The 56,651-nt window shown below is 71.5% G+C and carries 52 protein-coding genes, 1 tRNA gene and 1 pseudogene (1 of these 54 running past the window's edge); 27 read left to right on the forward strand and 27 right to left on the reverse strand.

The window, feature by feature from the left end; all coding sequences use genetic code 11:
• Positions 1–159: 159 nt before the first annotated feature.
• Both ABIC52_RS14650 and ABIC52_RS14655 read right to left on the reverse strand, forming a co-directional pair.
• Entirely contained in the window at positions 160–540 is a 381-nt protein-coding gene (locus tag ABIC52_RS14650) for a DMT family transporter (RefSeq protein WP_126892288.1), read from the reverse strand.
• 1 nt (position 541) lies between these two features.
• The gene (locus ABIC52_RS14655; protein ID WP_126892287.1) at positions 542–856 is read right to left on the reverse strand and encodes a DMT family transporter; all 315 of its coding nucleotides are present in this window, start codon (positions 854–856) and stop codon (positions 542–544) included.
• Between the two features lie 94 nt (positions 857–950).
• On the opposite strand from ABIC52_RS14655, the gene ABIC52_RS14660 reads away from it, so the two are divergent.
• Genes ABIC52_RS14660 through ABIC52_RS14675 form a run of 4 tightly spaced genes read left to right on the forward strand, consistent with a single transcriptional unit; the run spans position 951 to position 4,924 of the window.
• On the forward strand, positions 951–1,529 hold the full coding sequence (locus ABIC52_RS14660; protein WP_238638231.1) for a TetR/AcrR family transcriptional regulator: 579 nt from the start codon (positions 951–953) through the stop codon (positions 1,527–1,529).
• Positions 1,530–1,585: 56 nt separating this feature from the next.
• On the forward strand, positions 1,586–2,599 hold the full coding sequence (locus tag ABIC52_RS14665; protein WP_238638230.1) for a permease: 1,014 nt from the start codon (positions 1,586–1,588) through the stop codon (positions 2,597–2,599).
• A complete protein-coding gene (locus ABIC52_RS14670) occupies positions 2,586–3,479 on the forward strand; it encodes a TIGR03943 family putative permease subunit (protein ID WP_209824560.1) in 894 nt (297 codons plus the stop codon). The genes ABIC52_RS14665 and ABIC52_RS14670 overlap by 14 nt, the downstream gene beginning before the upstream one ends.
• Positions 3,479–4,924 carry a hypothetical protein gene (locus ABIC52_RS14675; RefSeq protein WP_354027665.1) on the forward strand — a complete coding sequence of 482 codons (1,446 nt, stop codon included), beginning with the start codon at positions 3,479–3,481 and terminating at the stop codon, positions 4,922–4,924. The genes ABIC52_RS14670 and ABIC52_RS14675 overlap by 1 nt, the downstream gene beginning before the upstream one ends.
• 63 nt (positions 4,925–4,987) lie before the next feature.
• On the opposite strand, the gene ABIC52_RS14680 is transcribed toward ABIC52_RS14675, so the two are convergent.
• The 7 genes from ABIC52_RS14680 to ABIC52_RS14710 all read right to left on the reverse strand — a co-directional run bounded on the left by ABIC52_RS14680 (position 4,988) and on the right by ABIC52_RS14710 (position 12,510).
• The gene (locus tag ABIC52_RS14680; RefSeq protein WP_354027666.1) at positions 4,988–5,947 is read right to left on the reverse strand and encodes a helix-turn-helix transcriptional regulator; all 960 of its coding nucleotides are present in this window, start codon (positions 5,945–5,947) and stop codon (positions 4,988–4,990) included.
• Between the two features lie 190 nt (positions 5,948–6,137).
• Positions 6,138–7,184: an NAD(P)-dependent alcohol dehydrogenase gene (locus ABIC52_RS14685; protein WP_250366650.1), complete on the reverse strand. Its 1,047-nt coding sequence runs from the start codon at positions 7,182–7,184 to the stop codon at positions 6,138–6,140.
• Between the two features lie 171 nt (positions 7,185–7,355).
• On the reverse strand, positions 7,356–8,879 hold the full coding sequence (locus ABIC52_RS14690; protein WP_354027667.1) for an RNA/DNA-binding domain-containing protein: 1,524 nt from the start codon (positions 8,877–8,879) through the stop codon (positions 7,356–7,358).
• Between the two features lie 132 nt (positions 8,880–9,011).
• Positions 9,012–10,073, reverse strand: coding sequence for a glycerate kinase (locus ABIC52_RS14695; protein ID WP_209676309.1), 1,062 nt, complete (start codon positions 10,071–10,073; stop codon positions 9,012–9,014).
• Between the two features lie 28 nt (positions 10,074–10,101).
• The gene (locus ABIC52_RS14700; protein ID WP_354027668.1) at positions 10,102–11,217 is read right to left on the reverse strand and encodes an FAD-dependent oxidoreductase; all 1,116 of its coding nucleotides are present in this window, start codon (positions 11,215–11,217) and stop codon (positions 10,102–10,104) included.
• Positions 11,218–11,254: 37 nt separating this feature from the next.
• Positions 11,255–12,373 (reverse strand): AI-2E family transporter, encoded by a 1,119-nt coding sequence (locus tag ABIC52_RS14705; RefSeq protein WP_209824573.1) that lies wholly within the window; start codon positions 12,371–12,373, stop codon positions 11,255–11,257.
• 63 nt (positions 12,374–12,436) lie between these two features.
• Positions 12,437–12,510: transfer RNA gene (locus ABIC52_RS14710), tRNA-Gly, on the reverse strand.
• Positions 12,511–12,718: 208 nt separating this feature from the next.
• Here ABIC52_RS14710 and ABIC52_RS14715 point away from each other — a divergent pair.
• From ABIC52_RS14715 to ABIC52_RS14725, 3 genes are all read left to right on the forward strand, one after another.
• The gene (locus ABIC52_RS14715; RefSeq protein WP_354027669.1) at positions 12,719–13,798 is read left to right on the forward strand and encodes a DUF6177 family protein; all 1,080 of its coding nucleotides are present in this window, start codon (positions 12,719–12,721) and stop codon (positions 13,796–13,798) included.
• Between the two features lies 1 nt (position 13,799).
• Positions 13,800–14,135, forward strand: coding sequence for a hypothetical protein (locus ABIC52_RS14720; RefSeq protein ID WP_354027670.1), 336 nt, complete (start codon positions 13,800–13,802; stop codon positions 14,133–14,135).
• 169 nt (positions 14,136–14,304) lie between these two features.
• Complete coding sequence (locus tag ABIC52_RS14725) at positions 14,305–16,557, forward strand: Ig-like domain repeat protein (protein ID WP_354027671.1); 2,253 nt, start codon at positions 14,305–14,307, stop codon at positions 16,555–16,557.
• Positions 16,558–16,655: 98 nt separating this feature from the next.
• Here ABIC52_RS14725 and ABIC52_RS14730 read toward each other — a convergent pair whose 3' ends face one another.
• Together ABIC52_RS14730 and ABIC52_RS14735 are read right to left on the reverse strand one after the other, a co-directional pair.
• A complete protein-coding gene (locus ABIC52_RS14730; RefSeq protein ID WP_354027672.1) occupies positions 16,656–18,701 on the reverse strand; it encodes a bifunctional copper resistance protein CopD/cytochrome c oxidase assembly protein in 2,046 nt (681 codons plus the stop codon).
• A gap of 85 nt (positions 18,702–18,786) precedes the next feature.
• A complete protein-coding gene (locus ABIC52_RS14735; RefSeq protein ID WP_354027673.1) occupies positions 18,787–19,902 on the reverse strand; it encodes a GNAT family N-acetyltransferase in 1,116 nt (371 codons plus the stop codon).
• Between the two features lie 103 nt (positions 19,903–20,005).
• Between ABIC52_RS14735 and dcd the strand changes: the two genes are divergently transcribed.
• From dcd to ABIC52_RS14750, 3 genes are all read left to right on the forward strand, one after another.
• Positions 20,006–20,593: a dCTP deaminase gene (gene dcd / locus ABIC52_RS14740; protein WP_111226833.1), complete on the forward strand. Its 588-nt coding sequence runs from the start codon at positions 20,006–20,008 to the stop codon at positions 20,591–20,593.
• A gap of 97 nt (positions 20,594–20,690) precedes the next feature.
• On the forward strand, positions 20,691–21,200 hold the full coding sequence (locus ABIC52_RS14745; RefSeq protein ID WP_209824586.1) for an XRE family transcriptional regulator: 510 nt from the start codon (positions 20,691–20,693) through the stop codon (positions 21,198–21,200).
• On the forward strand, positions 21,197–21,577 hold the full coding sequence (locus ABIC52_RS14750; RefSeq protein WP_354027674.1) for a HepT-like ribonuclease domain-containing protein: 381 nt from the start codon (positions 21,197–21,199) through the stop codon (positions 21,575–21,577). The genes ABIC52_RS14745 and ABIC52_RS14750 overlap by 4 nt, the downstream gene beginning before the upstream one ends.
• Positions 21,578–21,740: 163 nt before the next feature.
• On the opposite strand, the gene ABIC52_RS14755 is transcribed toward ABIC52_RS14750, so the two are convergent.
• From ABIC52_RS14755 to idi, 7 genes are all read right to left on the reverse strand, one after another.
• A complete protein-coding gene (locus ABIC52_RS14755; protein ID WP_354027675.1) occupies positions 21,741–22,256 on the reverse strand; it encodes a substrate-binding domain-containing protein in 516 nt (171 codons plus the stop codon).
• 71 nt (positions 22,257–22,327) lie between these two features.
• Positions 22,328–22,699: a hypothetical protein gene (locus ABIC52_RS14760; protein WP_354027676.1), complete on the reverse strand. Its 372-nt coding sequence runs from the start codon at positions 22,697–22,699 to the stop codon at positions 22,328–22,330.
• Between the two features lie 155 nt (positions 22,700–22,854).
• Positions 22,855–23,958 (reverse strand): substrate-binding domain-containing protein, encoded by a 1,104-nt coding sequence (locus tag ABIC52_RS14765; protein ID WP_209824592.1) that lies wholly within the window; start codon positions 23,956–23,958, stop codon positions 22,855–22,857.
• Positions 23,959–24,043: 85 nt separating this feature from the next.
• Positions 24,044–25,336: a multiple monosaccharide ABC transporter permease gene (gene mmsB / locus ABIC52_RS14770; RefSeq protein WP_209824595.1), complete on the reverse strand. Its 1,293-nt coding sequence runs from the start codon at positions 25,334–25,336 to the stop codon at positions 24,044–24,046.
• Positions 25,333–26,856, reverse strand: a complete 1,524-nt coding sequence (gene mmsA, locus ABIC52_RS14775) for a multiple monosaccharide ABC transporter ATP-binding protein (protein ID WP_209824665.1) — start codon at positions 26,854–26,856, stop codon at positions 25,333–25,335. Before mmsA ends, mmsB begins: the two co-directional genes overlap by 4 nt.
• Positions 26,857–27,321: 465 nt before the next feature.
• Positions 27,322–28,341, reverse strand: a complete 1,020-nt coding sequence (locus ABIC52_RS14780) for a LacI family DNA-binding transcriptional regulator (RefSeq protein WP_126891536.1) — start codon at positions 28,339–28,341, stop codon at positions 27,322–27,324.
• Positions 28,342–28,511: 170 nt separating this feature from the next.
• Positions 28,512–29,054, reverse strand: coding sequence for an isopentenyl-diphosphate Delta-isomerase (gene idi / locus ABIC52_RS14785; RefSeq protein WP_126891535.1), 543 nt, complete (start codon positions 29,052–29,054; stop codon positions 28,512–28,514).
• 21 nt (positions 29,055–29,075) lie between these two features.
• On the opposite strand from idi, the gene ABIC52_RS14790 reads away from it, so the two are divergent.
• From ABIC52_RS14790 to ABIC52_RS14820, 7 genes are all read left to right on the forward strand, one after another.
• Entirely contained in the window at positions 29,076–30,134 is a 1,059-nt protein-coding gene (locus ABIC52_RS14790) for a polyprenyl synthetase family protein (RefSeq protein WP_209676335.1), read from the forward strand.
• Positions 30,131–31,048: a phytoene/squalene synthase family protein gene (locus ABIC52_RS14795; RefSeq protein ID WP_209676339.1), complete on the forward strand. Its 918-nt coding sequence runs from the start codon at positions 30,131–30,133 to the stop codon at positions 31,046–31,048. The genes ABIC52_RS14790 and ABIC52_RS14795 overlap by 4 nt, the downstream gene beginning before the upstream one ends.
• Positions 31,045–32,709, forward strand: coding sequence for a phytoene desaturase family protein (crtI, locus tag ABIC52_RS14800; RefSeq protein ID WP_354027677.1), 1,665 nt, complete (start codon positions 31,045–31,047; stop codon positions 32,707–32,709). Before ABIC52_RS14795 ends, crtI begins: the two co-directional genes overlap by 4 nt.
• Complete coding sequence (locus tag ABIC52_RS14805; RefSeq protein ID WP_354027678.1) at positions 32,709–33,071, forward strand: lycopene cyclase domain-containing protein; 363 nt, start codon at positions 32,709–32,711, stop codon at positions 33,069–33,071. Before crtI ends, ABIC52_RS14805 begins: the two co-directional genes overlap by 1 nt.
• On the forward strand, positions 33,068–33,544 hold the full coding sequence (locus ABIC52_RS14810) for a lycopene cyclase domain-containing protein (protein ID WP_354027679.1): 477 nt from the start codon (positions 33,068–33,070) through the stop codon (positions 33,542–33,544). The genes ABIC52_RS14805 and ABIC52_RS14810 overlap by 4 nt, the downstream gene beginning before the upstream one ends.
• On the forward strand, positions 33,541–34,467 hold the full coding sequence (locus ABIC52_RS14815; RefSeq protein ID WP_126891532.1) for a prenyltransferase: 927 nt from the start codon (positions 33,541–33,543) through the stop codon (positions 34,465–34,467). Before ABIC52_RS14810 ends, ABIC52_RS14815 begins: the two co-directional genes overlap by 4 nt.
• Before the next feature lie 196 nt (positions 34,468–34,663).
• Positions 34,664–35,707, forward strand: a complete 1,044-nt coding sequence (locus tag ABIC52_RS14820) for a Gfo/Idh/MocA family protein (RefSeq protein WP_354027680.1) — start codon at positions 34,664–34,666, stop codon at positions 35,705–35,707.
• Between the two features lie 297 nt (positions 35,708–36,004).
• On the opposite strand, the gene ABIC52_RS14825 is transcribed toward ABIC52_RS14820, so the two are convergent.
• Positions 36,005–36,745: an MBL fold metallo-hydrolase gene (locus ABIC52_RS14825; RefSeq protein ID WP_354027681.1), complete on the reverse strand. Its 741-nt coding sequence runs from the start codon at positions 36,743–36,745 to the stop codon at positions 36,005–36,007.
• Between the two features lie 63 nt (positions 36,746–36,808).
• Here ABIC52_RS14825 and ABIC52_RS14830 point away from each other — a divergent pair, with 63 nt between their 5' ends.
• From ABIC52_RS14830 to ABIC52_RS14840, 3 genes are all read left to right on the forward strand, one after another.
• On the forward strand, positions 36,809–37,330 hold the full coding sequence (locus ABIC52_RS14830) for a hypothetical protein (protein WP_209676357.1): 522 nt from the start codon (positions 36,809–36,811) through the stop codon (positions 37,328–37,330).
• Positions 37,331–37,333: 3 nt separating this feature from the next.
• Positions 37,334–38,395, forward strand: coding sequence for a YihY/virulence factor BrkB family protein (locus ABIC52_RS14835; protein WP_354027682.1), 1,062 nt, complete (start codon positions 37,334–37,336; stop codon positions 38,393–38,395).
• A gap of 104 nt (positions 38,396–38,499) precedes the next feature.
• The gene (locus ABIC52_RS14840) at positions 38,500–39,201 is read left to right on the forward strand and encodes an SDR family oxidoreductase (RefSeq protein ID WP_126892620.1); all 702 of its coding nucleotides are present in this window, start codon (positions 38,500–38,502) and stop codon (positions 39,199–39,201) included.
• A 10-nt stretch (positions 39,202–39,211) separates the two neighbouring features.
• Here the strand turns inward: ABIC52_RS14840 and ABIC52_RS14845 are convergent, their stop codons facing one another.
• Positions 39,212–40,786, reverse strand: a complete 1,575-nt coding sequence (locus ABIC52_RS14845; protein ID WP_354027683.1) for an ABC-F family ATP-binding cassette domain-containing protein — start codon at positions 40,784–40,786, stop codon at positions 39,212–39,214.
• Between the two features lie 284 nt (positions 40,787–41,070).
• Here ABIC52_RS14845 and ABIC52_RS14850 point away from each other — a divergent pair, with 284 nt between their 5' ends.
• Positions 41,071–41,496, forward strand: a complete 426-nt coding sequence (locus ABIC52_RS14850) for a DUF3151 domain-containing protein (protein WP_354027684.1) — start codon at positions 41,071–41,073, stop codon at positions 41,494–41,496.
• Between the two features lie 167 nt (positions 41,497–41,663).
• Here the strand turns inward: ABIC52_RS14850 and ABIC52_RS14855 are convergent, their stop codons facing one another.
• The 4 genes and pseudogenes from ABIC52_RS14855 to ABIC52_RS14870 all read right to left on the reverse strand — a co-directional run bounded on the left by ABIC52_RS14855 (position 41,664) and on the right by ABIC52_RS14870 (position 48,119).
• Positions 41,664–44,720 (reverse strand): glycoside hydrolase family 2 TIM barrel-domain containing protein, encoded by a 3,057-nt coding sequence (locus ABIC52_RS14855; protein ID WP_435526081.1) that lies wholly within the window; start codon positions 44,718–44,720, stop codon positions 41,664–41,666.
• Positions 44,721–44,722: 2 nt separating this feature from the next.
• Complete coding sequence (locus tag ABIC52_RS14860; protein WP_209676590.1) at positions 44,723–45,631, reverse strand: carbohydrate ABC transporter permease; 909 nt, start codon at positions 45,629–45,631, stop codon at positions 44,723–44,725.
• A gap of 209 nt (positions 45,632–45,840) precedes the next feature.
• A pseudogene (locus tag ABIC52_RS14865) lies at positions 45,841–46,758 on the reverse strand (carbohydrate ABC transporter permease); the annotation flags it as partial.
• Positions 46,755–48,119: an ABC transporter substrate-binding protein gene (locus ABIC52_RS14870; protein ID WP_209824619.1), complete on the reverse strand. Its 1,365-nt coding sequence runs from the start codon at positions 48,117–48,119 to the stop codon at positions 46,755–46,757. The gene ABIC52_RS14870 and the pseudogene ABIC52_RS14865, both read right to left, overlap by 4 nt.
• A gap of 298 nt (positions 48,120–48,417) precedes the next feature.
• Here ABIC52_RS14870 and ABIC52_RS14875 point away from each other — a divergent pair, with 298 nt between their 5' ends.
• Both ABIC52_RS14875 and ABIC52_RS14880 read left to right on the forward strand, forming a co-directional pair.
• A complete protein-coding gene (locus ABIC52_RS14875; RefSeq protein ID WP_209676376.1) occupies positions 48,418–48,702 on the forward strand; it encodes a hypothetical protein in 285 nt (94 codons plus the stop codon).
• Positions 48,702–49,868, forward strand: a complete 1,167-nt coding sequence (locus tag ABIC52_RS14880; protein ID WP_126891502.1) for a baeRF2 domain-containing protein — start codon at positions 48,702–48,704, stop codon at positions 49,866–49,868. The genes ABIC52_RS14875 and ABIC52_RS14880 overlap by 1 nt, the downstream gene beginning before the upstream one ends.
• 115 nt (positions 49,869–49,983) lie before the next feature.
• On the opposite strand, the gene ABIC52_RS14885 is transcribed toward ABIC52_RS14880, so the two are convergent.
• Positions 49,984–51,132 (reverse strand): MFS transporter, encoded by a 1,149-nt coding sequence (locus tag ABIC52_RS14885; protein WP_126891509.1) that lies wholly within the window; start codon positions 51,130–51,132, stop codon positions 49,984–49,986.
• A gap of 119 nt (positions 51,133–51,251) precedes the next feature.
• Entirely contained in the window at positions 51,252–52,307 is a 1,056-nt protein-coding gene (locus ABIC52_RS14890) for an acyltransferase family protein (RefSeq protein WP_126891501.1), read from the reverse strand.
• A gap of 107 nt (positions 52,308–52,414) precedes the next feature.
• On the opposite strand from ABIC52_RS14890, the gene ABIC52_RS14895 reads away from it, so the two are divergent.
• Positions 52,415–53,155, forward strand: a complete 741-nt coding sequence (locus ABIC52_RS14895; RefSeq protein WP_238638159.1) for a GntR family transcriptional regulator — start codon at positions 52,415–52,417, stop codon at positions 53,153–53,155.
• A 110-nt stretch (positions 53,156–53,265) separates the two neighbouring features.
• On the opposite strand, the gene ABIC52_RS14900 is transcribed toward ABIC52_RS14895, so the two are convergent.
• Positions 53,266–53,421, reverse strand: a complete 156-nt coding sequence (locus ABIC52_RS14900; protein ID WP_153257437.1) for a hypothetical protein — start codon at positions 53,419–53,421, stop codon at positions 53,266–53,268.
• Positions 53,422–53,627: 206 nt separating this feature from the next.
• Here ABIC52_RS14900 and ABIC52_RS14905 point away from each other — a divergent pair, with 206 nt between their 5' ends.
• The 3 genes from ABIC52_RS14905 to ABIC52_RS14915 all read left to right on the forward strand — a co-directional run.
• Positions 53,628–54,731: a LacI family DNA-binding transcriptional regulator gene (locus ABIC52_RS14905; RefSeq protein WP_354027685.1), complete on the forward strand. Its 1,104-nt coding sequence runs from the start codon at positions 53,628–53,630 to the stop codon at positions 54,729–54,731.
• A 107-nt stretch (positions 54,732–54,838) separates the two neighbouring features.
• On the forward strand, positions 54,839–56,599 hold the full coding sequence (locus tag ABIC52_RS14910; protein ID WP_354027686.1) for an ABC transporter substrate-binding protein: 1,761 nt from the start codon (positions 54,839–54,841) through the stop codon (positions 56,597–56,599).
• A protein-coding gene (locus ABIC52_RS14915; protein ID WP_209676386.1) for an ABC transporter permease crosses the window boundary here: on the forward strand, positions 56,596–56,651 show its start. Its footprint extends 925 nt past the window's final position; 56 of the gene's 981 nt are visible here — the first part of the coding sequence; it begins with the start codon at positions 56,596–56,598; its stop codon lies off the right edge, out of view. The genes ABIC52_RS14910 and ABIC52_RS14915 overlap by 4 nt, the downstream gene beginning before the upstream one ends.

The raw sequence follows: 56,651 nt of genomic DNA on the forward strand, positions 1-56,651 counted from the left end.
CCCGGGGGGGGCGCGCGGGGCCCGCGCCCGCCCCGCGGGGGGGGGGCCCGGGGCCCCCCCCCCCCCCCGCCGGGGGGGGGGGGGGGGGCCCGCCCCCCCCCGCGCCTCCCGTCCGTCATCGGTGCGGTCTGATCCGCGGAAGCGACAGGATGAGCCCGATCAACCGCGGCGGCCTGTCGCCTTCGCGGTGCTGGCCTCGGGCTCCGGGGTCGGTGCGACCGGGCGTGCGGGGACCAGCTTGAGGCCGACCACGCAACCGACGATGCCGGCGATGAACAGCAGGCGCAGGAACGTGACGGGCTCGGCGCCGGTCGCCATGCCCCACAGGACGGTGAGGGCCGCGCCGGTGCCCGTCCACACCGCGTAGGCGGTGCTGATCGGGATGTGCTTCAGGACGTACCCGAACGCGGCCAGGCTCACGACGATGGTGACCGCGAAGAGGGCCGTCGGCCCGGGGATGGTGAAGCCGTCACTCGCGCCGAGGGCCGTGGCCCACACGGTCTCGAGCGCGGCGCTGACGAACAGGACGAGCCACGCCACCTCAGCTCACCACCTTGAGGCCGACCACGCAGGCGACCAGGCCCAGGACGAGCGCGACGCGGGCGACGGACGCGGCCTCCTGACGGCGGAGGATCGCCACCACGACCGTGAGCGACGCCCCGATGCCGACCCACACGGCATAGGCCGTGCCGACCGGGATCGCCTTCATGGCGAACGCGAGTCCCACCATGCTGAGCACCATGCCGGCGACGAACACGGTCGTCGGCACCACCTTCTTGAACCCGTTCGACGCGCTCAGGGCGGTGGCCCACACCGCCTCGAGCACGCCGGACAGGACGAGCACGACCCATGCCATGACGGTCTCCTTCCCTCGTCGCGAGTCGCACGACTGTGCGACTCTTGCCGGCCCGAAGCTAGCATGAGTCGCACGAGCGTGCGAGTATGGCGTGGTGACCACCCGAGAGGACCTGGAGCAGCGGCGTCTCGACGTCTCGGATGCCGCGTGCCGGGTCCTCGCGCGGGACGGACTCGGTGCCCTGAGCGTCCGCGGGGTCGCAGCCGAGGCCGGCCTGCCACCGAGCACCGTGCGCTACGTCTTCCCGACCCAGGCCGCGATGCGCGAGCACACCATCACCCTCGTGTTCGACCGGACCCGGGAGCGGATCGACGCGATCCCCGCGGGGCTGCCCGACGGCGAGACCGCGCGGCGGGTGCTGCTCGAGCTGCTGCCGCTCGACGACGAACGGGTGGTCGAGCTCGACGTGTACCTGGCGCTCGGCAACGCCGCCCTCACCGACGCCGCACTCCGGCCGGCCCTGGACCGGGTGGTCGCCGAGATGCGCGCGTGGTGCGACCGGATCGTCGCCCTCGTCGGGGTGCCCGAGGACCACCGGGTCGACGAGGCGTGCCGGCTCCACGCACTCGTCGACGGTCTGGCGGTCCACGTCACCCGCCTCGCGCCGGGGGAGTCCGGCGAATGGGCGATCGACCTGCTCGACCGCCACCTGGCAGGACTCCCCACCGCCTGACACCCGTCCCGCGCGGCTCGGAGGGAGCGGGCACGCTCCTCGCCTATCCTGTCCCGGTGACGAGCGCTCCCACTCGCCCCGCCCCCACCCGCACGCTCACCGGCCCCGGCCTGGTGCTCGGTGCCGTCGTGGTGCTCCTCGGCGTGCGCGTGGTGTCGCCGACCGTGGGGACGGCCGGGCTCCCAGACGTCGTGCAGGACTTCCTGACGCTCGCGATCAGCGTCGTGGTCGAGTCGCTGCCGTTCGTCGTGCTCGGCATCGTGCTCTCCATCGTCGTCGAGGTCTGGGTGCCGGCCGGCGCGCTCGAGCGGATCCTGCCCGAGCGACCGATGCCCCGGCGTGCCGTGATCTCGCTCATCGGCATGCTCTTCCCGGTGTGCGAGTGCGGGAACGTGCCGCTCGCCCGCGGGCTCATGATGCGTGGGTTCACCCCGGCCGAGGCCGTCACCTTCCTGGTCGCCGCGCCGATCCTCAACCCGCTCGTGATCATCAGCACCGCGCAGGCGTTCGGGTGGTCCGGGTGGATCCTCGTCGTCCGCATCGTCGGCGGCTTCGTCCTCGCGAACCTGGTCGGGTGGATCGTCGCCGCACACCGCCGCCCGACCGAGCTGCTCCTGCCCGCGTTCGAGGCCCGGTGCCGTGCCGCCGTCGGGGCACCGCGCAACCGCAACCGCTGGCGTGAGAGCGCGTCGCAGTTCGGCGGCGAGACCGCGACGATGATGCCCGCGCTCTTCGTCGGCGCCGGGCTCGCGGCCGCGATCCAGGTCGCGGTGCCCCGGTCGACGCTCGTGGCGGTGGGCGCGAACCCGGTGCTGTCGGTCGCCGCGATGATGCTCCTGGCGATGACGATCTCCCTCTGCTCGAACGTCGACGCCTTCTTCGCGCTGTCGTTCGCCTCGACGTTCCTGCCGGGGTCGATCACGGCGTTCCTGCTCATCGGGCCGATCATCGACGTCAAGATGATCGCCCTGCTCCGGACCACGTTCCGCGCGCGCTTCCTGGTGCTGCTCGCCGTGGTCTGCGTCCTGTTCACCGCGGCGGTCGGGTTGGTGATGAATGTCCTCGTCTGAGAAGGCTCCCGCGTACCTCGGGCTCGGGTCGGTGCTCGCGGTGGCGCTGTGCACGCTGTGGCTCGCCCTGGTCGGACACCTCGACCTGTACATCAACCCGCGGTACGACCTGTTCACGATCGTCCTGGCCGCGGTCGCGGTGCCGGCCTCGGTGGCAGGACTCGTCGCGGTGGCGCGCGGGCACGGGCACGCCCACGCCGACGAGCACGACCAGGCGCACGCCGCCGACGACCACGCGCACGCCACCCACGCCGGCGGGCGCGACCGCTCGCGCACACCCGACGACGAGACCGCCTACGAGCACGGCTCCGACGCAGCCCGGGCCGTCCGACGCCGCGCCCCGGGAGCCGCCCGGATCACCCGCGGCGTCCTCGGCGGCATCGCGGCAGCGGCCACCGTCGGCGTCACGGTCGCCATGCTCGTGCTCCCGCCGACCACGCTCTCCGCCCGCACCGCCCAGCAGCGGAGCGTGGACACCCCGACCCTGTCGAACGCCACCGGCAGCCAGGACGTCGCCCTGCTCGGCAGCGAGGGCGTGGACACCTCGGAGTACGGCGTGAAGGACTGGGCGGCGCTCATCCGCCAGACCACGGACACGACCGCGCTGGTCGGCAAGCCGGTCGAGCTCTCCGGCTTCGTGGTGCCCGGCTCGGACGGCTCCTTCACGCTCACCCGCTTCGTGATCAGCTGCTGTGCGGTCGACGCCCAGCCGGTCGGCCTCGGCGTGGTCGTCGACGGTCCCGTGCCCGACGCCGACCAGTGGGTCCGCGTCACGGGGAAGCTCGCCGCGAACCCGGACCAGTCCGCCGACGCACGGATCGTCATCCGCGCCGCGACCGTCCGCGACATCGACCAGCCGACGGACCCGTACGAGTACTGATGCCCGCCACGCCTGCACCCACGACCGCGCCCACGGATCCCCGGGGCTCCGGCCCGCTCCGCCGCCGCCCGCGCGACCGCTTCCGCCGCCGCCTGGTGGCCTCGATCACCGTGTTCGTGCTCGTCGGTGCCGTGGCCGCGGTGGTCGGCTCGCAGCAGGGACCCCGACTGCGGGACGTCACGTACGACGCGTCCGGGCTCGTGTCCCGGCCGGCGCAGCGCGTGATCCTGACGGCGAACCAGGCCCTGCAGCGGGTCCCGGCCGACGCCGTGACGGTGCGCCCGTCCGCCCCGCACACGGTCACGTCCAGCGGCAACACGATCGCTGTGGAGTTCGCCGGGCCGCTCGCCTACGACCGCACCTACGAGATCGCCGTCCGGGACGTCCGCGCCCCGGGGCAGCCCGCCACCTCGGAGCTCCGCACGACGATCACGACGGGCAGCACCGACGTGCTCGCCCTCGTGCCCGGGGTGTCCGGGGCCAAGGACCGGATCGTCCGGCGCTCCCTCGACGCCGGCGGCGCCACCACCGTCTTCGAGGCCACCGGCATCACCGAGTACGCGCGCCTCGGTCGCTCGCTCGTCGTCGTCCGCGGTGCCGACGGCCGGTCGACGGTCGAGATCGTGCCCCTCGCCGGCGGCGTGCAGGACGACCGCACCCCGGTCGAGCGCCTGACCCTGCCGAGTGCTGCCGGACGGGTCACCGCGCTGCACGTCGCCGACGACGGCGCGTCCTTCGGCTTCGAGTACGCCGACACCTCCACCGGCCAGTCGCGGAACGTCGGGCTGTACGTGGTCGACATGACCGGCACGCACCTGCCGACGGCGATCGCGGCCGACGGGAAGCCGACCACCGGTGCCGAGCCGTTGACCGTCGCGCAGTGGGCCTACGTGCCGCGCACCGAGAGCGCCCTGGTGCGCACCGGCTCCGACGACCTGGTGCTCGTCGACATGAGCGGGCGGAACGACCCCGTGCGGCTCGGCAGCGCCACCTACCTGCACGGCTTCGTCGGCAGCGGCACCACGGCGGTCGTCGAGACCGGGACCGGGATCGTCCGCCTCGACCTGACCGACGGGCAGCGCGAGGACCTGCCGGCGCCGGAGGGCAGCACCGACGCGCCCTACCTCGGCCGGATCGCCCCGCTGACCGACGACACGTACGTGCGTGTGGTGGGCGTCGTGCGGACCGACGGCACCCTCGCCCAGTCGATGGTGCGCGTCGACGCGAGCCGCGCCTCCCGGCTGCCCGTCACCGTACCGGAGGACGCGAGCGTCACGGCGGTGTGCCCGTCGCCGAACAGCCAGTTCCTCGCCGTGACCACGCGGTCGGCCTCGGGGGACCTGGTGAGCGTCGTGGACGCGGCCTCCGGCGCGCTCGAGGCGAGCGTGCAGGCGTCGTCGGTCGACTGGTGCGGCGCGCTGCCGTCCGGCGACGAGATCGGCTGACCGCAGGGCGACCGACGGCCGGCGCGGCCCAGGGCCATCGGCCCGCCGTCACCAGGCCGCGGGTCAGCGGCGCAGCGTCTGCTTCGGGTACTCGCCGAACCGGCGCAGGTACTCGCCGGAGAACCGTCCCATGTGGGTGAAGCCCCACCGTGCCGCGATCCCCGCGACGGCCACTGAACCAGGTTCCGCACGGAGCAGGTCGTCGTGTGCCCGCCGCAGCCGCACCTCGCGCAGGTACTGCATGGGCGTCCGGTCGAGCGTCCGCTGGAACGACTCCTGCAGGCCCCGCACGCTCAGACCGGCGGCGCAGGCGATGTCGGACACGGTCAACGGCTCGTGCGCCCGCGAGTGGATGGTCTCGACGGCAGATCGCACCCGCGCGTTGCGGTGCTCACCCCAGCCGACGGGTGCCGGCTCGCCGTGGAACCGGTAGAGGTCGAGGAGCGCCCGGGCGACCTCGCGCTGGGACTCGTGCCACGCGAGTGATCCGGCCCCCTCGTCGCGGAGTGCCCGGACGGAGGAGCCCACCGACGTGCGCCACCGCTCGACGGCCGCCGCCGTGGGCGGGGTGAAGCGGTCGAAGGCGAGCGTGCCGTCGACCAGGAAGCGCTCGGCAGCGACGTCGAGGACGAGCTCGCGGTCCAGGTGCACGAGCCGTTGGTCCCAGTCGCGGTACTCCATGTCGAAGCGCTGTTCGATCGGGAAGAGCACGGGGACGCCGGGCTGCATGCGGATCGCGTTGCGTCCGGTGTCGACGGTCGCCGTGCCGGAGTCGATCCACTGCACGACGACCTCGCCCTCGACGGCGACGTCGCCGCGCAGGGCGCCGTGCATCTGCGACCGGCGGATGCTCATCCGCTCGTCGCCGACGGCCACGTAGCGGTACCAGAAGTCGTCGTCGACGTGTGCCGAGTGCCAGGCCTTGCCGGCGTACATGCCGGCGAGGTCGGCGATCGCGCCGTCGGTGTCACTGCCGGACACCGACACCAGGGAGCGGAGTCCCTCGTTCGTCGTGTCGTCCATCGATCAAGCCTCTCTCCTCGTGCTGAGGACGCGGGCGCGCCGCGTGACGCGGACGACGCGGTCGCGTTCTGCGGACAGGACAGCGCAGGGCAGGACAGGCCGCGGCCGCGACGGGGGACGGACGGGAGGCGCGGTGCCAGCTGGCACCGCGCCTCCCGTCCGACGGTCAGGCCGTCAGGCCGTCAGGCGCTCAGGCCAGCGTCGCCGTGTCGATCACGAAGCGGTAGCGGACGTCCGACGACAGGACGCGCTCGTACGCCTCGTTGATCTGGTCGGCGCTGATGAGCTCGGTCTCCGGCAGGATCCCGTGCTCGGCGCAGAAGTCGAGCATCTCCTGCGTCTCGGCGATGCCGCCGATCGCGGAGCCCGCCCAGCTCAGACGGCGGGGGATGAGGGCGAACGCCGGGACCTCGAGGGGCTCGGCCGGTGCACCGACGTTGACGAGCGTGCCGTCGACCTTGAGCAGGCCGAGGTAGGCCTTCATGTCCAGCTTGGCCGAGACGGTGTTGATGATGAGCTCGAACGACTGCGCGAGCTCCTCGAACGTCGCCGGGTCCTTCGTCGCGAAGTGGGCCTTCGCGCCGTAGCGGAGCGAGTCCTCCTGCTTGCTGGTCGTCTGCGACAGGACGGTGACCTCGGCGCCGAGCGCGACCGCGATCTTCACCGCCATGTGGCCGAGGCCGCCCATCCCGACGACGGCGACCTTCGAGCCGGGGCCGACCTTCCAGTGGTGCAGCGGCGAGTACGTGGTGATGCCGGCGCAGAGCAGCGGTGCCACCTTCTCGATGTCGAGCGACTCGGGGACGCGGAGCACGAAGTCCTCGTTCACGACGACGGCCTCGGAGTACCCGCCCTGCGTGATCGAGCCGTCGGCGGGGTCGACGCTGGCGTAGGTGCCGATGTTGCCCTTCAGGCAGTACTGCTCCTGCCCGGCGACACACTGCTCGCACTCGCCGCAGGAGTTCACCATGCAGCCGACACCGACCCGGTCGCCGACCTGGTGCTTCGTGACGTCCGAGCCGACGGCCGAGACGTGGCCGACGATCTCGTGACCGACGACCTGGGGGTACTGGATCGGGCCCCACTCACCGCGGACGGTGTGGATGTCCGAGTGGCAGATGCCGGCGTAGGCGATGTCGATCTCGACGTCGTTCGGGCCGAGGTCACGGCGGGTGATGGTGGTCTTGACGAGCGGCTCGGTGGCCGACGGTGCCGCGTACGCGTTGACGGTGCGCATTGGTCTCCTCGTGGGGGTGCTTCTCGGGCCGGGTGCGACCCGCTCCCCAGTGTGGTCCGGTGCCCTGGGGACAGGGAGGTTGCACCGGGGTACCCCTCGCGGGCCCGGCGGGCGTGTCGGAGCCATCCGGCTGTCCCGAGGAGCGGGCGGTTGTCCCGCAGCTCCATCCATTCAGCCTGGAGTGGGGGGCGATGAATCGCCCGTTGAGGACTTCATCGAGTCGTCCTGGGCTGCCCAGTAAGGCACGTAGGACTTCGCCCGATGGCCGACGGTTCCGTCGTAGAGAGAGATCTGTTCTGCATCGATGGCATCGCTGATCAGACGTGAGACTTGAGAACTGTTGCTCGCGCTGATCCCGAATCGCGCCCTCAGCGACGCATTTGTGAGCCGTTCGTAGGACGCCCAACGGAGGCATGCGTGGAAGTACACTGCCCGCACCTTGTCCTCTCGCTGCATCGCCGTCAGCTTCCGCGGTCCGTAGATGATCACTCGGGTCGCGTGCTCGACCACTTCGACCTTGGGAGACGGCAGACCGGCGCGCTCGGTCTCGCTCGCGATCTTGTCCCAGCCAGTGCCGTTCTCTTCGCAGAGGTTCATCCGTCGCATCATGCCGGCGAGTTTGCCGTTCCGGGACACAGCGGGCAGGTTGATCAGCCGATCAATTGGAAGCAGGGGCGGTCCTGCGTTGGTGACCTCGACGCGGTCAGAGAAGACCTCGATGAGTGGACCGTTTCCAGTTTCGGTGAAGCTCTGGTGAACGAGGGCGTTCCCGATGACCTCACGGAGGAGGAGGTCCGTGAAGACTTCTTCCGTCCGGCGCTCACCGTCTACGTAGATCTCGCGAGCGGGGAGGATGGCCTTCACCCATGCAAGAAGACCAGTGAAGCCCAGTGCATAACCCTTCGCACCATCCTGCCTCCTGACCGTCTCCATTCGGTCGGTCCCGGCGTACTGGACTACACGAACAGCCCGTCGTTCCAGGGTTGGGAACTGCCTGAGATCCCTGGCGAAGAGAAGCGCCCCCAGATTTGTGACAGTCCAGCGACCCGAATCCTCCGGGCGTACAACGCCCAGTCGATCGAAGACCATCAAGAGCTCGTTCTGCCGCTCCGGAGCCGGGGTTCTGGATCTGCGGAAGAAGACAGGAAGGTCCAGGAGGTCTGTCAGTTGCTCCGCGAGCACGCCCTCCCGGGCCACGCCCGTCTCGAACGACTCGCCGTGCAGCACCGCCCACAGGCGTGCTTCCGCAGTCTGCCAATCTGACAGCTTCGTGAGGTTCGATCCGATCCTGACCCAGGCCACGTGCTCGAACTCGACGGGACGATCCCTGGCAGCGTCGACCGACAGGAGGACGACGTGCTGTCCCTCCAGCTCGGTCTGCTCGAAGGAGAAATCAACGCGATCGCGAAGCTTCAAACGCAGCCAGAACTCGAGTTCCTGCCCTCGCACCTGTGCTCGGTCCGGGTTGAAGGTCGTCCCGACAAGGTCCTGACTCTCATCTTCGATACCCCAGACGAGGTAGCCGCGGCTCGTGTTCGCGAGTGCGGCCGTGTTCGCAAGGGCCGAGATGTACCGACCGATACGTTCGGGGTCGGCGTTGTTGTGCTTGAACTCGATCCACTCCGTCTCACGGCCGCCAGCGCGCAGTGCCTCCACGAGCTCGCGGAGCTCGTCATCTGAGTACCTCTGGACCATCCGCCCCTCATCTCACTCGCTCGCGATCAAGCGCGAGTCAAACAATAAGGGGCTGTCGACGCCTGTCGTGGCGCGGATCCCGCGTCTGTGGAGAGTTGCCAGTCAAACAACTGCAGCCGCGCGTCCGGGCGCTCAGCCGACGAGGCGCGCCAACCGCTGCCCGGCGATCGTCGCGAAGCGCAGCGGGTCGCGGAGCGCGTCGTCCGGCTCCCCGGTCGTCTGCGTCGCGAGCACCTCGAGCGAGGCCGCCGCGTCGAAGTCGTCCAGCCGCGCCTCGATCGCACCCGCGACCAGCACCACACGAGCCGCCGGCGCGTGCTCGGTCGCGAGCGCCCGGACGACCGACGGCACCTTGCCCGCGGCGCTCTGCTCGTCGAAGCGTCCCTCACCGGTGACCACGACGTCGGCGCCGTCGAGCAGGACGGGCAGTCCGAGCACGTCCGCGACCGCCCGCGCTCCCGGTGCGAGCGTCGCACCCCAGGCGAGCAGCCCGAACCCGACGCCGCCCGCGGCACCCGCACCCGGTGTCGCGGGGTCGACCTCGGGCAGGCTCCGAGCCCACCCGGACAGTCGTTCCTCGATCGCCGGCGCGGTGTCCGGTGTGATGCCCTTCTGCGGTCCGAACACCGCGACCGCTCCGGCCGGTCCGAGCAGCGGCGACGTGACGTCGGACAGGACCACCACTCCGCCCGTGGGCAGGGGCCGGAGTCCCGAGCGGTCGACCGCGCCGGAGGCGTCGACGGTCAGCCCGAGCGCCTCGAGCACCGGTCGGCCGCCGTCGGTCGAGGCGCTGCCCCCGATGCCCAGCACGAGCCCGGTCGCCCCGGCGTCGAGCGCCGCGGCGATGGCCTCTCCGAAGCCACGGCTCGTCGCGGTCTCCGGGCGCAGGTCCCCGCCGAGGAGCGGCAGTCCGCTCGTCGCCGCGAGCTCCACCACGGCCCGGCCGTCGGGCAGGCGCAGCCAGTGGGTGTCGACGGGCGCGCCGTCCGGCCCGGTCACCGTCACGGGCTCGTGTACCGCCGTCGGGTACGCCGTGGCGAACGCGTCGAGGGTCCCCTCGCCGCCGTCGGCCATCGGCACGGTGACGACGTCGTCCTCCGGCCGTTCGTCGAGCCACCCGGCCCGGACCGCCCGCGCGGTGTCGGCCGCGGTCGCGGTGCCCTTCAGGGAGTCGGGAGCGATGACGACGCGCACCGGACCACCGTAGCGGGACGGTGCACGCTCAGAGGGCGAAGCGCGGGAGCGGCTCGCCTCCGGTCGCCAGGTCGGCGAGGAGTTCCCCGAGCAGCGGCGCGAACTTGAACCCGTGCCCGGAGGACCCGGTCGCGACGGTGAGCGGCCCCCGCCGGTCGATGACGAAGTCCTCGTCCGGGGTGGTGTCGTACAGACAGCTGATGAAGGTCGGTCGGGTCGCGTCGACGCCCGGCACGTAGCGCGCGACGTACGCCTGCAGCCGCTCGGCCTCCGCGGGCACGGGCCGCTTGTCACGGGCGTCGGGGTCGACGACCGGTCCGGTGCCGTGGAACCCGACCTTGACCCCCTCGCCCGGCGTCAGCAGTCCGTAGACGTCGTCGCCGTCGGCCCAGTGCACGAACGACGGCCAGGCCTCGTCCGGCAGGTGGCTGGGGAAGTGGGCGGGCTGCTCCTGGGTGACGCGGACGGCCGGGAGGACCGCCCCGCGCCCGGCGAGCACGTCGCCCACCAGCGTGGGGGCCCAGGACCCCGCAGCGGCCACCACGCTCGCGGTCCGGACCGCCGTGCCGTCGCCGAACGTCACGGTGACGGCGTCCCCGTGGTCCGCGATCGCCGAGACCCGGCTGCCGAACCGGAGCTCGGCGAGCCCCGTGCGCTCCGCCAGCGTCAGGAAGAGCTCGATCGCCTCGGCCGAACGGATGCGCCCGGCGGTGGCGTGCGTCAGGACGTGTCCCTCGAACGCGATGCCGGGCCAGCGCGCAGCGGCGTCGTCCGGGGTCAGGGTCTCGTGGGGGATCCCCGCGTCCGCCAGCGCCGCGGCGATCGCGTCGACCACCTCGGGCCGGCCGTGGTCGACGGCGCCGGTCCGGTCGAGCAGCGTCGTGCCCGTCGATGCCTCGAGGGCGTCCCAGAGCGCGAGTGCCCGGGTCGTCAGTGCGACGTACTCCGGGTCGCTGTAGCCCTGCCGGAAGATCCGGGTCGAGCCGTGCGACGACCCCTCGAGGTGCCCGCGGCCGTGCTGCTCCACGAGCAGGACGCGCTCGCCGCGGGCGGTCAGTGCCCAGGCAGCGGCAGCACCCACGACGCCGCCGCCGATCACCACGTGCCCGTCGAACCGGTGCTCGCCCGGCTGTGTCCCGTCCATCACGGCAGCGTAGTGCGGCGTGGTCACCGCCCGGCGCTCAGCCGACCGGCACCGTCTCGCGTCGCTTCTGCCGCCAGGGCGTCGCCGGTGCGTCCTCCCCGTTCCAGACCTGGACGATGCCCCACGCGGCGGCGATCAGCGGCACCGCGAGCAGCGCACCGGTCACCCCGCCGAGCACGGTGCCCGCGGTCAGGCCGACCAGGATGACGAGCCCGTGCAGGCGCAGTGTCTTCCCCATCAGGACGGGCTGCAGGAAGTTGCCCTCGATCTGGTTCACGAGCACGACGATCGCGACGACGACGACCGCCTTCACCGGTCCGAGCGCGACGAGGGTCACGAGCGCGGCCAGGGTGCCGGCGATCGGCGCGCCGATCATCGGGATGAACGACGTCACGAAGGCCACCACGGCCAGGGGGATGGTCAGCGGGACGCCGAGGACCGCGAGTCCGGTGCCGATCGCGACCGCGTCGAAGGCTGCCACCGCGGCCGTCCCGCGCACGTAGCCGCCGAGCGTCGTGACGACGCGGTCCCCGATCCGACGAGCGCGGTCGTACTGCTCGCCGGTGAAGGGGCGGAGCAGGAACTCCCAGAGCGCCGGTCCGTCCTTGAGGAAGAAGAACAGGATGACCGCCATCAGTACGGCGCCGGTGACGACGTTCGTCACCGCGGAGATGCCGGCGATCGCACCCGCCCCGAAGCGCGCGCTCGTCACGAAGTCGACGATGCCGGACACCGCGTCCTCGATCTGCCCGTCGGTCACCCGGATGGGCAGCTCGTGCAGCAGGTCCTGCACCTGTTGGAGCCCGTCGACCGCCGAGGCCTGCAGCGTCGGCCACTGCCCGGCGAACGCGGCGACGAGCAGCCACAAGACGCCGGCGAGCACCGCGAGGACACCCACGAACGCGATCGTCGTGGCGAGCACCGAGGGCACGCCGTGCCGACGCAGCCATGCCACGACGGGGTGGAGCGCCGAGGCGATGATGAGCGCGAGCAGCACGGGGATCGTGACGAGGCTCAGGGTCGTCGCAGCGGTGACGATCCCGCCGATCACCACGACGATGACGACGGTCTGCAGGCACCGCACCGCGAGCCGGCCGTACGGGTCGGTCCAGGTGCTCGGTCGGACGGTGGGCGCGGGGGAGCGGCGCAGGTGCATGGCGGGGTCTTCCGGGTCGGATCGGCACGGCCGTGACCCCGTCGGCAGACCAGGGGGAGGAAGTGGAGCGAGTGACGGGAATCGAACCCGCGCTACCAGCTTGGGAAGCTGGAGTTCTACCATTGAACTACACTCGCGCATCCCGACCAGCGGGACGCAGCAAGCCTAGCGGATTCTCCGCTGGGTGCCAGCCGAGTCCGCGCCGCACGCCGCGTGGCGGCGGTGATCCGTGCCTCCCGGCCGTCGCCGTGTCTCCCCTGTGAGGTCCGTGCGCCGACGGACAGCCCGTGCGGCCGTGTGTACCGTCCAGGGGGTTCCGTCGCCCCTACCCGGAGGAGGACCCGGATGGTCAGGCATCCCCTCATCGACGACGTGGTCGGCACCGCCATCGTGGTCCGCTCCGCATCGCCGATCGTGTGGCTGACGGAGTCGCTCGCCTCGCTGCTGGGTCGTGCGTCCGAGTCCGGACGCACGGTCGTGCTCCGCACCGACCGGGAGGCCTCGGTCACCCCCGCCCTGCGGCACGCCCTGGGCGTGCACCACGCTGCGTGGGCCGTGGACGGGCCCGACGGCAGCCTGCGGGACGGCCGCACCGGCGTCGCCGCCTCGGGGATCGAGGACTTCGCCCGCCGCGGGCCGGAGCTCACGGGTCCGCCGTCGCCGGACCACCGCGCGCCCGCGGACTCCGTGCGCCAGATCAGCATCGACCTGACCCTCCGCCACCACGCCGACCGCGCCGTGGACATCGGTGCCGCGATCGAGGCCCTGTGCGAGACCGTCGGCACCTGCCCGACGCACTGGGGCACCAGTGAGCCGCTCACCATGCCGTGGGACCGCTGGGTCGTCACGCAGTACGCCAAGCACGAGGCTCCGGACGTCTCGACCTCGTACGCGCACGGCGAGGGGTTCTCGGCGACGATGACCGCGCACCTGCTCGACGGCGTCGTCGTCGAGACGATGTCGGCGGTGCTCACCATCCCCGAGGACGGCACCGACCCGACGCTCGCGTCGCGGCTGCTCGACGCCGTGCACCGCGTCGCCGACCAGGTCGAGCCGGTGTTCGGCGTCGTGATGGAGCGCCGCGGGGACGCCGACCACCTCGTGCGCGCGGTCGCACACGAGGAGCCCACCCCGCTGGCCGTGGTCGTCGGGCCGGAGGCAGCGGAGTTCCTCGACCGCGACGGCGTGTGGCCACCGGCACGCACGACGACGTCGGGCTTCGGCGGGGGCGGACTGGTCGTGCGGTTCGACGACGGGTGGGAGGCACTCGAGGCCTTCCTCGACCGGATCGACGAGGACCGCTTCCTGCAGCTCGTCGGCGGCGCCCCGCTCGACCCCGCGCACGACGAGGGCGCGCTCGACGGCCACGACCGCGGGTCGCACGTCACGTCCGGACGGAGCACGGGCGGTCAGGGTGCCGCGTGACGTGACGCTGCTCTGCCGCGGACCGGTCGAGACCCGGGACGTCGCGGAGGCACTGCTGCTGCACGACGAGACGTGGGGTGTCCGCGCCCTCGACGACGGACCGGTGCTGCAGGTCTGTCAGGACGCGACGCACCCGGTGATCACGGTGCTCGGTGTCCGACGGATCGACTCGATCGGCGAGGTCGCACGGATCCTGCCGGATGCCCCGACACTGTCCACACCGCTCTGGTGGGTGGACACGGTGACGCCGTTCGGGCCCGAGGGCGAGGCGGGCGTGACCGCTGCGCTCGAGGCGTCGATGGAGCTCGACGCCGTCTGTATCGTCCACGGGGACTGAGCCTCCCTCGGGACAGCGCCCATCGGACAGCTGTTCCGCCCCCAGTACGGGGGTATCGGGCGCCGTGACGGCGTCGTGCGACCGGGCGAGCCCTACGGTGTGAGGACCCGACGTCGACGAGCTGGGCTGCTGCTCCTGGTCGACACCCTCCTCACTGAACAGGGCTCCCTTGGCTCAACGACCTCAGGGGCGCGCCGTCGCGCGCGTCCGCAGCATCCTCACCGGCCTCGTCGTGACCGGTCTCGCCGGTCTCGCGTTCGTCGGCGCCGACGTCTCCGCGGCCGGCGCGGCGGTCCCGACGCAGACCACCTTCGCCGACCAGACCTTCCGCGGCGCCGACGCCGGGGACGGCTGGGTCCTCCCGGCGACACCGGCAGCGAGCGGCAACTCCGCCTGCCTCACCGGTGGCGACGGGAGCGGTTCCGTCCCGGCCTGCACCGTCGGGTCCGACGAGCCCGGCTCCGGCGCCCTGCGGCTCACCACCCAGGGCCAGGCGCAGATCGGCGCGGTCGGCGCGAAGCAGGCCGTCCCCACCGACAAGGGCCTCGACGCGACGTTCACGACGTACCAGTACGACGGCAGCGGCGCGGACGGGATGGTCTTCTACCTCGCGGCGACCGACCCGTACGACCCGGCCGTCCCCGCGAAGACCGGGTACACGGGCGGTGCGCTCGGCTACGCCGCGTACCCGGCCGGCGGCGTCCAGGGGCTGCAGCACGCGTACCTCGGCGTCGGTCTCGACACCTACGGCGGGTTCGCGGGCAACTACACCGGCTGCGTCGGTGACCAGAGCCGCGGTGGCGCGGACAACTCGGTCACCGTGCGCGGCGCGGGCGACGGCTTCTCCGGCTACTGCGTGCAGTCCGTCACCCCCGCCGACGGCTCGCTCCGCGGATCGGCGTTCGGCGACCGCAGCGAGGTCGCCGTGCCCGTCGAGGTCGTCGTCAACCCGACCGCATCGGCACTGACGGCGCGGCGGGCCCCGACCGTCTCGGTGCCGGCCGGCCAGTACGCCGTGGTCTTCACGAGCCTCGGCGCCGATCAGCAGGTGGTCTTCGGTGACCTGCCGAAGCTCGACCCGACAAGCAACGTCGCCGGCGTCGACCCGTCGTGGATCGACCCGGCGACCGGCTACCCCTACAAGCTCACCTACGGCTTCACCGCCGGTACGGGCGGCGCGACCGACGTGCACGAGGTCACCGACCTGGTCGCGACGACCGCCGCCGGTGCGGTCCCGGTCCTGACCGCTCGGACGGGAGGCACGACCGACGTCGCGCACGCCGGCTCCGGCACCGTCACGGTCACCCCGACCGTCTCCGCCGACGGTGGCACCGAGACGCGCGCCGTACGCACCACGACGACCTTCCCGAACGGTGTCACCCCGTCCGTGGACGGCGCCTCCGGTGACGGCTGGACCTGCTCCGCCGCCGGCCAGGTCGTCACGTGCGAGCAGGCCGCGGCCGACCGCACACCGGGCACCGACCTGCCGACGCTCACGATCCCGTTCACCGTGACCGGCACGGCGCGCACCGCGACGGTGTCGACGGTCGTCTCGTCGATCGACGCCGAGGCGATCACGGTCACCCGTGACGTCACGGTCGCCCCGCAGTCCACCACGGTCGCCGTCGACGACACCACCGTGTCCGTCGGCGAGGACGCGACGCTCCGCGCGACGGTCGCCTCGTCCGAGACCACCGACCCCAGCGTGCCGACCGGCACCGTCCGGTTCACCGACACCCCGACCGGCGCCGAGCTCTGCACCGCCGAGCTCACCGACGGGACGGCGACGTGCACGCTCGCCGCTCCCGAGGTCGGGCAGACGAGTGTCAGCGCGACGTACCTCGGTGACGCCGACCACGTCGTCGCCGAGGGCACCGGCACGCTCGTCGTGTCGAAGCTCCCGAGCGCCGTCACCGCGTCGCCGAACTCGACCGAGCCCGTCACGGTCGGCGACCCGGTCACTCTGTTCGTCGACGGCCTCGGCGACGAGGACGGCCAGCCGACACCCACCGGGACGGTCGCGTTCCGCGAGGGCGACGAGGTCCTGTGCACCGTGACGCTCCCGGACGCGAGCTGCGACGTCACGACGCTCGCCGCCGGCCGACACCGGATCGTCGCGGTCTACTCCGGCGACGCCGTGTACGCCGGGTCGACGTCGGACGCGTTCGACGTGACGGTGCAGGACGCCGTCGTCGTGCCGGTCCCGACCTCGGGCCCCACGGCGGCCGCACCCGCACCGACGTCCGCGCCGACCACACCGGCGCCCAGCTCGACCCCGGCTGCTGCGGCTGCGGCTCCCGCTGGACTGGCGTTCACCGGCTCGACCATCGCGCTCTGGACGGGCATCGCGCTCGCCCTGGCGCTGCTGGTGGCCGGGTTCGTGCTCCTGATGGTCCGTCGGACCCGGGCTGCCCGGGGGTAGTCGGGGAGTTCCCGGAACGAGGGAGCGCACCGTGCGGATCGCACGGTGCGCTCACTCGTTCCCGGCCGTCGGGCAGGCGCCCGCACCGACCTGCGGTCTCAGTCGCGCTTGCCCATCGCCGCGAGCCGCTCGTTGTACGCCTTGAGGTCGGCGTCGCCGTCGCGGTCGGCCTTGCGGTCGAGGCGCTTGGCGTCGCGCTTGTCCGTCCGGACCCAGTTGCGCACGACGAGCAGCGCGACGAACACCATCGGCAGTTCGGACGCGCCCCAGGCGATGCCGCCGCCGGTGTGCTGGTCGGCGAGCAGGGCGCGGTCGTCGGTCTGGCCGAGGGCGTGGAACCAGTCGACCGCGAAGACGGACTGCGACGTCATCACGGCGACGCCGAAGAAGGCATGGAACGCCAGCGTGGCCAGCAGCGCGATGATGAGGATCGGGTACTGCGGGCGCTTCGGCCCCGGGTCCACGCCGATGAACACCCAGAAGAACAGGTAGCCGCTCAGGACGAAGTGCACGACCATCACGACGTGCCACTCGTGCGACTGCATGGCGTACTGGAACGCGGGCGTGAAGTAGAACACCACGAGCGACCCGGCGAAGATGACCCCGGCGACGGCGGGCTTCGCGAGGAACTGCATCCACCGCGAGTGCGTGAAGAGCATGAGCCACTCGCGGGCGCCACGGGAGCCGTCGTTCCGCACCGGCAGCGTGCGCAGGGCGAGCAGCACCGGGCCGCCGAGGACGAGCGGCAACGGCACGAACATCATGAGCAGCATGTGCTGGAGCATGTGCGACGAGAAGTGCACCATGCCGTACACCGCCGGTCCGGCCGAGGTGGTCCAGATGAACAGCGCACAGCCGAGCAGCCAGGCGATGGTGCGGCCGACGGGCCACGAGTCGCCGCGCTGCTCGAGCTTGCGCACCGACAGCAGGTACCAGCCGGCACCGACGACGGCGACGGCGAGGTAGACCCAGTCGATGTGCCACTGCGTCAGGTAGGTCTGCACGGTCTGCGCCGGCGGGTACGCGAAGCCGAGCAGCCCGGACCGGGTGTCCTGCCCGGTCTCCGGCGTCTGCGGGATCGGCGGCTGCGACCGGGACACGGCGACCGAGACGCCGATCGCCACCGCCATGAAGACGATCTCGGCCAGGGCGAACCGGACGAAGAGCTTCCGGTCGAGCGGCGCGCGGAGGAGCCCGGGGACGAGCTTCCGGCGCTGGGCGACCCCGGCGAGCCCGAGCAGCACGAGGATGACGGCCTTGACCGTGATGAGCCAGCCGTAGGTCGTCGTGACGAGGTCGGCCGGTCCGGTCAGGCGGAGCGAGGCGTTGACGATGCCCGAGAAGGCGACCGCGGCGAAGGCCCAGCCCGCGAGCGTCGAGTAGCGGGCGACGACCCGTCCGGTGGCGCCCTTCGTCCGGGTCCGCAGGAGCAGCACGGCGACGAGCCCGCCGGCCCAGACGCACACGGCGACCAGGTGCACGGCGAGCGAGTTCACGGCGTTCGCGTGCTCGAGCGACCCGGCGGCGTGCCCGGACAGCGCGAGCGGCAGCAGCGCGAAGAGCCCGGCGACCGTGGCGACCGCGAGCGTGGTGACCCGGGTGGCGAACGCGGCGACGAGCGTCGCGACCAGGATCGCCGCGGCGGAGACGACGAGCGACTGGCCGATCTCGACCTGGAACGCGAAGAGCAGGAAGTTGCGGGCGAACACCGGGCTGGTGAGTGGGACGCCGAGGGTGTTCGCGCCGGTCAGGACGATGCCGACGACGGCTGCCAGGAACCACACGGCTCCGGCCGCCGCCCCCCAGCGTGCGGCGCGGTGCTGCACGCTCGACATCGCGCCGTGGTCCGCCTTCTTGGCGGGCAGCGCGAACGCAGCGACGATGAGCAGGCCGATCGTCAGGGCCGCGGTGGTGTCGTGCACCACGCGCGCGACCGGCAGGCCGTACTCGACCAGGTCGCCGGCGGAGACGAGCTGCTGCGACGCGGTGAAGGCGCCGGTCACGGTCATGCCGAGCACGGCGCACGCCACGGCGAGCGGGACGGCGACGACCAGGACCGTCGCGACGGTGGTGGAGCGCGCGGAGGTGGGGGCGGGGTCGGGTGCCGTGTCCCCGGGCTGCGTGGCGGCTGACGTGACGGTCATGACCGTCCAATGGTAGGTCGCCCGCCTGACACCGCGGTCCCAGTCCGGTGCCGCCCCGCCCCGGGGGTCGCGGGGCCGATGCCCGTCAGTCGCGGTGCTCCCAGATCCCCTCGCTGCCGACTCCGACGAACCCGACCGCCTCGTTCACGTCGAGCATCGGCCGGTTCTCCTCCGCGTTGAAGGTGACGATCGCCGGCCGGCCCGGGAAGTCCCGCTCGACCGTCTCGATCCCGACCACCTTGAGCAGCCAGCCCAGCCGGTGCCCGCGGTGTTCGCGGAGCACGAGCGTGTCCCACTGCATCACCGCGCGCGACGGATCGATCGGCACCTTGAGCTGGCTGAAACCGGCCAGGGTGGTGCTCTCGACGTGCTCGACGGCGATCGTGAGCATGGTGTGCGGGCCGGCTGCGAGCTGTTGCTCGGACTCGCGGACGCGGTCGGCCGTCCACACGTCCTCGGGCTCCTGCATGTCGCCCTCGGGGGCGTCGGTGCTCATCCGGGTGTGGAGCAGGGCGAGGTCGTCGAGCCATCGCTCAGGGGTCGCGCCGGTCCACGTGTGCACCCGGTACCCCGCTCCCGCCGCCGTCGCGGCGCGGTCGTGCAACTCGCGCACGACCGACGCATCGGCGGGGAGCCCGAGCCGACTGATCCGGTTGACCTGCCCGAAGCGCCAGCCGCGGTCGGCCAGGAACCGCACCGCCGCCTCGTCCTCGGGGACGGCCCCGGAGCCCGTCGGCGCCTGGCGGTACCCGGGGCCCTCGGCGGGACCGACCTGCCGCGAGACGGCGTACGTCTTCCACTGCGTGCGTCCCTCGGCCCGGGCGAGCTGCTCGAGGTGGTCGGCCAACAGGGTCCCGATGCCGCGCCGCTGCCGGTCGGGGTGGACGCCCACCGACAGCCAGCAGTTCGTCGTGCCCGGCTCCGTCTTCGAGTCGTACGCGCCGGCGGCCACGACCTCGCCGGTGTCGTCGCGCACGACGAACAGGCGGCTCGGTGACCCGGGCTCGTGACACATCGGCAGGTACTCGGCCGGGGTCCACGGCAGTTCGGGCAGCCCGTGCACGGCGACCTCGGCCGCGTCGGACACCGCGAGCCAGTCGCAGAACGCCCGCACCAGCTCCGGGTCGTCGTCCATCGTCGCCGGCACGACGAGCTCCTCGACGACGGACTGCCCGTCGATGGTGGCGGTGCGGTCGGTCATCGGTGCCCCCTGTGGTCGGCCGGTGGGACGGCCGTCGTCCACCGCCCGGCAGGGCAGCCTCGCAGCATATCGGTGGCCGCACCCTGCCGCTAGGCTTCTGCGCGTGCTGCTCTCCGACCGCGACATCACCGCCCAGCTCGCCGAGGGGCGGATCGGCCTCGACCCGTACGACCCCTCGCTCGTCCAGCCGTCGAGCATCGACGTCCGGCTCGACAAGTACTTCCGGCTGTTCGACAACCACAAGTACCCGCACATCGATCCCGCAGAGGACCAGCCCGAGCTCACCCGCCTGGTCGAGACCGACCCGGACGAGGCGTTCGTGCTGCACCCGGGGGAGTTCGTCCTCGGGTCGACGTTCGAGGTCGTGACGCTGCCGGACGACATCGCCGCCCGGCTCGAGGGCAAGAGCTCGCTCGGGCGCCTCGGCCTCCTCACGCACTCGACCGCGGGCTTCATCGACCCGGGCTTCTCGGGCCACGTCACGCTCGAGCTGTCGAACGTCGCGACGCTGCCGATCAAGCTCTGGCCGGGGATGAAGATCGGGCAGCTCTGCTTCTTCCAGCTGTCGAGCCCGGCGGAGAAGCCCTACGGCTCCGCCGAGTACCAGTCCCGCTACCAGGGCCAGCGCGGTCCGACCCCGTCGCGCTCGGCGCTGAACTTCCACCGCGCGGACGTCTCGCAGCGCGACTGACGGCGGGCGCGGCCGAGCGCGGGCAGGTGGGTGGCTGCTCCGTACCGGTGATGTACCACCAGACTGCAAAATGTCGCACTCTGTGTATCGTTGCGGCATGGCCGAAGCACCGACCCGTGCGCCGCAGCCGGTTGTGGCGTCCGAGATCATCCGTGACGCCCGGCTGCGCGCCGGTCTGACGCAGGTCCAGCTCGCGGCCCGCGCCGGGGTCACGCAGAGCGTGATCAGCACCTACGAGAACGGTCGGCGCGAACCCTCGCTCGCGGCGCTGCAGCGCCTCGTCCGCGCGGCGGGGTTCGAGGCGTCGGTCGACCTGCTGCCGATGGACGCGCCGCTGCCGCTGTTCGACCGGGTGACGGCCGTCCGCCAGGCCCTGGTCGCCGCGGTGGAACGCAACGGCGGCGCTGCACCACGCGTCCTGTGCACCACCGGGTCGCGACGGCGACGCGAGTCCGTCGGACTGCTCGTGGACCTCGAGCGGGGCGCCGGCATCTTCACGCTCATGCGGATCCAGGACGAGGCGGAGCGGCTGCTCGGCGTCGACGTCGAGGTACTCGACGCCGCGTGTGCCGGCCCGGAGAAGCACCACGCAGCGGTCCCGCTGTGACCGGTACAGGCGTCGGCGCGGACGTGGACGAGCGGCTCGAGGAGGTCGTCCGAGCCTGCGAGGCGATCGAGCGATACGTCGAGGGCGCGGACCCGTCGGACGTCGTGCTCGACGCGGTCCGGATGCGGTTGATCGAGATCGGGGCGGTCGTCGCGGCGCTGCCCGACGTCCTCACCGCCTCCGAGCCGGAGATCCCGTGGGCGCGGCTCGCCGGAGTGGGGGACCGGTTGACCGGGCGATGCCGGGCGGTGACCCCGTCGGTGCTGCTGGGGACGGCACGCGTCGACGTCCCGCGGCTGCGGGAGGCGGCCGAGCGCCTCCGCGCGTCCGGCGCGTCCTCCGGCAACGTCGGCGGGGTCGCGGACCCGGCAGGCTGACGGACGGGAGGCGCGTGGCGGCCGCACCCCGTGCCTCCCGTCCGGCTCGCTCACCGTCGTGCGGAACGCCGGCGTCTCGCGCCTGCCCCGGGACGCGGGAAGGCCCCGTCTCGCCGGAGCGAGACGGGGCCTTCCTGGTGCTGTGGTGCTGCTGCGGAGGGGATCAGCCCTTCTTGGCGAGCTCCTCGAGGGTGTCGTTGCCCTTGTAGGCCTCGACCGCGTTCTCCTTGGTGACCAGGACCGGGGTCAGCTCGACGGCCGGTACGATCTTCTTGCCGATGTCGTTGTTCTTGTCCTCGGTGGTCTTCGGGGTCTTGCCGTCGGCCAGGTCGGAGACCAGGTCGATCGCGGCCTGCGCCTCTTCGGTGGTGTTCTTGTAGATGGTCGAGTACTGCTCGCCCTGCATGATCAGCGGGATCGAAGCGGTCTCGGAGTCCTGACCGGTGACGACCGGGTTCGGCTTGCAGGCGGCCTTGGTGGCCGTCAGGATCGCGCGGGCCAGGGTGTCGTTCGGCGAGAGGACACCGTCGAGGTCGGTGTTCGTGTACGACTTCGTCAGGATGTCGGTCATGCGCGACTGGGCGTTCTGCGCGAGCCAGCCCTGCGTGTTGGTGTCCGAGAAGCTGGTGCGACCCGAGACGACCTTGAGGGTGCCGTCGTCGATCTTCGGCTGGAGCACGTCCATTCCCGAAAATGCGGCGACCCCCGCCAGAAGGGCGAGGGTCACCGCGATCGAGCTTCAGATCCGCATCAGCTTCCGAAGATGCCCGGCGCGCCGCCCGCTCCGGTCACGCTCGGCACCCAACGGTGCTCGGACTTGAAGACAGGGTAGCCAGGATTTGCCTGCTTCACCGTCAACACGTAGTTGTCGCTGCTCTTCCACTTCGTGGGGTACGTCTTCCCCCCGGTCACCGTGTAGAACTGCCGGACTTCGACCCGGAGTGCCCCCCGGCAGTTGACGGCGTTCGTGTCTGCGCCGCCGTTCGTGGACGAGTGCCCGACGGCGGAGCCGCCGGGGCACGTCTGAGCACTCGTCCCGACGGCTTGCGCCGGGATGGCACCCACCGTCAAGATGGCCCCCGTCGCTACGGCAACGGCCGCGAGCTTGATCAGCAACTTCATGTCGATCCCCTTTGATCTTTCGATGAGAACTCATCTGGGGCAAAGGTAGATCAGTACCCTCCGCAGCGCAGTCCTCGATTCGGCCGACCGATTGCGTACCCCCTCAACGAGAGCAAGCCCACCTCGATCGAGGTGGGCTTGCTCTCGGTCAGGAGCTACTGACCTGCCTTGGCCAGGTCTTCGAGGGTCTCGTTGCCCTTGTAGGCCTCGACCGCATTGTCCTTCGTGACGAGGACCGGGGTGAGCTCGATCGCCGGGACCGTCTTGACGCCGTTGTAGTTGTTCGTCTTGTCCATCTTGGTGTCGGGCTTGTCGCCCTTTGAGAGCGTCGTGACGAGGTCGACGGCTGCCTGCGCCTCCTCGGTGGTGTTCTTGTAGATCGTCGAGTACTGCTCGCCCTGCATGATCAGCGGGATCGACGCGGTCTCCGAGTCCTGACCCGTGACGACGGGGTTGTCCTTGCCGGCAGCCTTCGTCGCGGTGAGGATGGCGCGAGCGAGGGTGTCGTTCGGCGAGAGGACACCGTCGAGCTTGGTGTCACCCGAGTAGTACTGCGACAGGAGGTCGGTCATTCGCGACTGGGCCTTCTGCGCGAGCCAGCCCTGCGTGTTGACCTTCCCGAACGTGGTCTGGTCGGAAACGACCTTGAGCGTTCCGTCGTCGATCTTCGGCTTGAGGACGCTCATCGCACCGTTGAAGAAGACCGTCGCGTTCGCGTCGTCCGGCGAGCCGGCGAAGAGCTCAACATTGTACGGCCCGCTGCCCTTCTTCTCCTTGAGGCCCTGCAGCAGCGCGTTCGCCTGGAGCTGGCCGACCTTGTAGTTGTTGAAGGCGACGTAGTAGTCGACGTTCTTCGTGTTCAGGATGTTGCGGTCCCAGGCGATGACGGTGGTGCCCTTCGCCTTGGCAGCCTTCACCTGCGAGCCGAGCTGCGAACCGTCGGCAGCGCCGATGATGATCACCTTTGCGCCCTTGGTGAGCATCGTCGAGATCTGTCCCTGCTGGTCCGGGACAGGGCCGTCTGCCTTCGCGTACTGGATGTCGGCCTTGAAGCCGGCCTTCTCGATCGACTTCTCGAACGCGGCGCCCGCGAGCACCCAGTTCTGCGAGGTCTTGGCCGGGAGCGCGACACCGATGAGGTCGCCCTTCTTGATCGCCGTGCTGGATGCAGAGCCGGAGGAGTCGCGAGCCGAGCAGCCGCTGAGGGCGAGGCCCGCGATGAGGGCGATGCCGACGCCGGCGATGAGCTTCTTGTGCATGAGATTGCTTTCTCTTCGTTGAGGAGTGGAGCTGTGTGGTGCAGGGATCGTGCGGCCGGCCACCGGAGTGACCGACCGCCACGCGTTACTGGGAGTTGACCTTCTCCGGCTGGTCCTCGATGGACCGCGGCTGCTGGGCGGCCACCGTGTTCTGCTCGGTGTCCTTCCGCTGGAACTGCTTCAACATCCCGCCGATCAGGGACGGACGACCCTGCGACTTCGAGTAGACGTCGAAGGCGACGGCGACGAGCAGGACGAGACCGCGGATGATCTGGACCTTGTTCGACTCGATGCCCATCAGCTGGAGGCCGTTGGCGAGGATCGCCATGACCAGAGCACCGATGATGGAGCCGGAGATCGTGCCGATGCCACCGGCGACCGCGGCACCACCGACGAACACGGCGGCGATCGCGTCGAGCTCCCAGCCGGTGCCGTCGGCCGGACCCGAGGCGTTGGAGTAGCCGACGAAGACCATGCCGGCGATAGCCGCGAGGACGGACATGTTCGCCATGACGAAGAAGTTGACCTTGCGGGCGCTCACGCCGGACAGGATGGCGGCGTTCGCGTTTCCACCGACCGCGTAGACCTGGCGGCCGAAGATCGTGTTCTTCGTGATGAAGCCGTACAGGATGGTGAGGACACCGAGGATGATCGCGACGATCGGGATCGACGTCCCGACCGGGCCGGCTCCGAAGAGGTAGGTAGCGATGAGGGTGACGCCCACGAGCACGCCCGTCCGGACGATCGAGACCCAGAGCGGCGGCACCTCTGCCTGCATCTTCCGACGGCGGGCGCGCCCCCGCACCTCGATGATGATCAGCGCGACGATCGTGACGAGCCCGATCAGGAGCGTGCCGTTCGAGTAGTTCGTGTTCGGACCGAAGTCGGGCAGGAAGCCTGCACCGATAGTGTTGTAGTCGTTCGGCGTCGGCACGGAAGTCGACTGACCGATGAGCTGGTTCGCTCCGCGGAAGATGAGCTGACCGGCGAGCGTCACGATGAACGCGGGCACCCGCACGAAGGCCACCCAGAAGCCCTGCCATGCACCGACGACCGCGCCGACCGCCAGGCCGAGCAGGATCGCTGCCCAGGTCGGCCAGTGCCACACCGACATGGACTGGGCGACGATGATACCGACGAACGCCGCGACCGAACCGACCGACAGGTCGATGTGCCCCGCGATGATCACCATGACCATCCCCAGCGCCAGGATGAGGATGTAGGAGTACTGCAGGAACAGGTTGATGATGTTCGTGGGCTCGAGGATGAGCCCGTTCGTGGTGAACGAGAAGAACGCCACGATCGCGATGAGCGCGATGATCATGCCGTACTGGCCGATGCTGTTGCCCTTGCCGAACAGCAGTTTCAGGTTCTTCATGAGACGATTGCGCCCTTCTGCGCGGAGGTCATGCTGCGCATGAGCGTTTCGGGATCGGCCTGGCCCGCGGGGACGTCAGCCGTGATCTGGCCCTCGAAGATCGTGTAGATCCGGTCGGAGAGGCCGAGGAGTTCGGGGAGCTCGGAGGAGATGAGGATGATGCCCTTCCCCTGCGCCGCGAGCTGCTGGATGATGCCGTAGATCTCGAACTTCGCGCCGACGTCGATGCCGCGGGTGGGCTCGTCGAGGATCAGCAGGTCCGGGTCGGTGAACATCCACTTGGACAGGACGACCTTCTGCTGGTTCCCACCGGACAGCTTGCCGACGTTCTCCTCGACGGTCGGCACCTTGGTGCGGAGCATCTTGCGGTAGCGCTCGGCGACGTCGTACTCCTCGAGGGAGTCGACGACACCGGCCTTCGAGATCTTCGGCAGGTCGGCGGCGACCGTGGAGCGCTTCACCGTGTCGAGCAGGTTCAGCCCGAGGGCCTTGCGGTCCTCGGAGACGTAGCCGAGCCCGTTCTGGATCGCCTGCTGGACGTTCGCGATCTTGATCTCGCGGCCGTCCTTGATGATCTGGCCGTCGATGAAGTTGCCGTAGGAGCGGCCGAAGATGCTCATGGCGAGCTCCGTGCGGCCGGCGCCCATCAGGCCCGCGAACCCGACGATCTCGCCGCGGCGGACGTGGAAGTTCGAGCCCTTCGCGACCAGGCGGGACGCGTCCTGCGGGTGCTGGACGGTCCAGTTCTTGACCTCGAAGAAGACCTCGCCGATCTTCGGCGTGCGGTCCGGGAAGCGGCTCTCCAGCGAGCGGCCGACCATCCCGCGGATGATGCGGTCCTCGTTGACGCCATCGCCCTTCACGTTGAGCGTCTCGATCGCCTTGCCGTCACGGATGATCGTGATCTCGTCGGCGATCTGCTCGATCTCGTTGAGCTTGTGGCTGATGATGATGCTCGCGATGCCCTTGGACTTCAGCCCGACGATCAGGTCGAGCAGGTGCTGCGAGTCGTTCTCGTTCAGGGCCGCGGTCGGCTCGTCGAGGATGAGGAGCTTGACGTCCTTGTGCAGGGCCTTCGCGATCTCGACGAGCTGCTGCTTGCCGACGCCGAGGTTCTTGATCTGCGTGTCCGGGTCCTCGTCGAGGCCGACGCGGGCGAGCAGGTCCTGGGCGCGGAGCTGGGCGCTGGTCCAGTCGATGACGCCGAAGCGGCCGGGCTCGTTGCCGAGGAACAGGTTCTCGGTGATCGACAGCTCGGGGATGAGCGCGAGCTCCTGGTGGATGATGACGATGCCGGCCTGCTCGGACTGCTTGATGTCCTTGAAGCGGACCTCGTCGCCCTCGTAGACGATCTCGCCGCTGTAGGTGCCGTACGGGTAGACGCCGGACAGGACCTTCATGAGGGTCGACTTGCCGGCGCCGTTCTCGCCGCAGATCGCGTGGATCTCGCCGGCGCGGACGCTGAGCGACACGTCCGAGAGCGCCTTGACACCAGGGAACTCCTTGGTGATCGACCGCATCTCGAGGATGGTCTCGGCGCTGGTGACGGACCTGGTGGCCAGGTCCGGTCCCTGTGGGGTTGACGCCACGGTGCATCTCCTTCTGCCGCTGCGGTGCGGCAGTCCTTCGGGTGGTGAGGTGCGGCATCGGGGGCGCAGGAGTGCCTGCGTGGACCTCGTTGTCGCGTCCGGTGTCCTGCTCGGTGTGACGGTCATGTGACCGTTCACATCGGCGGAACGGAGGTAATTTACGCACAGCCCCGTCGCGGCTGTCAATTCGGTTCGGTCGCGTTTCTGTAACGGCCCGCGTGATCCGGCGGAATCCGCGTGCTGACGCCCCCCGAGGTGGGGTGGTCGGCGACGAGAGGTATCGGTGGAGCAGCAACTGTCGGGTCCGGCGGCGGTACCCGACGTCTTCTGCTCCACAGACGGACGGGAGGCGCGGGGCGGGGCCGCCACCGGCCTCCCGGCCGACGCGTGGTCGGGTCAGCGACGCCGCGGCGCGCCCGTCGAGCCGCGCACCACGAGCTGCGGCACGAGGTCGACCGGGCGGAGCGCGTGGCCCTCGGACGGCAGGAGCAGCTCGACGCAGCGACGACCGAGCTCCGGGAAGTCGACCTCGACCGTGGTCAGCGGCGGCCAGAGGTGCTTCGCCTCGGGGATGTCGTCGTAGCCGACCACGGACAGGTCACCCGGGACGTCGAGCCCGTACGACCGCGCCGCGTGCATGACCCCGAGCGCCATCGCGTCGTTCGAGCAGAAGATCGCCGTGCAGTCGCGGTACCGCAGGAGCTCACGGCCCGCGTGGTACCCGAAGTCCGCGGTCCAGTCCCCGAGGATCGGCGGGACGACCGGCATGTCCCGGTCGGACATCTCGCGCAGGAACCCCTGCATCCGCGCCTCGGCCTCGATCCAGTCCTGCGGGCCGGCGATGTGCCGCACGTACTCGTGGCCGAGGTCGAGCAGGTGCGCCGTCGCCAGCCGGGCGCCCTCCATCTGGTCGATGAAGAGCGTCGAGCGCTCGTCCCCGCCGCTGGTGCGGAGCGCCACGTAGGGCGTCCGCATCCCGAGCTCCTCGATCAGGTCGAACACGCGCTGCTGCGGCGCGATGACGATGATCCCCTCGACGTCCTGGTCGAGCAGGTGCCCCAGTCCGTCCCGCACCGCCTCGTCGGTGGCTGCGGCGATGTTCGAGGTCGTCACCGAGTAGCCGCGCGTGACGGCGGCGTCCTCGATGGCCTGCATCGTCGCGGCCGGGCCGTAGTGCGACCGCTGGGCGGTGAGCACGCCGATGGTGTGCGTCCGACTCGTGACCAGGGCCCGCGCGGCGCGGTTCGGCCGGTACTGCAGCTGCTCCATCGCGGCCAGCACGCGGTCCTTCGTCTCCGCACGGATCGCGTCCGAGTTGTTGAGCACACGCGACACCGTCTGGTGCGAGACGCCGGCGACCCGCGCGACGTCGCGGATGCTGGGCGAGCGCGGTTGCTGTGTCCGCGGTGACGCCATCGTTGCTCTCTCCCGCCCGGGGCCGTGGCACCTCGATGTGCACGTTCACATCCCGAGCCAGATCATTATGCACGTCCCCGGGCTGCACACCAGCCGTGTCCTGGTCGGAGCCGACCGCGACCAGCGCGCACGTCACCCGGCGACCAGACGCGCGTCGAGTGAGCGATCGCTCAGCGGGTGACGCGCAGGCCCTGCTGCTCGAGCTCGGTGAGCTGCCACCCGAGCCACGGGCTCCACGCGAACGGCGCCGCGGCGACCGACGCGCGCAGTTCGTCCTCGGAGAGCCAGGCGTACTCGGCGACCTCGTCGTCCGCGGGCGCCGGGACGTCGTCGGTCACGGCGCGGAACACCGGGCAGACCTCGTTCTCGACGATGCCCGACGCGTCCACCGCGCGGTACCGGAAGTCGGGCAGCACGAGTTCGACGTCGCGGACCGTGATGCCGAGCTCGCGCGAGGCGCGGCGGGCGACGGCGTCCTCGAAGGCCTCGTCCGGCCCGGGGTGCCCGCAGAACGTGTTCGTCCAGACCCCCGGCCACGTCTTCTTCGAGAGCGCCCGACGGGTCACGAGGACCTTGCCCTCGACGTTGCGCACGTGGCACGAGAACGCCAGGTGGAGCGGGGTGTCCTCGGTGTGCACCGCGAACTTCTCGGCGGTGCCGATGGGAGTGCGGTCTTCGGCGAGCAGGACGACGGATTCCGGGAAAGTGTTCATCTGCCCCGATAGGTTAGGCCAATGAGCGAGGAAGCGGCCACCGTGGCGCAGATCGACCTCGCACTGGTCGACGACTGCATCGAACGCTTCTTCGCGGTGTCGTCGGCCCGTGCGCGTCGGTTCGGCAGACCGTCCGAGGAACTCTGGCGGGTGCTCCGTCGAGCCAGCATGGGCGGCAAGCGCTTCCGCCCGCGCATGGTCCTCACCGCGTACGCCGGGCTCGGCGGCACGGACGCCCACGCCGCCGCGAACGTCGCCGCGGCCTACGAACTGCTGCACACCGCGCTCGTCGTGCACGACGACGTCATCGACCGCGACTGGTCGCGCCGCGGGGAGCCGAACGTCGCCGGGTCCTTCCGCGACACCGGCACGACGGGCGGCCTGGCGCTGCCCACCGCCGAGCACCGCGGGCTCAGCGCCGCCGTGATCGCGGGCGACCTCGCCCTCGTCGCGGCCGCACGCTTCGTCGAGGCGTCCGGTGTCACCGGCGACCGTCGTGCGCGCCTGCTCGAGATCCTCGACGACGCGGTGTTCGCGAGTGCCGCGGGTGAGATGACCGACGTCGACCTCGCGCTGGGTGTCATGCCGACCGTCGACGAGGTCCTGGCGATGGAGCGGGCGAAGACGAGCGTGTACTCGTTCGAGGCGCCGCTGCAGTCCGGGGCCGTGCTCGCCGGCGCGGACGAGTCCGTCGTGGCCGCCCTGGGTGCCTTCGGTCGCGAGATCGGCATCGCCTACCAGATCGTCGACGACCTGCTCGGGGTCTACGGCGACGAGACCGTGACCGGCAAGTCCGTGCTCGGCGACCTGCGCGAGGGCAAGCGCACCATGCTCATCGCGTACGCCGCGACCACCGACTGCTGGGACGACATCGCGCCCTACCTCGGCGACCCCGACCTCAGCGAGGAACGCGCGGCCGAGCTCCGTGCGACCCTGGAGACCTGCGGCGCGAAGTCGGCGGCCGAGTCCCGGATCGCCGAGCACGCCGCCCTCGCCCGCGCCGAGCTCGCGGCCCTGCCCTACGAGCTCGCCGAACGACTGGAGCACCTGGTGTCCGAACTGCTGGAGCGCGTGCGGTGACCCAGACCGCACCTCCGCGTCTGCCCCTGTACGACGCGACGGCCGAGGCTGCCTCCGGGGTCGTCATCGAGCGCTACTCGACCTCGTTCGGCCTGGCCAGCCGACTGCTCGCCAAGGACACCCGCGAGCACATCCGCAACGTCTACGCGCTGGTCCGCGTCGCCGACGAGGTCGTCGACGGCCCCGCGACCGAGGCCGGACTCGACCACGACCTGGCGCGCACCGTGCTCGACGAGCTCGAGGCCGACACCGAGCGTGCGATGGCGCTCGGCTTCTCGGTGAACCCCGTCGTGCACGCCTTCGCCCGCACCGCCCGCACGACGGGCTTCGGGCCGGAGCTCACGAAGCCGTTCTTCGCGTCGATGCGCATGGACCTCGAGCGCACCGAGCACGACCAGGAGTCGTTCGACCGGTACGTGTACGGCTCCGCCGAGGTCGTCGGCCTGATGTGCCTGCGTGCCTTCGTGTACCGCGCCGGTCGGCCGACCTTCGACGACGCCGTGCTCGTCGACGGGGCGCGGGCGCTCGGGGCGGCCTTCCAGAAGGTGAACTTCCTGCGCGACCTGCACGCCGACTTCGAGGTGCTCGGCCGCTCGTACTTCCCGGGCGTCGACGTCCGCACGTTCGACGAGGCGACGAAGGACCGCCTGGTCGCCGACGTGCAGGCGGACCTCGACCGCGCCGCGCTGACGGTCCCGCTGCTCCCGGTCGACGCCCGCAAGGCCGTCGGTCTCGCGCACGCCCTGTTCCAGGAGCTCAACGACCGGATCGCCGCCTGCCCGGCGGACCGCCTGGTGACGACGCGCGTGCGCGTCCCGAACCCGGTCAAGGCGCAGCTCGCCGCGCGCGTGCTCGCCGGCCGAGCACCGCTGTCGTCCCGTGCAGCCCACCACCGGTCTGGAGGCCGTGCATGACCCCGCCCCGCGCCTCCCGTCCGTCCATGCCGGCGTCGCAGCGCGTGGTGCCGGCCCGGCGTGCCGTCGTCGTCGGCGGCGGCATCAGCGGACTCGCGTCCGCCGCCCTGCTCGCCCGCGACGGCTACGCCGTCACCGTGCTCGAGCAACGCGACCAGCTCGGCGGCCGCGCCGGGTCGTGGGAGCGGGACGGCTTCCGGTTCGACACCGGCCCGTCCTGGTACCTCATGCCCGAGGTGTTCGACCACTTCTTCCGACTGCTCGGCACCACGGCCGAGGCCGAGATGGACCTCGTCCGGCTCGACCCGGGGTACCGCGTGTACAGCGAGGGCGACGACGAGCCGATCGACCTGCGCGCCGACCGCGAGGCGAACATCGCGCTCTTCGAGTCGATCGAGCCCGGAGCCGGCGATCGGCTGCGGAAGTACCTCGACTCCGCCGAGGACACCTACGCGATGGCGATCCGCCGCTTCCTCTACACGACGTTCCAGGACCTGACGAAGCTCGCCGCCCCGGACGTGCTCCGTCGCCTGCCGAAGCTCGCCCGGCTCCTGCTGCAGCCGCTGTCGACGTTCGCCTCGAAGGCCGTGCGGGACCGCCGGCTCTGGCAGGTGCTCGGGTACCCGGCGGTGTTCCTCGGCACGAGCCCGTACGCCGCGCCGAGCATGTACCACCTGATGAGCCACCTCGACCTGGCCGACGGCGTGCTCTACCCGAAGGGCGGCATCACCGAGGTGATCTCGGCCGTCGAGCGGGTCGCCCGTCGTGAGGGCGCGGCGATCACGACGGGTGCCACCGTCGCGCGGATCGTCGTCGAGGACGGGCACGTCACGGGCGTCGTGCACCGTGACGCTGCGGGTGCGTCGCACACGGTCCCCGCCGACCTCGTGGTGAGTGCTGCCGACCTGCACCACACCGAGCTGCACCTGCTCGACGCGGAGCACCGGACCTACCCGGAGCCGCACTGGCGGAAGCGCGACCCGGGGCCGAGCGCCGTGCTCGTCTACCTCGGCGTCGACGGCCCCGTGCCCGGGCTGCTGCACCACACGCTGGTCTTCACCGCCGACTGGGAGGCCAACTTCGGCGCGATCTTCGGCAAGGACCGGCACGTGCCGGACCCGGCGTCGATCTACGTCTGCGCGCCCTCGCTCACCGACGACACCGTCGCGCCCGAGGGGTCGAGCAACCTGTTCGTCCTGGTGCCGCTGCCCGCCGACCTGTCGATCGGCAAGGGCGGGATCGACGGTGCCGGCGACGCCGAGGTCGAGCGCATCGCCGACCGCGCGATCGACGTCATCGCGGAGCGCTCCGGCGTCCCGGACCTGCGCGACCGCATCCGCGTGCGCCGCACGATCGGCCCGCAGGACTTCGCCGACGACTACAACGCGTGGAGCGGGTCGATGCTCGGGCCGGCGCACACGCTCGCGCAGAGTGCGTTCTTCCGCGAGGCGAACGTCTCCCGCAAGGTGGACGGCCTCTACTACGCGGGCGCCTCGACGACCCCGGGCATCGGGCTGCCGATGTGCCTGATCAGCGCCGAGGTGCTGCTCAAGCGCATCCACGGCGACACGTCGACCGAACCGCTGCCGACGTCGCTGCCGGCACCGACGTCGGGGCCGGCCGGGTCGTCGACGGCGGGGTCCGCCCGGACCGCGGGCTGATGCCGGGGACCTACCTCGCCGGACTCCTGGTGTCGATCGCCGGCATCGCGGTGCTCGACGCCCGGTACCGGCTGTTCTTCTGGCGGAGCCCGCTGCGCGCCGCCGCGGTGATGGCGATCGGCCTCGTGTTCTTCCTGGTGTGGGACGTCGCGGGCGTGCACCTCGGCATCTTCTTCATCGGGCGGAACGACCTGCTGACGGGGGTGCTGCTCGCGCCCGAGGTCCCGCTCGAGGAGGTCTTCTTCCTCGTGCTCCTGTGCTGGACGACGATGGACCTGTTCGGCGCCCTGCGTCCGGTCGTGGCCCGGCGGCTCGACCGTGCCGGCTCGCCGGACGCGGTCGACGAGGAGTCGCGCGCGTGACCGGGACGGCGACGTACGCCCTGCTCGCGGTTCCGTTCCTGGCGTTCGCCGCGCTCGTCGCCGTGGTGGCCGGCGTGGTCGCCGCCCGCCGCCGTGGAGCCGGTCGGCGGCGGACCGGTGCTGTCGTCGGCGTGGTCGGTACGGTCAGCGCCGTCGCGGCCGGCATCGCGCTGCTCGTGATGACCGGCCTCTTCAACAACGTGATCGTCGGGCTCGGCATCGTCGCCTACGACGACGCGCTCATCTCCGGCGCCCGGGTCGGGCTGTTCCCGGTCGAGGACCTCGCGTACTCGATCGGCGCCGCCCTGCTGCTGCCGAGCTGCTGGGTCCTGCTCGAGCGCCCGCGCGGTCGGGCACACGACCGCGCGCCCGACCGGTCGCCCGGCCACCCGACCGTCCGCGGGGCGGGACGCGGGACCGGTACGGTCGGAACGCCGACCCAGCCACCCCGTCGACCGGAGGAGACCCCGTGACCGTGAGCAGTGCCTCCAGACCGTCGACCGCGCGCGCCCTGTTCGTGTCGTCGCGTCCGATCAGCTGGGTGAACACGGCCTACCCCTTCGGTGCGGCGTACCTGCTCGGCAGCGGGGTCGGTCTCGACGGTGGCGGCGGGTTCTCGCTCGTCGCGTTCCTGGTCGGCGTCGTGTACTTCCTCGTGCCGTACAACCTGGCGATGTACGGCATCAACGACGTCTTCGACTACGAGTCGGACCTGCGGAACCCGCGGAAGGGCGGGGTGGAGGGTGCGCTGCTCGACAAGAGCGTGCACCGCACCACGCTGTGGGCCGTCGTCGTCACGAACGTGCCGTTCCTCATCGCACTCGTGGTGCTCGGCGCCCGGAGCGGCAACGGGCCGTGGTCGTGGCTCGTGCTCGCGATCAGCGTGTTCGCGGTGATCGCGTACTCGGCGCCGGGGCTGCGCTTCAAGGAGAAGCCGTTCCTCGACTCGCTGACCTCGTCGACGCACTTCGTGTCCCCGGCCGTCTACGGGCTGGCGCTCGCCGGACCGCACTGGACCGGGGCGCTCGTCGCCGTGTGCGTGGCGTTCTTCCTGTGGGGGGTGGCCTCGCACGCGTTCGGTGCCGTACAGGACGTCCTGGCCGACCGCGCGGGGGGCATCGGTTCCGTCGCGACGGTGATCGGCGCCCGGGCCACGGTCCGGTTGGCGTTCGTGGCGTACCTCGTGGCCGGTGTCGCGCTGCTGTTCTCGGACTTCCCGGGGCCGATCGCGGCGATCGTCGTCGTGCCGTACGCGCTCAACGTGCTGCCGTGGTGGAACGTCACCGACGCGGGGGCCGAGGCGGCGAACGCGGGGTGGAAGCGGTTCCTCTGGATCAACTACCTGGCGGGGTTCATCGTGACGATGGCACTCATCGTCTACGCCCTGACACACTGACGCAGCGCGATGCCGACTCGTGCGTGGCCGACGTGCATCGATGGCGCAGAAGACGTCGGGTCGGTAGCGAGCACCCGACACTTCCTGCTCCATCGACAGGGCCCCGGCGGTCCTGCACGACAGCCGTCGTCGGCCTGACAGACTGGACGCACGCGCCGCGGGAGTCGTGGGGCGCCGGTCACGAAGGAGTGCACGCATGACGGTCCGCATCATCCACGTCGGTCTCGGAGGCTGGGGCGGCAACTGGGCCCGCACCGCCATCCCGCAGGTCACCGAAGTGGAGGTGGTCGGGCTCGTCGACCCGGTCCCCGCGACGCTGGACGCCGTGCGCGAGGACCTCGGCCTGCCGGCAGCCGCCGCGTTCGCCTCGCTCACCGAGGCGCTCGCCGGGGTCGAGGCCGACGCGGTCGTCATCACCGCACCGGCCGTCACGCACGTGCCGCTCGCGCTCGAGGCCCTCGAGGCCGGCAAGCACGTCCTCGTCGAGAAGCCGTTCGCGAACTCCACCGACGAGGCGCTCACGGCCGTCCGCCGTGCCGAGGAGCTCGGCCTGGTCCTGCAGGTCAGCCAGAACTACCGCTGGTACCCGGCGCCCCGGGCGGTCAAGGAGATGCTCGCGGCGAAGGAGCTCGGCGAGCTGTCCGCGATCAGCATCGACTTCCGGCAGTGGGACAACGACCAGCCCGTCGAGACCTACCCGCACTACCGGTTCCCGCACCCGATGATCAACGACATGGCGATCCACCACTTCGACCTGCTCCGGATGATCACCGGGCTCGAGGCCGTCCGCGTCTACGCCCGCGCGTCCTACCCGAGCTACAGCAAGTACCAGGACGAGGCCGTGACGTCGATGATCATCGAGCTCGAGGACGGCCTGGTCGTGAGCTACCGCGGCAGCTGGCTCTCGCGGGCTCCCCGCACCGCGTGGGCGGGGGAGTGGAGCATCCAGGGCGAGGACGGGGAGATCTGGTTCACGAGCCGTGACGGGTCGCCGAGCGAGATCGCCGGGGACCGGGTGACGCTGCGCGCCGACCAGGACGCCGAGGCCGAGGCCGTCGAGCTGCCGACCCTCGAGCACACCGACCGGCAGGGGGGACTGCAGGCCTTCGCGCGTTCGGTGGAGGGCGGCGCGGCGCCGGAGACGAGCGGCCGCGACAACCTGCGGAGCCTGGCGCTCATGGAGGCCGCGGGCCGCTCGGCAGCGTCCGGTCGCCCCGAGGACGTGGTCCTGCCCGAGTAGGGCGCTCGCGTTCCGCCTCCCAACCCGGCGCTTCCGGGCGTACCTGGCGGATCCGGGCGTACCTGGTCGTTCCGTTCGACCAGGTACGCCCGTTCCCACCTGCCATCGCAACCGGTTTGGGAAGGAACGGGCGCGCGAGAACGCGGCCGACGACGGACGGGAGGCGCGTGGCGCGGCCGCCACGCGCCTCCCGTCCGGAGACCCGGGCGTGAGACTCGCGCTGCGCGACGGTCCTCGTGCCCGCGGGTGCGAGGACCGTCGCCGGGCCCGAGTCTCGGGTCCGGCGCCGGCGCCGCGCTACGCCGCGCCGGCCGCGCGCCGGGCCTGGGCGACCGCCGCCCGCACACCCCGGTCGAACGCGGGGCCGTGGCCGGGCAGCACGTGCCGCGCCTCGGTGTCCTCGAGCCGACCGAGCGACGCGACCGCCTCGTCGACGTCCGACGTCGCGGCCGGCGCCACCACCCGCGGGCCGATCCCGCCCGTGTACGGGTCGAACGTGACGAGGGCGTCGCCCGCGATCAGCGCGTCGCGGTCGGCGAAGTGCAGCGCCACGTGCCCGTCCGTGTGCCCGGGCGTCTCGATGATCCACGGGTTGCCGGGGACGTCGGCGCGGGATGCCAGCGGCAGCGTCTCCGCGATCCCGTCCACCGTCGCCGCACCGGCGAGCAGCATCCGCCCGAGCGGCGCGAGCCCTCCCGGGTGCAGTGCGACGAAGCCGAAGCGGTTCGTCTGCGGCCGGTACGAGTACGGGTGCGCCGCGAGGTCGCGGTCGCCCGGGTGCACGAACACGGGCGTGCCCCACTCCCGGTGCATCCGGGCGGCGGTCCCGACGTGGTCGAAGTGCCCGTGCGTGAGCAGCAGGCCCTCGACGCGGTCGGGCGAGTACCCGAGGTCGTGCACGGCGAGCAGCAGGTGCGGCCAGGCGGCTGGTAGCCCCGCGTCGACGACGAGCAACCGGTCACCCGTCTCGACCAGGTAGGTGTTGGTGTGTGCGATCTCGAGGCGGTGGATCCCCTCGGCGACGTCCCGGAACAGCATGGCCTGCACCGTAGACCGCGGTCGCTCGGTGCCATGCCGGGGACCGCCTGGTAGGCACGAGGCATGGCCAAGGACAGCATCCCCGAGCTCGAGCTCGCGAACGTGCGCACGCGTGAGCGCCTGACCGACAGCGTCAGCGAGATCAGGAGGCGCTCCGACGTCCCCGCGCGCACCCGGCTCGCGGTGGCGAAGGCCAAGCAGCGGTGGCACCGTGACCCCACGCCGCTCATCGCGATGGGCGTCACCGCGGTGACCGGCATCGCGGCGATCGTCCTCGGTACGCGCATCGGGCGGACCGACGCCGGCCACCTCGATCGTCCGGCCGCCTCGACGGCGTTCACCGCGCTCCTGCCGTTCGGCGCGCGCGGCGAGCCCGACGCCGACCAGGCTCGCGGCGGGCGGAAGGGGCGGAAGGCCCGTCGCAAGGCGGCCGAGGAGTCGCTCGAACGCGACCCGGTGCACAAGAACCGCGTGAAGCAGCGCGCCGGCATCGCCGCGGTGCAGCGCCGCGCGACGAAGAACCGGAAGCAGGCCGCCGCGCGGTCGAAGGCGGCGGCGAAGGCCATCGCGAAGGCGAAGGGCTAGACCATGGCGCACAAGGACAAGAGCCTGCAGCACGACATGCAGCACAAGCCGGCGCCGGACGACCCCCGGAAGCCGGACAGCCCGACCGACCTCACGAAGCCGTCGTTCACGTACACGCTGAAGAAGACCCTGCGCGAGTTCACCAGCGACCAGTGCACCGACCTGGCGGCGAGCCTGACGTACTACACGGTGCTCGCGCTCTTCCCCGGTCTGCTGGCGATCGTGTCGATCCTCGGCCTGGTCTCGAACCCGCGGGACACGATCGACACCCTGCTCGACGTCGTCACGAACGTCGGCGGTGGTCAGGTCGCCGAGCTCCTCCGTGACCCGGTCGAGGGGCTCGTGCGTTCGCCCGCGGCGCCGATCACGTTCATCGTCGGTGTGCTCGGTGCCCTGTGGTCCGCGTCGGGCTTCGTCGGCGCCTTCGGCCGTGCGATGAACCGCATCTACAACGTCCGCGAGGGCCGACCGATCTGGAAGCTCCGGCCGACCATGCTCGGCGTCACGGTGTTCACCGTCGTGCTGCTCGTCCTCGGGCTGCTCGTGCTCGTCTCCGGTCCGCTCGCCCGGACGTTCGGCGACGTCATCGGCCTCGGCGACGCCGCCGCGCTCGTGGTCTCGATCGTGCAGTGGCCGATCCTGCTGGCGATCATGATCGTCGTCGTCGCGGTGCTGTACTACTGGGCGCCGAACATCCGCCAGTCCAAGTTCAAGTGGGTGAGCGGCGGCGCGCTGGTCGGCATCACGATCTGGATCATCGCGAGCGTCGGCTTCGGCTTCTACGTCGGGAACTTCTCGAACTACAACGCGACGTACGGCTCCCTCGGTGGCGTCATCGTCTTCCTGCTGTGGATCTGGATCACGAACAACGCGCTGCTCTTCGGTGCGGAGTTCGACGCGGAGCTCGAGCGCGGCCGTCAGCTGCAGGCCGGCATCCGGGCCGAGGAGGACATCCAGCTCCCCGAGCGCGACACCCGCCAGATCGAGAAGCAGGACGAGCAGCACGCCAAGGACGTGCTCGAGGGGATCAAGATCCGTGAGAGCGCGGGGCGCACGAAGGACTGAGCAGGTGGCCGGCCGGTCCTGCACACCCCGCTCGGTGGGCGTCATCGTCCACAGCCGGGAGGCGCGGCACCGGCCCGTCACGCCCGCTCCGTAGGGTGGGACGCATGACCGACACCGCACCCGCCACCGCTGACCGTCCGACCGCACTCGTCACCGGGGCCACCCGCGGCATCGGCCGCGCGATCGCGCTGGAGCTCGGACGCACCCACCACGTCCTGGTCGGTGGCCGCTCCGCCGACGCGGTCGCCGCGCTCGTGGCCGAGCTCCCGAGTGCAGCGCCGTTCGTCGGCGACCTCGGCGCCGGCGACGTGCCGGAGCTACCGGCGTCGCTCGACGTCCTGGTGCACAGCGCCGGGGTCGAGCAGGGCACGCGGATCGCTGACACACCGCGCGACGTGTGGGAGCAGGTGTTCGCCACCAACGTCTTCGCGGTCGCCGAACTGACCCGGTTGGCGCTCCCCGCGCTCCGGGCAGCGCGGGGCATCGTCGTGCCGATCAACAGCGGGTCCGGATTCACCGCCGGCCCCGGAGGCGGCGTGTACGCGGCGTCGAAGTTCGCGCTCCGGGCCTTCGCGGACGCCCTGCGGGAAGAGGAACGGGCGAACGGCGTCCGGGTCTCGAGCGTGCACCCCGGCCGGACCGACTCGGACATGCAGCGGGCGCTGACCGAGAAGCTCGGCGAGGACTACGACACCGCCTACTACCTGGCGCCCGAGGACGTCGCCGCGGCCGTCCGGACCGTGGTCGACCTGCCGGAGCGCGGCACGATCGAGTCGCTCGCGATCCGGCCGACCCGGAAGCGCTGACCCCCCCCGGCTACCGGAGCTCGATCCTCGTCGTCAGCGACAGGCGGTCCAGGAACGTCTCGTCGTGGCTGACCACGACGAGCGCGCCGCGGAACGCCCGGAGTGCATCCACGAGCTGGTCGACGCTCGTCAGGTCGAGGTCGTTCGTCGGCTCGTCGAGCACCAGCAGCTGCGGCGGCGGGTCCGCGAGCACCAGGGTCGCCAACGCCACCCGGAAGCGCTCGCCGCCCGACAGGGAGGCGACCGAGCGGTCGACGGTGTCCCCGCGGACCAGGAGCCGAGCCAGCTGGTTGCGGAGCTCGGCGTCGGCCACGTGCGGGGCCGCCCGACGGAGGTTCGCGAGCACCGTCGCGTCGTCGTCGAGCGAGTCCCGCCGCTGCGGCAGGTACGCGATCCGGTCCGCGTGCGGTGCCGCCGAGGTCTCCGGGAGCGGGTGCTCGCGCGCCTGCGGCACCCCCACGAGCTCGTCGAGCAACGTCGTCTTGCCGACGCCGTTCGCGCCGGTCACCGCGATGCGCTCGGGGCCCTGCACGACGACCGACCGCCCGCGCACGGTGATCGTCGCGATGCGCCGCGACGCCGGGACCTCCGGGTCGGGCAGCGTGACGTGCAACGACTCGTCGTCGCGCAACCGCAGCTCGGCCTCCTGCACCGCGGCCCGCGCCTGCGCCTCGGCCGACCCGTGGGCCGAGCGCAGCCGGCCGGCGGTCTGCTCCGCCTGCTTCCGCTGCTCGTTCGCCAGGATCTTCGGCACGGACCGAGCGGCCTCCCGCCCCGCACGGGCACGGCGGGCGATCTTCGTCTCCGCCTCGATGCGCTGCCGCTGCTCGGTCCGGTGGCGCTGCTCAGCCACCCGGACTTCGCGCTCGACGGCGGCCTGCTGCACGGCGAGGTGCTCCTCGTACGCGCGGTACGTCCCGCCGAACACCGTGGCCGATCCCGAACGCAGCTCGACGGTCTCGTCCACGTGCTCGAGGAGCTCCCGGTCGTGGCTGACGAGCACGAGCGTGCCCGTCCACCGGTCGACGAGCTCGAAGAGCGCCGCACGGGCTGCGCGGTCGAGGTTGTTCGTCGGCTCGTCGAGGAACACGATCGGTGCCCGACGCATCCGGACGCCAGCCACCGCGGTGAGCACCGCCTGCCCGCCGGAGAGCGACGTCACGGGTCGGTCGAGGTCGCTGCCGTGCAGCCCCGGTACGGACGCGAGCGCGGCGGCGGCACGCTCCTCCACGTCCCAGTCGTCGCCCACGGCGTCGAGGTGCTCCTCGGTGGCGTCACCGCCGAGGACGGCCCGCAGTGCGGCGAGCGTCCTGCCGACGCCGAGCAGATCCGCCACGGTGTCACCGGGGCGGGCGTGCAGCCGCTGGGGCAGGTGGTCCACCGGACCGGAGGTGCGGACCGAGCCGGACGTGGGGTGGAGCTGTCCCGTGACGAGCCGGACGAGCGTGGACTTGCCGGCCCCGTTCCTCCCGACCAGGCCGGTGCGGCCGCGTCCGAAGGCGGTGGTGAGGTGGTCGAGCGCGACGGAGCCGTCGGGCCAGGTGAAGGTGAGGTCGTCGAGGACGACGGACGGTGTTGCGGGCATGGGTGTGCCTCCCGGATCGTGAGCTGGGCGCACGACACCGGACCCGCGGCGACCGGAGCGGTCGGCACGCGGCGCGCCCGACGGGGCGCGACGATCACGGTGTCAGCGCGAGGACTGCGCGGTACCGGTGATCGACTGCAAGGCTGCTCGTTCCGTCGGGGACCCCCGTGTCCGCCACCCGTGCTGCCGGTCGGTCTCCCGCCCCGGCGGCCCCGCGTGACGACGAGGTGTCACCCACCGTAGGGGTGACGCCGCTCCTCGGCAAGAGGTGACAGGCTGGGGGCATGCCGGAGAACCTGCTGCCGAACCCGACCGCGAACCCCGCGACCCTGCTGCCGGAGGAGCCCGAGGTGACCGCCGCGCTCGCCGCCGACGCCCCGGTGTCGAGCGTCGTCGTGTCGCACCCGTCCTCGAGCCTGGCGTGGGCGCTCCTCGCCGACGAAGCATGGGCGCGCGGCGCGACCCTGGAGTCCTACGCCTACGCCCGCGTCGGGTATCACCGGGGCCTCGACGCCCTGCGGAAGGCGGGCTGGCGCGGTGCCGGGCCGGTGCCGTGGGCGCACGAGCCGAACCGCGGCGTGCTCCGTGCGCTGTTCGCCCTGCGCCGCGCGGCGTCCGCGATCGAGGAGCCGGGCGAGCCCGAGCGCCTGACGGAGTTCCTCGACGCGTCGGACCCCGAGGCGCTGCGCGCCCTCACCGCGGGGGAGTAGCGCGGCCGCCGCGCGGCCGTGCGCCGCGGCGCTGCGGGCCGCAGCACAACGCGAAGCACCTCGCGCCACGGAAGCCCGTGGCGCGAGGTGCTCCCGGTTGTGCGCGAGCAGGTCGCACCACGGAGCGCCGTGCCCCGCCGCCCGCCGCCCGCGCGGCGCCGGCGGCGCTAGCCCAGCACCACGCTCCACGAGAATGCCTGCGGCCACAGCTGGTGCTCCGGCAGCACGTCGAGCCCGCACGCCCGCGACCCCAGCCCGTGCTGCGCCGCGTCGAGGTACAGGTACGCGTGCTCCGGCGTCGGCAGCTCGTACGGGTGCATCGCCCGACCGAGCTCCTGCGCGGTCCACGGCGAGAGCGTGAAGCCCGCCCGGTGCGCCCCGACGGTCGACACCGTGAGGTCGCCGACCGACAGCGTCCGCAGCCCGGGCCGGTACCCGGTCTCCTGCGGCATCGAGTAGTCCACGGTCAGCGCCCGCACCGGCGCGCTGAACCGTCCGACCCGAGCCGCCCGCGACGAGTCCGCGTACGACTCCGCCGGTCCGGTCCCGAACCACGAGGCATCGTCGTCGAGCAGCGACGCCGGCAGGTCGAACCGCACGCCGATCCGCGGCCAGGTGACGTTCCACGCCCCGAACGGCACCGCGTCGGTCTGCAGCAGCAGTCCGTCGTCGGTCAGGGTCCAGCGGTGCGTGACGTCGACGCCCCACCCGCTGTTCGCCGCGGCGACCCGGACCCGTTGCTCCAGCCCGTGCTCGCTGCGGCTCACGGACACGAGCCGGTGCGTCAACCGGTCGAGCCCGCGTGCACGCCAGCGGACCGCCGACGCGGGAGCGGTGGGGTCGCCGACGCCCTTCGTCAGCACCGGGTCGGCCGTCTCGTAACCGCCCTGCGAGGCCAGGCTGTCGTTGTCCGTCGGCGCCCGCCACAGCTCGAGCCGCGGCCCGGCGACCTCGTGCCCCTTCCAGGACACCAGGTCACCGCGCGCGGTGAAGGTGCCCTCGCCGAGACGGTCGCCGTCCCAGCCCTGCCGGGAGGCCCGGGGCACGTCCGCCGCGCGGCTCGCCACGAGCCGCTGCGTGCGTGCGACGACGTGGCCGGTGTCCGCCCACGCGGTCGGCCCCGCCAGTTCCGCCGTCACGTCGAACCACAGCTCGTCACCGGGGGCCAGCGAGCCGGTGTCCGCGGCGGCCCGAAGGACCTCGTCGGGCACCGGGACGGTCGCCGACTGCCGCGCCGCGACGACGCCCGGGGTGAAGCGGCCGCCGGACTCCTCGACGCCGTTCCGCGACAGGGTCCAGCGGAAGCGCAGCCCCGCGGTCGAGGCGGAGTGGTACCGGTTCTCGACGAGCACGGTGGTGTCCGACACCGAGAACCGGATCGGGGCGACGACGGCCGCGAACTCCGCCAGCCCGGGGGTCGGGGCGTCGTCGGGCAGCACGAGACCGTCCATCACGAAGTTCCCGTCGTGCACGACCTCACCGAAGTCGCCGCCGTACGCGTAGTAGTCCTCACCCGACGCGGTCTGCGCGAGGAGCCCGTGGTCCCGCCACTCCCAGACGAACCCGCCGTGCAGTCGCGGGTACTTGTCGACCAGGTCCTCGTACTCCTGGATCTGCCCCGGTCCGTTGCCCATGGCGTGGACGTACTCGCAGTGCAGGAACGGCTTCGACCGCTGCCGCGCGGCCTCGGCCGGACCGCAGCCGAGCAGCGGGGTCTCCGCGCCGCCGCCGATCGACTCGGTCTCCTGCAGCGTCGGGTACATCCGCGAGTACACGTCGGTGTAGGCGCCGGTGTAGTCGCCCTCGTAGTGCACGGGGCGCTCGTCGTCGCGGTCGTGCACCCACTGCGACATCGCCGCGAGGTTCCGCCCGGTGCCGGACTCGTTGCCGAGCGACCACATCACGATCGACGCGTGGTTCTTGTCGCGCTCGACGGTGCGGGCGATGCGGTCGAGGTACGCCTCGCGCCAGGCCGGGTCGTCGGAGGGGTTCCCGACCCAGTCGGTGAACAGGAAGCCGTGGGTCTCGAGGTCGCACTCCAGGACCACCCAGAACCCGAGCTCGTCGGCCAGGTCGAGCACGCGGGGGTGCGGCGGGTAGTGCGAGGTGCGGATGGCGTTGACGTTGTTCCGCTTCATGAGCGCCATGTCCGCGCGGGCGTGCTCCTCGTCGAAGACGCGACCGCGCACGGGGTGGGTCTCGTGCCGGTTCACGCCGTGGAACACCACGCGCTCGCCGTTCACCAGGAACCGGTCGCCCTCGATCGACACCGTGCGGAAGCCGAGGCGCAGCGAGACGGTCTCGCCGCCCGCACGGCCGCCGGCGTCGGTGCCGGTGGAGACGGTCGCGTCGTACAGCTTCGGGACCTCGGCGCTCCACGGCTCGACGCCCTCGAGCGTGATCGGCGCGACCTCGTCGGCCGACGCCCACGTCACGTCGACGTCGAGCTCCGGCACCCGGAACCGCACCGGGAACGCGGCGTCGAGCGTCGGGAACGTGATCGTCCCGGAGCCGGTCTCCGGCCTTCCGGACGCCGCCGTGCCGGCCGTGGCGGCGTTGCCGATCGTCGCGGTCCAGCCGGCGCGGACGAACACGTCGTCGATCGGCGCGGTCGGTCGGGCGAGCAGGGTGACGCTCCGGAAGATGCCGGGAAGCCACCACTGGTCCTGGTCCTCGAGGTACGAGGCCGCCGACCACTGGTGCACCCGCACGAGCAGCTCGTTCGACCCGGGCACGAGCAGGTCGCTCACGTCGAACTCGGTCGCGAGCCGCGATCCGGTCGACCACCCGACGAGGGAGCCGTTCAGCCACACCCGGAAGTGCGACTCGACCCCGTCGAAGCGGAGCAGCACCCGAGCCGCGCCGTCGAACGTCGAGGGCACCTCGAACGTGCGGCGGTGGTCGCCGGTCGGGTTCTCCTCCGGCGGGTGCGGTGGGTCGATCGGGAACGGGTACTGCAGGTTGGTGTAGCTCGGCGCGCCGTGCCCGTGCAGGACCCAGTGCGACGGCACGGGGAGGCTGCCCCACCCGTCCTCCACCCCCGGGAGCGGGACGTCCGCGACCGGCGACCACCGGAAGTCCCACTCCCCGTCGAGCGACAGGGACGGGGCGTCGGTGTGCAACCAGGCCCGCGGCGCGAGCCGGGTGTCCGAGCCCGGTGCCGTCGAGGCGAGCGCGTCGAGCGCATCGGGCGTGGTGCTGGTGGAGGACGAGTGAGCAGCGATGGTCAACCCTTGACCGATCCTTCCGTGAGGCCCCCGCGCCAGAAGCGCTGCAGGACGATGATCGCGATCACCAGCGGGATCACCGAGACGAGCACGCCGCCGGTGGTGAGCTGGTAGAACTCTGGCAGACGATCGACCTGTGCCCGCCAGTTGTTGAGTCCCAGTGTGATCGGGTAGAGCTTCTGGTCCGCCAGCATGATGAGCGGCAGGAAGAAGTTGTTCCAGATGCCGACCACCTGGAACAGGAACACGGTCACGAGTGCCGGCGTCATCTGACGGAGCACGATCGTGTGGAAGATCCGCAGCTCCCCGGCGCCGTCGATGCGTGCCTGCTCGAGCAGCGCGGTGTCGACCGAGGCCGCCGCGTACACCCGGCACAGGAACAGGCCGAACGGCGAGACGAGGCTCGGGATGAGCACGCTCCAGTAGGTGTCCGTCAGGCCCATGGTCGAGAAGAGCAGGAACAGCGGCAGCGCCGTCGCGGTCCCCGGCACGAGCACGCCGCCGAGGATCGTGCCGAACACGAGCTGGCGCCCGCGGAACTCGTACTTCGCGAGCGCGTACCCGCCGGCAGCGGCGAAGTACGTCGCCAGGACCGCGCCGACACCCGAGTACAGGATGCTGTTCGCGATCCAGCGGACGAAGATGCCGCCGTCGTACGAGAACACCTGCTGGATGTTGCTGAACAGCGCGAACTCGCCGCCGAACCAGAACCCGTTCGTCGCGAACAGGGCGCCGGTGGTCTTCGTCGCTGCGATGACGACCCAGTACAACGGCACGAGGAAGTAGACCGCGACGATGACCAGGATCGCCGTCACGACGATCTGCGAGCGGGGGGAGCGGTCGAGCTTCCGGCGCTGGTGCGCCGTGATCGACGTGGTGTCGACGGGCTCGGCGGCCTGCTTGGTCACCGGTGCCTCGATGGCTTCACTGGTCATGCTTCCGCCCCCTTGCTGTCGGCCTGGAGGCGCGGCGCGGCTCCGGTGGTGGTGCTGCGGTTCGCGACGCCGGTGGCGGGCCGCGACCCGGTGGCGGACGTGCCGCGCGTCTGGAGCGCACGCCGTGCCTCCAGGCCGTCGCGCTTGGCCCGCTTCCGCTGGTCGCGCTCGTTCTTGGGCGCGCGGTTCGTCAGCGCGAGGAACGCGAACGACAGGATGAACGCAGCCAGCGCGATGATCACGGCCTGCGCGCTCGCGACGCCGTACTCGTTGAACGCGAAGGCGTTCGTGTACGCGGCGTAGTTCGGCGTGTACTCGGTGTCGATGGCCGGCGCGACCGTCGACAGGATCTGCGGCTCGGCGAAGAGCTGCAGCGTGCCGATGATCGAGAAGACCGTCGTGAGCACCAGGGCCGGCGCGATGAGCGGGATCTGGATCCGCCACGCCACCTGGAAGGCGTTCGCGCCGTCCATCTTCGCGGCCTCGTAGACCTCGCCGGGGATCGACTTGAGCTGCGCGACGATGATGAGCATGTTGTAGCCCGTGTACGTCCACGTGACGATGTTCGCGATCGACCAGAGCACGCTGTTCGCGCCGAGGAAGTCCGGCTGCAGCCCCATCGACTGCAGCAGCGACACGATCGGCGACAGGCCGGGCACGTAGAGGAACGACCACAGGATCGTCGCGATGACGCCGGGGACGCCGTACGGCATGAAGTAGACCGCGCGGAAGAACGCGGGCCAGCGGGCGCTCGCCGACTCGAGCAGCAGCGCGAGGATCGTGCAGAGGACGATCATCACCGGAACCTGCACGATGCCGAACAGGAGCATGCGCCAGATCGAGCCGACGAACCCGGCGTCGTTCAGGGCGGTGACGTAGTTGTCGAACCCGGCGAAGCGGCCGGTGACACCGTCCTCGCCGAACAGGCCCTCGCGGTCGACGGTGGTGAAGCTCTGGAAGAGCGCGCTGATGATCGGGATGATGAACGTCAGCACGAACAGGGCGAGGAACGGAGCGAGCAGGATCCACGGGGCACGCTTCTGGGCGCTCGTGGCCTTGGTGCTCGTGCGGAAGCCGGATCCGGGCTGCGTGGCGGTCATCGTGCGGTCCTGACGCTGAGGCCCTTGTCCTTGAAGGACTGGACGATCTCCTGCTGGGCGAGCTCGACGGCGTCGGTGAGCTTCAGCCCACCGGTGAGCTTGCGGCGGAACTGGTTCTGCAGGCTGGTGAAGGCCGACTGGGTCACGGGCGACCACGACCACTCCAGGTTCTGCTCCTTGGCCGAGGGGGCGAAGACCTCCTCGTTGTAGTTCTGCCCGGAGAACCACTCGGACGGCTGCTGGCGGGCCCCGCCGATGTAGTCCTTCGCCGGCGACCACCCGATGCCGCAGTACTTGATCATCGCGTCGACGCCCTCCTTCGAGGTGGTCATCCACGTGATGAACTCGAGCGCCTCCTTCGGGTGCTTCGCGTTCGCCAGCACGGCGGCCGTCGAGCCACCGATCGAGCTCGAGCCGTAACCGGTGTCGCCCCACGTCTGCATCGGCGCGACCTTCCACTTGCCCTCGCCGCCCTGCACGGACTGGATGAGGGCGTCGCCCCAGCTCGCGCTCGTGACGGCGGCGATCTTGCCGCTCGCTGCGGCCGCGTACCAGCCGGGGGAGTAGGCGCCGGCGCTGGTGTCGACCAGCTTGTCGTCGATCACCCCGTCGAAGAACTCGGCGACCATCATGGTCTTGTCGTCGGTCATGTCGACGACCCACGCGTCGCCGTCCGTCCTGAACCAGCGCGCGCCGGCCTGCTGCGCGTACGCGGCGAAGGGCGACGCGTCGGCGACCGGGAACACCTCGAGGTAGTTCCCGTTGCCCGTCCCGCGCACCTTGTCGGCGAGGTCGCGCCACTCGTCCCACGTCGTCGGGGGCTGGCCGCCGGCCTGCTCGAGGATCGCGGTCTGGTAGTAGAAGCCCATCGGGCCGGTGTCCTGCGGGATGCCGTAGACGCCGTCGACGAACTCGACCTGCGACCACGCTGCCTCGTCGTACTTCGACTGCACGTCCTTCGCGCCGTACCGGGCGAGGTCGACCAGGCCGTTGGCGAGCATGAACTCCGGGATCTGCCGGAACTCGACCTGCCCGATGTCCGGACCACCCCCGGCCGCGAGCGCGGAGTACATCTTCTGGTACCCGCCCGAGTTGCCCCCGGGGATCCAGTTCGCGGTCACCTGGATGCGCGGGTTCTTCGCGTTCCAGACGTCACAGACCTTCTGCAGGTCCTTGAGCCACGCCCAGTAGGTGATCTGGACGGTCTCGCTCCCGGCGGCCGCGGGGACCAGCGGCGCCCTGTTGACGTTCGTCGACCCGGGCACGGCGCACCCGGCGAGCAACCCCGCCGCAGCTGTTCCGAGTCCGAGTCCGAGCAGGTTCCGTCGGGACAGGACGGTTCTCGATGGGATGGGTGTCATCACGGCTCCGGTTCGTCGTTGAGCGGGGTCGGAGCCAGCAAAGCACAAAACCGAGCGATGCTGTGCATTCCCGCAGTATCCACAGAACGTCGTGACCGAACCGTGGCCCGGCCCGGTCGGTCGCGCGGTCTGCCGACAGTGCGAGCGCTGCTGGCTCCGGTCTCCGCCGCTGGCTGCGTGTTCGCTCCGACCTCCGAACGTGGTCAGTACGGAGCGCGCACCGTGGACGGACGCAGAACACCGAAGCCGCAGGCGGCCCGACAGCGTCGTCGGCGGCACTGATGCAAAGGGGCAGGCGATGACCGATCGCGGGAACAGCACGCACGGACCGGAGCTCGACGACCAGCTCGCGCACGAGGCGCAGAGCATCGTCCAGGGACACGGCAGCAACGCGCACGTCGAGGAGTTCCGGCAGTCGGAACCGGTGCCCGACGACACCGACGACGCCGAGACGGTCACGGCCTCCGGGTACGACGGCGAGCTCGAGGGTTCGCTGCAGGACGACGCCACCGACACGACCGCGGACGGGTCCGGCTCCGATGCCGTCTTCACGACCGAGACCGACGAGGAGGGCGAGCGCTGATGGCCCAGACCACCCGCGAGACCAGCGCCCTGCAGCCCGAGGTCATCCGGGCGCTCCAGACACCGGGCACCTGGACGTGGGCCTACGTCGACGCGTCCGGCAACCGCGAGGACCCACGGCGCATCGCCGCGCTGCAGCGCCGGACCGTCTCCGATGCGCTCGCCGGGCAGGGCTGCTCCGAGCGTGCCGCGCAGATCATCGAGGAGGAGCTCGTCGAGCAGCCCGGTGTCCCCGCACCGGTCGCCCGCTACGTGCTCGTCCGCGACGACGAACTCGTGCTGAGCGAGGTGCTCCCCGGGCACCTGCACGGGCAGGAGTCCGTCGGCACCGGCGCCGTCCCCGACCTGCTGCCCCTGCTCGCACACCGGCCCTTCGACCTGCCGTTCCTGGTCGTCACCGTCGGACGCGAGGGCGGCGGGTTCCGCAGCTACCGACTCGGGCACGCCCCCACCGGCGCCGCCGAGGACGAACAGCGCGTGCAGGGCCGCACCGACACCCTGCACAAGGCGAAGTCCGGCGCCGGGTGGAAGCAGCCGCACTGGCACCAGCACGCCGAGGAGATCTGGAAGCAGACCGCCGGCGAGGTCGCGGCAGCGATCGAGGAGACCGTCCGCGCGACCTCGCCCCGCCTGATCGTGCTCGCCGGGGACATCCGTGCCCGGGAACTCCTGCGCGGCGAGCTCTCCACGTCGACCCGCGCACTGGTCACCGAGGTCGCCGTCGACCCGCGCGCCGACGACGCCTCCGAGAAGGCGCTCGTGCAGCACGTCGACCTCGCGCTCGCCCGGGTCCTGGCGTCGCGGCGGCACGACGTGCAGGACCTGCTCCGCACGCACGAGGGCCGCGGGGACAACGAGAGCGTCAGCGGGCTCGGGTCCGTCGTGTCCGCGCTGCAGCAGGCGCAGGCAGCGGTCGTCGCGCTCGACGCCGGAGCCCTCGGCGACCGGACGCTCCACGCGCTCGACGCCGCACCGTGGGTCGCCACTGCTCCCGAACAGGCGGCCGGTGCCTCGGTGCTCGGGCAGGTACCCGCCGTGTGCGCCCTGGTCCGCGCGATCGTCCTGACCGACGCCGAACTCGTGCTGGTCAACGCCGCGTCGCTGCCGAGCGGTGCCCCGGCGTCCGCGCTCCTGCGCTGGCCCGTCGGCCCCGCGGTCCCCGCCTGACCCGGCCGTCCGTCTCGTAGAACGCAACGTGGGCGGCTCCGCGCAGCGACATCCCGCTGCGAGGAGTCGCTCCCGTTGCGTCTTGCGGGGGTGCGGGCGCGCCGGACCGGACGCGTCAGTCGTGGGAGCGGTCGGTGCGCGGCACGATCGGGAGCGCGAGCAGGGGCAGCGCGGCCACGATCGCGAACGACGCCGCGAAGCCGAGCACCCCGACGAGCGCGCCGACGCCCGGACCGACGGCGCTCGCCGCGATGAACTGCCCCGTGTTCTGCGCCCCGAGCGCCCGGCCCGACCACGCGGGACCCGCCGCCTCGGCGACCGAGGTGTACGCCAGGCCGTTGTCCGCGACCGTGACGCTCGTGGCCACCACGAGGAACACGGCCGCGGCCGCCAGGTGCGACACGTCGACGAGTGCGAGCACGGCCATCACGACCGCAGCCGCGACGGCGACGATCCGCAGCGGCCCGACCCGGGAACCCGCGCGGTCGCTCCAGGCCCCGACGAGGATCCGCCCGACGGCGCCGACGAACTGCGACGCCCCGACCAGGAGCCCCGCTGCCGGCGTCGACCACCCGAGGCCCACCAGCCAGACCAGCCCGTACGTCGAGAGCGTGAACTGCGGCACCACGAGCAGCACCGACACCAGGTGCACGCGCCACAGGAAGCCCGAGGCGCGGTAGGGGTTCACCCGCGCAGCGGCACCGGCGTCGGACCCGCGCGCCGCACGGGGCGGGTCCGCGATGCCGACGGCGCACAGCACGGTGAGCACGGCGCACAGCACGAACGGCAGCACCAGGGCGCTCCGGATGCCGTCCGTCTCGGCGAGCACCGGCACGGTCACCGCGGCGAGCGTCACCCCGAGCGGCTGCGACATCTGTCGGATGCCCATCGCCAGCCCGCGGCGCTCCTTCGGGAACCACCCGACGACGACGCGCCCGCTCGCGGCGTTCGTCGACGCACTCGTCATGCCGGCGGCCAGGAACGCGAACCCGAGCAGCAGCGGGTCTCCGGCCGTGACCCACGCGGCGACGACCGTGAGCGTGGTCAGCGCCAGACCCCCGGCGATCACCACGCGCTCGCCGACCCGGTCGGTCACCGCGCCCCAGGCGATCAGCGTGAGGACGAGGCCGATCGTCGGCGCGGCGGCGAACAGCCCCGCCGACGCGAACGGCATCCCCTGCGCCAGCAGGTGCGGGATGAGCAGCGCCGGCGCGGACACGACGAGGGTCCCTGCGGCCTGCGCGGCGACGCCGAGCGCGAGCATCGTCCACGCCCTGGCGGGGATGACGGCCGGAGCTGCGGTGGAGATCTGCGCGGGCACGGCGGTCCGATCGGGGAGCGGTTGGTGTACCAGGACGGTATACCAACAGCCGTCGATCCGCACTACGCCGGTCCGGGCCGCCTGCGGACGAGCGTCGCGGGAAGTCGCGTGATCGGTCGCTCGACGTACCGGTGGATGAACGGTGCGGTCAGCAACGGCGTCACGACGACCGCCGTGACGAACAGCATCGGTGACCGTGCCGCGTCACCGAGCGCCGAGAGGCCGTCGGCGACCGCAGTGCTGACGAACGGGTGGGTCAAGTAGAGCGTGTAGGACGTGGCCCCCGCGGCTGTCGCCCAACGCGGAACCGAAGCGCCGACCCGGTGTTCCGTCATCACGGTCGGCACGAAGATCAGCGGCACGACGAGCGCGACGACGATGCCGGTCGGATCCGGCCCCACGGCGCGGACCCCGCAGACCAGGACGTGGGCCGATGTCGCTGCGACGAGCACGACCCAGGCGGCCCGACGGTGGGGCCCCGGGGCCGCGATCCGCGCGGTGAGCATCCCGACCGCGAAGGACAGTGTCGACGAGTCTGCGTAGAACCAACCCGCACCGGAGTCCGGCGGTCGGACGGTCGACAGTGCTGCCAGGCCGGCCAGCACGGGCACGCAGAGGCGAACGGGGCTGACCTGCACGGCGAGCGCGATGGCCACCATCAGGTAGAAGACCATCTCGAACTGCAGGGTCCATCCGACGTAGAGGACGGGCTGCACCAGTCCGTTGGCTGCGGTGCTCGGCAGGAACAGGAGGCTTGCGATCAGCCTTGCCGGGGAGACGTCGTCTCCGGATCGGCGCGATCCCACGAGGTCAGCGAGCATCACGAGCATCGTGCACAACCAGTACAGGGGGACGATCCGCACGGCCCGGGCCCACAGGAATCGTCCTGCCGTGCGGATGGGAGCCCTCCCGGGGCGGAGTGGATCCGTCACGCGGATCATGACGAAGCCACTGATCGCGAAGAAGATCTCCACTCCGAGTCGGCCGAGGATCGGGTGTCCGTCAACGCCGATCTGCGAACGGTGCCCAGCAGTGATCAGCGCGTGGTTGACGACGACGAGCAGCGCAGCCACAGCGCGTAGAGCTTGCACGCTTCGGAAGATGTGCGCGACGGCCATGGCCGCACGCTATCGACGGCTACCCCTGAATCAACAACATTCCACATACAAGAGTGGGTGTGCTCCGGTATACCAAAGTGGGTCGATCCGCACTAGGCTGGTCCGCCGTGACCGAGACGACCGAGACCGCCGTGCCCGTGTCGCAGACGAGCCAGCTCTACGACAACCTGCGTGCGGCGATCCTCACCCTCGACATCGCCCCCGGGGAGCGCATCTCGGAGCGCGGACTCGAGGGGCGCTTCCACGCCTCACGGACCCCCGTGCGCGCAGCGTTGTCGCGGCTCGAACGCGAGGGGCTCATCCTCCACGAGGGGCGGACCTGGACGGTCACCCCGATCGACCTCGACGAGATCGCCTCGCTCGCGGAGCTCCGTGGCGTGCTCGAACCCGCCGCCGCGCGCCTCGCCGTCGAGCGTGCCTCGGCCGAGCAGCTCGACGAGGTCCGAGCGCACCTCGACGAGCTCCGGAGCACCCCCGACCGCGAGGCCGGGATCCGCATGGGCTCGACGTTCCACCTCGACCTCGCGGCACTCGGTGGCAACCGCTTCGTCACCGACGCCATCGCCGACGCGCTCACCCGGCTCGAGCGGACACGGTGGATCGAGGTCCGCACCGCCGAGGCGCGCGAGGCCGCGTGGGACGAGCACAGCGCGATCCTCGACGCCGTGCGCTCCGGAGCGGCCGACCGTGCCGCTGAGCTGCTCGCAGCCCACGTCGCCGGGACCAACGACCGTCTGCTCGCGTTCATCGCCCAGGAGCGACGGCGCCTGCGCGGCGCGGGCATGGCGATCGTCGGCAGCCCGGAGCTGCTCGGCGAGGGTGAGCCGGCCCGCACTCAGTCGGACTGACCACCGGGCGCACCGGCCAGCAGGCACCGGCCGCACCCGCCGCCAGGCGCACCGGCCAGGTGGCACCGGACGGACCGACGAGGCGGACCCGAGCCGTGCCTCCTGGCCGGTCAGGCCCTGGTCGTGGGTTCCTCGGACCCGTCGATGCCCTGGGCGGACGACGACGCCCCGTGCTCGGTGTGGTCGAGGAGCGCGTCGCGCACCTCGGCCTCGTCGGTGGTGAGTCGGATGGCGTGCTTGCTGCCGGACCGCGTCTGCTGGGACATCGAGAGTTCCTCCTGTGTGCGTGGGCACCGTCGTGGTGCGCTTCCTCACGGGACGTTCTGAGGTCGCAACAGTCTGCGCCCGCCCGTCCGCGGAACGCAAGGGTGTCGGCCAGCCTGTGGAGGAGTGGGAGCTGGGCCCGTGCCTAGGATGGTCCGGCCGCGCACCGGCGCGGCGGCCGGGGTGGACGTCGGACGGGAGGCACGGCATGAGCGCGCAGCGCACCGCACCTCCCACGGTCTACGACGTCGCGTCCCAGGCCGGCGTCTCCATCGCCACCGTCTCCCGCGTGCTCCGCACGCCCGACGCGGTCCGCGAGGGCACCCGTGACCGGGTGCAGGCGGCGATCCGGAGCCTCGGCTACGTACCGTCCGGCAACGCACGGGCGCTGGCCGGCAAGCGGACCGGCGTCGTCGGTCTGCTGCTGCCCGGGTTCGACGTGGTGCCGGACGAGCGACCCGACCTCGTCACCGACGGGGGCGTCCGCGTGGTCGACGACCGCCGGCACGTCACGCAGCCGTTCTCCTCGAACCTGTACTTCGACGAGGTCCTGCGTGGTGCCGAGACCGAGGCGTGGCAACGGGGACTCGCCCTCATGGTGGCCGCCGGGCGTGGGTCCTCGCGGGACGTCATCGTGAACGACGTCGCGGGCCGCGTCGACGGCCTGGCGGTGCTCGCGCAGACGGTGCCCGACGACCTGCTCGAGCACGTCGCCCGACGCATCCCGGTCGTGGTGCTCGCGGACGACCGGCGCTCGCACGGCTTCGACTCGGTGAGCGTCGACAACGCCGCAGGCATGCGCACGCTGGGGTCGCACGTGATCGGTCGGCTCGGGATCCGGTCGCTGGCGTACCTCGCGGGGCCGATCGACTCCCCGGACGACATGGAGCGGTCGGCGGGCTTCCGGCAGGCGCTCGCCGACCACGGACTGGCGGCGTCGGACGTCCGGGTGGTGCACGGCGACTTCGGGCGTGCTCGCGCTCGCGAGCTCGCATCGGCCCTGTTCGACGGTGCCGAGGTGCCGCGCGCGGTGATCTGCTCGAACGACCAGTCCGCGCTCGGCGTGCTCGACGCCGCCGGGGCGCGGGGGCTGCGGGTGCCCGAGGACGTCGTGGTGACCGGTTTCGACGGCATCGACGCGGGACGGTTCTCGGCGCCGCCCCTGACGACGGTGCACCAGCCGATGGGGGAGCTCGGGCGCGCGGCCGTCCGGGCGATCGTCGACCGGTTCGAGCGGCGCGAGGGGCCTCCGCGGGCCGTGCGGCTGCCGGTCGAGGTGCTGCTGCGCGAGAGCTGCCCGCCCGCGCTCTAGGGGTGGCACCGACGTTCCGCCCCGGCACGGAACCCGGAGGTTGCACACGGCGATGTAAGCGCATACATTGGGCGCAGCACCCACTCGACACGGAGGTCGACCGAGCAATGACGCTTCCCCCACAGCGCACGCGCGGGCACCGCGACCCGCGCCCGGACGGACGGCGGACGCCACCGGCGCCACGCACCCCCACCCGACGCCGCGGCCGCATCGCCGCCGCCATCGCCGGACTCGCCGTCGTGGCCCTCGTGGCCACCGGCTGCAGCGTCCAGGTCCGCTCCCAGCCGGACCCGAGCATCGGCAAGGACACGATGCTCATCAACGCGGACCGCGGCAACCCGCTGTTCGACCGCAACTTCAACCCGTACATCCCGAACGCCCGCACCGCGAGCAAGTGGATGTACGAGCCGCTCATCGAGATCAACCCCCTCGACGGCAAGGGCACCCCGTGGCTCGCGAGCTCGTGGGAGCTCCCGGACGCCCGGACGATCGACATGACGATCCGGAAGGGCGTCGAGTGGTCCGACGGAACGAAGTTCACGCCCGAGGACGTCCTCTTCACGTTCGACCTGCTCAAGAAGTTCCCGGCGATGGACGTCAAGGGCGCCTGGCAGCACATCGACCGCATCGAGCGGAAGGGTGACCACCTCGTCTTCCACCTCAACGGCGACGACGTCCCGAGCCTCAACATCATCGGCGCGACGTACATCCTCCCCGAGCACCACTACGGCGGGGTGAAGGACCCGGTCACCTGGCGCGACCCGAACCCGGTCGGCACCGGCCCGTTCGTCCTCGGCAACTACTCCGACCAGCAGTACTCGATGGACAAGAACCCGACGTACTGGCAGGCCGACAAGATCGCGATCGAGCACCTGGTCCTGCCCGCGACGAACACGCAGCTCGACACCGTCACCCGCGGCTACGACTGGGCGTACTCGTTCATCTCGGACGTCAAGGGCACGTGGGGTGCCGCGTCCGACACGAACCAGTGGTGGTTCCCGGCCGGCGGTGTCACCGGTCTCATCCCGAACCTGACGAAGGCGCCGTACAACGACGTCAACGTGCGCAAGGGCATCTCCTACGCACTCGACCGCGACGGCATCGCCGAGACCGCCTCCGAGGGCAACCTCAGTGCCGCGGGCCAGACCGGCCTGATCCTGCCGAACCAGGAGCAGTACCTCGACCCGTCGATCCCCGACAAGGGGATGATCACGCAGGACACCGACCGGGCCCTCGCCGAGTTCGCGAAGTCCGGCTACGTGCAGCAGGGCGGCAAGCTCGTCAAGGACGGCAAGCAGCTCGAGATCAACCTGATGACCGCGAACGGCTACTCGGACTGGCTCCGTGCCGCGCAGCAGGTGCAGCGCGACCTCGGGAAGATCGGTGTGAAGGTGCAGATCCAGGCACCGCAGCCCGCCGGGTACCAGCAGAACATCAACAACGGCAAGTTCGACATGGCGATGGGCGGCATGGGGAACGGCGACGTGTTCCAGGCCTACAACTCGCTGCTGTCGAGCGACTTCTACCAGCCGGTCGGCAAGTCGACGGTGAACAACTTCGAGCGGTACCGGAACGCCGACACCCAGAAGCTCCTCGACGAGTACCGCGGGACGACCGACCGCGCCGAGCAGCAGCAGATCCTGAACCAGCTGCAGGCCATCGTGTACGACGACCTGCCCGTGATCGGCATGTACTACGGCGGGCTCTGGGGCCTGTTCAGCACCGGCAAGTTCGTCGGGTGGCCGAGCGCGGAGGACCCGTACATGGCGCCGCAGAACTACGACTCCGCACCGCTGCTCATCTTCACGAAGCTCCGACTCCGTGACAGTGAGGCCGGCCGGAAGATCCTCGAGGAGCAGGCCAAGTGAAGTACATCCTGCAGAAACTCGTCCTCTTCGTCCTCACCCTCTGGGCCGCGGT

Origin of the sequence: Curtobacterium oceanosedimentum (genome assembly GCF_040545555.1) — a bacterium.
Taxonomy (GTDB): Bacteria; Actinomycetota; Actinomycetes; order Actinomycetales; family Microbacteriaceae; genus Curtobacterium.

Coding starts and splice junctions, on each gene's coding strand:
- ABIC52_RS14655 (WP_126892287.1), bottom strand. CDS start 856: ATGGCATGGGTCGTGCTCGTCCTGTCCGGCGTGCTCGAGGCGGTGTGG.
- ABIC52_RS14910 (WP_354027686.1), top strand. CDS start 54,839: ATGACGCTTCCCCCACAGCGCACGCGCGGGCACCGCGACCCGCGCCCG.
- ABIC52_RS14715 (WP_354027669.1), top strand. CDS start 12,719: ATGGTCAGGCATCCCCTCATCGACGACGTGGTCGGCACCGCCATCGTG.
- ABIC52_RS14905 (WP_354027685.1), top strand. CDS start 53,628: ATGAGCGCGCAGCGCACCGCACCTCCCACGGTCTACGACGTCGCGTCC.
- ABIC52_RS14885 (WP_126891509.1), bottom strand. CDS start 51,132: ATGCTCGCGCTCGGCGTCGCCGCGCAGGCCGCAGGGACCCTCGTCGTG.
- ABIC52_RS14685 (WP_250366650.1), bottom strand. CDS start 7,184: ATGCGCACCGTCAACGCGTACGCGGCACCGTCGGCCACCGAGCCGCTC.
- ABIC52_RS14850 (WP_354027684.1), top strand. CDS start 41,071: ATGCCGGAGAACCTGCTGCCGAACCCGACCGCGAACCCCGCGACCCTG.
- ABIC52_RS14700 (WP_354027668.1), bottom strand. CDS start 11,217: ATGGACGGGACACAGCCGGGCGAGCACCGGTTCGACGGGCACGTGGTG.
- ABIC52_RS14880 (WP_126891502.1), top strand. CDS start 48,702: ATGGCCCAGACCACCCGCGAGACCAGCGCCCTGCAGCCCGAGGTCATC.
- ABIC52_RS14790 (WP_209676335.1), top strand. CDS start 29,076: ATGAGCGAGGAAGCGGCCACCGTGGCGCAGATCGACCTCGCACTGGTC.
- ABIC52_RS14670 (WP_209824560.1), top strand. CDS start 2,586: ATGTCCTCGTCTGAGAAGGCTCCCGCGTACCTCGGGCTCGGGTCGGTG.
- ABIC52_RS14900 (WP_153257437.1), bottom strand. CDS start 53,421: ATGTCCCAGCAGACGCGGTCCGGCAGCAAGCACGCCATCCGACTCACC.
- ABIC52_RS14820 (WP_354027680.1), top strand. CDS start 34,664: ATGACGGTCCGCATCATCCACGTCGGTCTCGGAGGCTGGGGCGGCAAC.
- ABIC52_RS14705 (WP_209824573.1), bottom strand. CDS start 12,373: ATGCACCTGCGCCGCTCCCCCGCGCCCACCGTCCGACCGAGCACCTGG.
- ABIC52_RS14780 (WP_126891536.1), bottom strand. CDS start 28,341: ATGGCGTCACCGCGGACACAGCAACCGCGCTCGCCCAGCATCCGCGAC.
- mmsA (WP_209824665.1), bottom strand. CDS start 26,856: ATGCGGTCGATCACCAAGGAGTTCCCTGGTGTCAAGGCGCTCTCGGAC.
- crtI (WP_354027677.1), top strand. CDS start 31,045: ATGACCCCGCCCCGCGCCTCCCGTCCGTCCATGCCGGCGTCGCAGCGC.
- ABIC52_RS14680 (WP_354027666.1), bottom strand. CDS start 5,947: ATGGACGACACGACGAACGAGGGACTCCGCTCCCTGGTGTCGGTGTCC.
- ABIC52_RS14745 (WP_209824586.1), top strand. CDS start 20,691: ATGGCCGAAGCACCGACCCGTGCGCCGCAGCCGGTTGTGGCGTCCGAG.
- ABIC52_RS14845 (WP_354027683.1), bottom strand. CDS start 40,786: ATGCCCGCAACACCGTCCGTCGTCCTCGACGACCTCACCTTCACCTGG.
- ABIC52_RS14805 (WP_354027678.1), top strand. CDS start 32,709: ATGCCGGGGACCTACCTCGCCGGACTCCTGGTGTCGATCGCCGGCATC.
- ABIC52_RS14760 (WP_354027676.1), bottom strand. CDS start 22,699: ATGAAGTTGCTGATCAAGCTCGCGGCCGTTGCCGTAGCGACGGGGGCC.
- ABIC52_RS14835 (WP_354027682.1), top strand. CDS start 37,334: ATGGCGCACAAGGACAAGAGCCTGCAGCACGACATGCAGCACAAGCCG.
- idi (WP_126891535.1), bottom strand. CDS start 29,054: ATGAACACTTTCCCGGAATCCGTCGTCCTGCTCGCCGAAGACCGCACT.
- ABIC52_RS14735 (WP_354027673.1), bottom strand. CDS start 19,902: ATGACCGACCGCACCGCCACCATCGACGGGCAGTCCGTCGTCGAGGAG.
- ABIC52_RS14830 (WP_209676357.1), top strand. CDS start 36,809: ATGGCCAAGGACAGCATCCCCGAGCTCGAGCTCGCGAACGTGCGCACG.
- ABIC52_RS14675 (WP_354027665.1), top strand. CDS start 3,479: ATGCCCGCCACGCCTGCACCCACGACCGCGCCCACGGATCCCCGGGGC.
- ABIC52_RS14825 (WP_354027681.1), bottom strand. CDS start 36,745: ATGCTGTTCCGGGACGTCGCCGAGGGGATCCACCGCCTCGAGATCGCA.
- ABIC52_RS14890 (WP_126891501.1), bottom strand. CDS start 52,307: ATGGCCGTCGCGCACATCTTCCGAAGCGTGCAAGCTCTACGCGCTGTG.
- ABIC52_RS14840 (WP_126892620.1), top strand. CDS start 38,500: ATGACCGACACCGCACCCGCCACCGCTGACCGTCCGACCGCACTCGTC.
- ABIC52_RS14730 (WP_354027672.1), bottom strand. CDS start 18,701: ATGACCGTCACGTCAGCCGCCACGCAGCCCGGGGACACGGCACCCGAC.
- mmsB (WP_209824595.1), bottom strand. CDS start 25,336: ATGAAGAACCTGAAACTGCTGTTCGGCAAGGGCAACAGCATCGGCCAG.
- ABIC52_RS14875 (WP_209676376.1), top strand. CDS start 48,418: ATGACCGATCGCGGGAACAGCACGCACGGACCGGAGCTCGACGACCAG.
- ABIC52_RS14870 (WP_209824619.1), bottom strand. CDS start 48,119: ATGACACCCATCCCATCGAGAACCGTCCTGTCCCGACGGAACCTGCTC.
- ABIC52_RS14765 (WP_209824592.1), bottom strand. CDS start 23,958: ATGCACAAGAAGCTCATCGCCGGCGTCGGCATCGCCCTCATCGCGGGC.
- ABIC52_RS14690 (WP_354027667.1), bottom strand. CDS start 8,879: ATGGTCCAGAGGTACTCAGATGACGAGCTCCGCGAGCTCGTGGAGGCA.